General features: G+C 69.6%; 49 protein-coding genes and 1 pseudogene (1 of these 50 running past the window's edge). 4 read left to right on the top strand and 46 right to left on the bottom strand.

The window, feature by feature from the left end; all coding sequences use genetic code 11:
* Window positions 1-681 precede the first annotated feature (681 nt).
* From ACWDSL_RS06845 to ACWDSL_RS06835, 3 genes are all read left to right on the top strand, one after another.
* Entirely contained in the window at window positions 682-1,182 is a 501-nt protein-coding gene (locus tag ACWDSL_RS06845) for a hypothetical protein (RefSeq protein WP_450482448.1), read from the top strand.
* 30 nt (window positions 1,183-1,212) lie between these two features.
* Window positions 1,213-1,755, top strand: coding sequence for a hypothetical protein (locus ACWDSL_RS06840; RefSeq protein ID WP_450482446.1), 543 nt, complete (start codon window positions 1,213-1,215; stop codon window positions 1,753-1,755).
* 120 nt (window positions 1,756-1,875) lie between these two features.
* Window positions 1,876-4,545 carry a Helicase associated domain protein gene (locus ACWDSL_RS06835; protein ID WP_450482445.1) on the top strand — a complete coding sequence of 890 codons (2,670 nt, stop codon included), beginning with the start codon at window positions 1,876-1,878 and terminating at the stop codon, window positions 4,543-4,545.
* 102 nt (window positions 4,546-4,647) lie between these two features.
* On the opposite strand, the gene ACWDSL_RS06830 is transcribed toward ACWDSL_RS06835, so the two are convergent.
* The 9 genes from ACWDSL_RS06830 to ACWDSL_RS06790 form a co-directional block, all read right to left on the bottom strand.
* Complete coding sequence (locus ACWDSL_RS06830) at window positions 4,648-5,328, bottom strand: hypothetical protein (RefSeq protein ID WP_450482443.1); 681 nt, start codon at window positions 5,326-5,328, stop codon at window positions 4,648-4,650.
* Between the two features lie 325 nt (window positions 5,329-5,653).
* The gene (locus tag ACWDSL_RS06825) at window positions 5,654-5,854 is read right to left on the bottom strand and encodes a hypothetical protein (RefSeq protein ID WP_450482441.1); all 201 of its coding nucleotides are present in this window, start codon (window positions 5,852-5,854) and stop codon (window positions 5,654-5,656) included.
* A 65-nt stretch (window positions 5,855-5,919) separates the two neighbouring features.
* Window positions 5,920-6,174 carry a hypothetical protein gene (locus ACWDSL_RS06820; RefSeq protein WP_450482439.1) on the bottom strand — a complete coding sequence of 85 codons (255 nt, stop codon included), beginning with the start codon at window positions 6,172-6,174 and terminating at the stop codon, window positions 5,920-5,922.
* 87 nt (window positions 6,175-6,261) lie between these two features.
* Window positions 6,262-7,116 (bottom strand): methyltransferase, encoded by an 855-nt coding sequence (locus ACWDSL_RS06815; protein WP_450482437.1) that lies wholly within the window; start codon window positions 7,114-7,116, stop codon window positions 6,262-6,264.
* 104 nt (window positions 7,117-7,220) lie between these two features.
* The gene (locus ACWDSL_RS06810) at window positions 7,221-13,862 is read right to left on the bottom strand and encodes a DUF3560 domain-containing protein (RefSeq protein ID WP_450482435.1); all 6,642 of its coding nucleotides are present in this window, start codon (window positions 13,860-13,862) and stop codon (window positions 7,221-7,223) included.
* Window positions 13,863-14,002: 140 nt separating this feature from the next.
* Complete coding sequence (locus tag ACWDSL_RS06805; RefSeq protein ID WP_450482433.1) at window positions 14,003-17,923, bottom strand: hypothetical protein; 3,921 nt, start codon at window positions 17,921-17,923, stop codon at window positions 14,003-14,005.
* Window positions 17,924-17,969: 46 nt separating this feature from the next.
* Window positions 17,970-18,248: a hypothetical protein gene (locus ACWDSL_RS06800; protein ID WP_450482431.1), complete on the bottom strand. Its 279-nt coding sequence runs from the start codon at window positions 18,246-18,248 to the stop codon at window positions 17,970-17,972.
* Between the two features lie 184 nt (window positions 18,249-18,432).
* Entirely contained in the window at window positions 18,433-18,771 is a 339-nt protein-coding gene (locus ACWDSL_RS06795) for a type II toxin-antitoxin system prevent-host-death family antitoxin (protein ID WP_450482430.1), read from the bottom strand.
* A gap of 350 nt (window positions 18,772-19,121) precedes the next feature.
* A complete protein-coding gene (locus ACWDSL_RS06790) occupies window positions 19,122-19,664 on the bottom strand; it encodes a hypothetical protein (RefSeq protein WP_450482428.1) in 543 nt (180 codons plus the stop codon).
* A 428-nt stretch (window positions 19,665-20,092) separates the two neighbouring features.
* Between ACWDSL_RS06790 and ACWDSL_RS06785 the strand changes: the two genes are divergently transcribed.
* Entirely contained in the window at window positions 20,093-20,434 is a 342-nt protein-coding gene (locus tag ACWDSL_RS06785) for a hypothetical protein (protein WP_450482426.1), read from the top strand.
* Window positions 20,435-20,596: 162 nt separating this feature from the next.
* Here the strand turns inward: ACWDSL_RS06785 and ACWDSL_RS06780 are convergent, their stop codons facing one another.
* From ACWDSL_RS06780 to ACWDSL_RS06600, 37 genes and pseudogenes are all read right to left on the bottom strand, one after another.
* Window positions 20,597-21,718, bottom strand: a complete 1,122-nt coding sequence (locus ACWDSL_RS06780; RefSeq protein ID WP_450482424.1) for a hypothetical protein — start codon at window positions 21,716-21,718, stop codon at window positions 20,597-20,599.
* A gap of 70 nt (window positions 21,719-21,788) precedes the next feature.
* Window positions 21,789-22,091 carry a hypothetical protein gene (locus ACWDSL_RS06775; protein ID WP_450482422.1) on the bottom strand — a complete coding sequence of 101 codons (303 nt, stop codon included), beginning with the start codon at window positions 22,089-22,091 and terminating at the stop codon, window positions 21,789-21,791.
* A 120-nt stretch (window positions 22,092-22,211) separates the two neighbouring features.
* The gene (locus ACWDSL_RS06770) at window positions 22,212-24,248 is read right to left on the bottom strand and encodes an ATP-binding protein (protein WP_450482420.1); all 2,037 of its coding nucleotides are present in this window, start codon (window positions 24,246-24,248) and stop codon (window positions 22,212-22,214) included.
* Between the two features lie 62 nt (window positions 24,249-24,310).
* Window positions 24,311-24,814 carry a hypothetical protein gene (locus tag ACWDSL_RS06765; RefSeq protein ID WP_450482418.1) on the bottom strand — a complete coding sequence of 168 codons (504 nt, stop codon included), beginning with the start codon at window positions 24,812-24,814 and terminating at the stop codon, window positions 24,311-24,313.
* A gap of 7 nt (window positions 24,815-24,821) precedes the next feature.
* A complete protein-coding gene (locus tag ACWDSL_RS06760; RefSeq protein WP_450482416.1) occupies window positions 24,822-25,343 on the bottom strand; it encodes a hypothetical protein in 522 nt (173 codons plus the stop codon).
* A gap of 608 nt (window positions 25,344-25,951) precedes the next feature.
* Window positions 25,952-27,967, bottom strand: a complete 2,016-nt coding sequence (locus tag ACWDSL_RS06755) for an ATP-binding protein (protein ID WP_450482414.1) — start codon at window positions 27,965-27,967, stop codon at window positions 25,952-25,954.
* 443 nt (window positions 27,968-28,410) lie between these two features.
* A complete protein-coding gene (locus tag ACWDSL_RS06750; RefSeq protein WP_450482412.1) occupies window positions 28,411-29,403 on the bottom strand; it encodes a hypothetical protein in 993 nt (330 codons plus the stop codon).
* Window positions 29,403-30,359, bottom strand: a complete 957-nt coding sequence (locus ACWDSL_RS06745) for a ParA family protein (RefSeq protein ID WP_450482410.1) — start codon at window positions 30,357-30,359, stop codon at window positions 29,403-29,405. The genes ACWDSL_RS06750 and ACWDSL_RS06745 overlap by 1 nt, the downstream gene beginning before the upstream one ends.
* 275 nt (window positions 30,360-30,634) lie before the next feature.
* Window positions 30,635-31,666 (bottom strand): hypothetical protein, encoded by a 1,032-nt coding sequence (locus tag ACWDSL_RS06740; RefSeq protein WP_450482408.1) that lies wholly within the window; start codon window positions 31,664-31,666, stop codon window positions 30,635-30,637.
* Window positions 31,663-32,466, bottom strand: coding sequence for a RapZ C-terminal domain-containing protein (locus tag ACWDSL_RS06735; RefSeq protein WP_450482406.1), 804 nt, complete (start codon window positions 32,464-32,466; stop codon window positions 31,663-31,665). Before ACWDSL_RS06735 ends, ACWDSL_RS06740 begins: the two co-directional genes overlap by 4 nt.
* A gap of 185 nt (window positions 32,467-32,651) precedes the next feature.
* Entirely contained in the window at window positions 32,652-32,948 is a 297-nt protein-coding gene (locus ACWDSL_RS06730; RefSeq protein WP_450482405.1) for a hypothetical protein, read from the bottom strand.
* Window positions 32,949-33,364: 416 nt separating this feature from the next.
* Window positions 33,365-33,676: a hypothetical protein gene (locus tag ACWDSL_RS06725; protein WP_450482403.1), complete on the bottom strand. Its 312-nt coding sequence runs from the start codon at window positions 33,674-33,676 to the stop codon at window positions 33,365-33,367.
* Window positions 33,677-33,789: 113 nt separating this feature from the next.
* A pseudogene (locus ACWDSL_RS06720) lies at window positions 33,790-33,915 on the bottom strand (hypothetical protein); the annotation flags it as partial.
* A gap of 139 nt (window positions 33,916-34,054) precedes the next feature.
* Entirely contained in the window at window positions 34,055-34,372 is a 318-nt protein-coding gene (locus tag ACWDSL_RS06715) for a hypothetical protein (RefSeq protein WP_450482401.1), read from the bottom strand.
* Window positions 34,373-34,794: 422 nt separating this feature from the next.
* Window positions 34,795-35,271 carry a DUF3307 domain-containing protein gene (locus tag ACWDSL_RS06710; protein WP_450482399.1) on the bottom strand — a complete coding sequence of 159 codons (477 nt, stop codon included), beginning with the start codon at window positions 35,269-35,271 and terminating at the stop codon, window positions 34,795-34,797.
* Window positions 35,268-35,489, bottom strand: coding sequence for a hypothetical protein (locus ACWDSL_RS06705; protein WP_450482397.1), 222 nt, complete (start codon window positions 35,487-35,489; stop codon window positions 35,268-35,270). Before ACWDSL_RS06705 ends, ACWDSL_RS06710 begins: the two co-directional genes overlap by 4 nt.
* A gap of 222 nt (window positions 35,490-35,711) precedes the next feature.
* A complete protein-coding gene (locus ACWDSL_RS06700; RefSeq protein ID WP_450482395.1) occupies window positions 35,712-36,557 on the bottom strand; it encodes an AAA family ATPase in 846 nt (281 codons plus the stop codon).
* Window positions 36,557-37,120: a hypothetical protein gene (locus tag ACWDSL_RS06695; RefSeq protein ID WP_450482393.1), complete on the bottom strand. Its 564-nt coding sequence runs from the start codon at window positions 37,118-37,120 to the stop codon at window positions 36,557-36,559. The genes ACWDSL_RS06700 and ACWDSL_RS06695 overlap by 1 nt, the downstream gene beginning before the upstream one ends.
* Window positions 37,117-37,464, bottom strand: a complete 348-nt coding sequence (locus ACWDSL_RS06690) for a hypothetical protein (RefSeq protein WP_450482391.1) — start codon at window positions 37,462-37,464, stop codon at window positions 37,117-37,119. Before ACWDSL_RS06690 ends, ACWDSL_RS06695 begins: the two co-directional genes overlap by 4 nt.
* A gap of 141 nt (window positions 37,465-37,605) precedes the next feature.
* Window positions 37,606-37,971 carry a hypothetical protein gene (locus ACWDSL_RS06685; protein WP_450482389.1) on the bottom strand — a complete coding sequence of 122 codons (366 nt, stop codon included), beginning with the start codon at window positions 37,969-37,971 and terminating at the stop codon, window positions 37,606-37,608.
* A 169-nt stretch (window positions 37,972-38,140) separates the two neighbouring features.
* On the bottom strand, window positions 38,141-38,428 hold the full coding sequence (locus tag ACWDSL_RS06680; protein WP_450482387.1) for a hypothetical protein: 288 nt from the start codon (window positions 38,426-38,428) through the stop codon (window positions 38,141-38,143).
* 24 nt (window positions 38,429-38,452) lie between these two features.
* Window positions 38,453-38,677 carry a DUF6011 domain-containing protein gene (locus ACWDSL_RS06675; RefSeq protein ID WP_450482385.1) on the bottom strand — a complete coding sequence of 75 codons (225 nt, stop codon included), beginning with the start codon at window positions 38,675-38,677 and terminating at the stop codon, window positions 38,453-38,455.
* A 185-nt stretch (window positions 38,678-38,862) separates the two neighbouring features.
* Window positions 38,863-39,708, bottom strand: a complete 846-nt coding sequence (locus ACWDSL_RS06670; protein ID WP_450482383.1) for a hypothetical protein — start codon at window positions 39,706-39,708, stop codon at window positions 38,863-38,865.
* Window positions 39,709-39,710: 2 nt separating this feature from the next.
* Window positions 39,711-40,322, bottom strand: coding sequence for a hypothetical protein (locus tag ACWDSL_RS06665; RefSeq protein WP_450482381.1), 612 nt, complete (start codon window positions 40,320-40,322; stop codon window positions 39,711-39,713).
* Complete coding sequence (locus ACWDSL_RS06660) at window positions 40,319-40,720, bottom strand: hypothetical protein (RefSeq protein ID WP_450482379.1); 402 nt, start codon at window positions 40,718-40,720, stop codon at window positions 40,319-40,321. The genes ACWDSL_RS06665 and ACWDSL_RS06660 overlap by 4 nt, the downstream gene beginning before the upstream one ends.
* 5 nt (window positions 40,721-40,725) lie before the next feature.
* Window positions 40,726-41,340: a hypothetical protein gene (locus ACWDSL_RS06655; RefSeq protein ID WP_450482377.1), complete on the bottom strand. Its 615-nt coding sequence runs from the start codon at window positions 41,338-41,340 to the stop codon at window positions 40,726-40,728.
* 153 nt (window positions 41,341-41,493) lie between these two features.
* Complete coding sequence (locus ACWDSL_RS06650) at window positions 41,494-42,045, bottom strand: hypothetical protein (RefSeq protein WP_450482375.1); 552 nt, start codon at window positions 42,043-42,045, stop codon at window positions 41,494-41,496.
* Window positions 42,042-42,206: a hypothetical protein gene (locus ACWDSL_RS06645; RefSeq protein WP_450482373.1), complete on the bottom strand. Its 165-nt coding sequence runs from the start codon at window positions 42,204-42,206 to the stop codon at window positions 42,042-42,044. The genes ACWDSL_RS06650 and ACWDSL_RS06645 overlap by 4 nt, the downstream gene beginning before the upstream one ends.
* A complete protein-coding gene (locus ACWDSL_RS06640) occupies window positions 42,203-42,487 on the bottom strand; it encodes a hypothetical protein (RefSeq protein ID WP_450482371.1) in 285 nt (94 codons plus the stop codon). The genes ACWDSL_RS06645 and ACWDSL_RS06640 overlap by 4 nt, the downstream gene beginning before the upstream one ends.
* A 44-nt stretch (window positions 42,488-42,531) precedes the next feature.
* Complete coding sequence (locus ACWDSL_RS06635) at window positions 42,532-42,801, bottom strand: hypothetical protein (protein WP_450482369.1); 270 nt, start codon at window positions 42,799-42,801, stop codon at window positions 42,532-42,534.
* Window positions 42,798-43,553 carry a hypothetical protein gene (locus ACWDSL_RS06630; RefSeq protein WP_450482367.1) on the bottom strand — a complete coding sequence of 252 codons (756 nt, stop codon included), beginning with the start codon at window positions 43,551-43,553 and terminating at the stop codon, window positions 42,798-42,800. Before ACWDSL_RS06630 ends, ACWDSL_RS06635 begins: the two co-directional genes overlap by 4 nt.
* A gap of 247 nt (window positions 43,554-43,800) precedes the next feature.
* On the bottom strand, window positions 43,801-44,316 hold the full coding sequence (locus ACWDSL_RS06625) for a hypothetical protein (protein ID WP_450482365.1): 516 nt from the start codon (window positions 44,314-44,316) through the stop codon (window positions 43,801-43,803).
* Between the two features lie 450 nt (window positions 44,317-44,766).
* Entirely contained in the window at window positions 44,767-47,100 is a 2,334-nt protein-coding gene (locus ACWDSL_RS06620; RefSeq protein WP_450482363.1) for a hypothetical protein, read from the bottom strand.
* Window positions 47,101-47,195: 95 nt separating this feature from the next.
* A complete protein-coding gene (locus tag ACWDSL_RS06615) occupies window positions 47,196-47,576 on the bottom strand; it encodes a hypothetical protein (protein WP_450482361.1) in 381 nt (126 codons plus the stop codon).
* A 19-nt stretch (window positions 47,577-47,595) separates the two neighbouring features.
* Window positions 47,596-49,320, bottom strand: a complete 1,725-nt coding sequence (locus ACWDSL_RS06610) for a hypothetical protein (RefSeq protein WP_450482359.1) — start codon at window positions 49,318-49,320, stop codon at window positions 47,596-47,598.
* Window positions 49,321-49,407: 87 nt separating this feature from the next.
* Window positions 49,408-49,965, bottom strand: a complete 558-nt coding sequence (locus tag ACWDSL_RS06605; RefSeq protein ID WP_450482357.1) for a GIY-YIG nuclease family protein — start codon at window positions 49,963-49,965, stop codon at window positions 49,408-49,410.
* 144 nt (window positions 49,966-50,109) lie between these two features.
* A protein-coding gene (locus ACWDSL_RS06600) for a hypothetical protein (protein ID WP_450482355.1) crosses the window boundary here: on the bottom strand, window positions 50,110-50,360 show its 3' portion. Its footprint extends 379 nt past the window's final position; 251 of the gene's 630 nt are visible here — the last part of the coding sequence; its start codon lies off the right edge, out of view; it ends in the stop codon at window positions 50,110-50,112.

The following is a 50,360-nucleotide window of genomic DNA, read 5'->3' as shown; positions in this document are numbered from 1 at the left end:
TACGCGCGGGTGTCGGGTTTCGTGGCCCGGCAGCTTGCGCGGGGCGTGTCAGAGGGCGCGTCGGTTTCCTTGACGCACAGCATGGCGTGGCTGAGCGCGCGTCCTCCTCCGGAGGAACGACGCACGACCCTACGGGTCGTCAAAATGACAACCCCCTACGGGGGTTAAACCAATTCCTCCGGAATTGGTTTATGAATTCCTCCGGAATTCACGCCAGAAGCGCGAATTGACTTGAGGTCAGTTCGGCGTGGGACTCGCCCCCTTGCTGTACCATCCGCCGGATCCCGCGTCGACCAACAACCAGGCCTACGCGGACTACGGTTGAAGATCGACGGGCCGCGCGGCCCGGAGTGACGGTGCGTCGCACGCTACCCCCGGCCGAAGACCGGGCTGAGCGACTGGACTGTGCGAGTAGCTGACGCGATATCACTCTACCTCCCCACCGGCCTACCTGACAGTGCCGCAGGCAGCCAACCCTACCGCAAGACGCTCTTTCAGGTCTACCCTTGACGAACCTGCTGCATCACTCCGTGATGCCGGGTAGAGTCTGTGAAAACACAGCACCTCCCGTCAGAGTCACTTCGGCCCTTTGTGTTCCCCCGTGAAGCAGTCTGGCGCCGGTGAGTGACCTGTGCCAGCACCCACCACGATCACACTTTCTATTCGAGAGGAACACTTTCAGTGAGTCACACGGACTCGTTCCTGACGCTGTTCAGCAATCTCTTTGGCGAAGGGGGGTATTTAGAGGCGGAGGTGACGCCCGAAGACGAAGTCACGATTCGAAGCGATCGCTGGTCGATTGATCCCCTGGAGCGGGAAAACGGTGCATGGGTCAGCGGGTCGGTCACATTCAAAGGGACCTCCGTAACCCACGTGCGCCTGACCGTGCACCACGCGGATTCTGAGCCGTGGGCATCCCTGGGGGACCTGGCCGGCCACATGGCGGCACGGGACCTCGAGATCTATCTCCCACATGCCCGAGCTCGTGCAGCCAGCCCTCTGCGCGCGCTCGAAGAACCCCTGCGCCGAGCGCGCTTTAACCTCTGGGCCGCCGAACGGGGTGACTCCACTGCAGGTATCAGTGCAGCTCGGAATGCGTTCACTGCAGCGGAAGCCGAACTGCTGGCACATGGCGGCAATCCCGACCTGGTATGGCCCAACAGAACCCGCAATGAAACCTGACACGAGCTCACAAAGCAGAAGGAGCGAGAGGTGATCTGGAGCACGCAGGACCGGGCGCGGGACGCGGTACGGCGGCAGGGCAAAGGGATGTCTGCTGCGCAGGTGGCCGAGGCGGTCGCTGGAGCGGCTGTGCGGGAGCGTGAGGCACGTGAGCAGCTGTGGTCCTTCTCCGGGCAGGGGCCGTATCCGTACGCGCCGGACCCGCAGGAGCTGGCGGAGCTGTGGGAGGCAAAGTACGTCGAGTGGCGGCGTGTTGAGGGCTTGATGGGTTCCTCGGGCTGGGCGACGTACGACCCGGAGCAGGACGCCCAGGGGTCCGCCTGGGCGCAGGAGCGTGCGGAGCGGCGCAGTAAGGCTTTGGAGGCTCATGCTGCCTTCCTGGAGCGGCGGCGGGAGGCGGCGGAGGAGCTGCGCGCCGAGGTGTGGTTGTCCGCTGGGCCGAGTCGGCAGTTGCGGGCGGTCGCCAGTCGGGCGGGTCTTATGCCGGAGCGGGTGCTGGCGTTGTTGGCGGAGCGTGTGATTGTCGGCGAGGACGGCGCGGTGTCTGTTTCGCCTTTCGTGCCGTCGCGCTGAGTTTCCTGTATGGCGTGAACAGGCGCAGCGGTCTGTTCGTGGACGTGTTCCGGATGCGTTCGGTATTTCGCGGGTGGTTCTTCGGGTTTCTGTCAACTGCAGCTTGAGGGGAGTCGGAAATTGAGTGGGATTGAGCTTCGGTCTCATCAGGTAGAGGCTGTGGATGCGATTATTCGGGGGCTTTCGGTCTCTGCGGGCAGGGTTGTGCCTGCCCGAGGTCTGCGGGGGCAGGTCCGGTCGTCCACAGGGTCGGGCAAGACGATCACGGCGGGTGTGGCGGCGTTGCGGATGGTGCCGCGGGGGCTGGTGGGGATCGTGGTGCCGACGCTGGAGTTGCTGACGCAGACCGTGGAGGCGTGGCGGGCGGTGGGGCATTCGGGCCCTGCGGTAGCGGTCTGCGGTCTGGGGGTTGACCCGCTGCTGGAGGCGTTGGACGTGCGGTGCACGACGGATCCGGTGCAGCTTGCGCGGTGGGCGGCCGGTGGGCCGATGGTGGTGTTCGCGACCTATGCCTCGTTGGCCCCGCAGGGGGCGGGAGACGGCCAGGATGACGAGGGCGCGGCGGTGGGGGTGCTGGAGCGGGCCATGCGTGGGTCGTCCGGGGCCCGTATGGGTCCGTTCGACCTCCTGGTGGTCGATGAGGCGCACCGTAGTTCGGGTGATGTCGGGAAGGCGTGGGCGGCGGTTCACGATCAGGGGCGGATTCCGGCGGTGCGGCGGCTGTATATGACGGCCACGCCGCGCCTGTGGGAGGCCGTTCCGGGCGCCGGCGGGTCCACGGGCGGGAAGGGTGTGCAGGGCGGTTCTGAGGAGGGCTTGGAGGGCTTGGGTGGGCGTCTGGTCGCGTCGATGGACGATGTCGAGCTCTACGGGCCGGTGCTGTACGAGCTGGCGTTGATGGAGAGCATCGAGCGGGGCATCCTCGCCTCGTTCGAGATCGACGTGCTGGAGATCCGCGATCCCGAGGCTCCAGGGCCGGACGCATCGCCGGAGGAGGTGCGTGGCCGGCGGTTGGCCGCGTTGCAGGCCGCGCTGCTCAAGCATGCCGATACCACCGGTGTCCGGTCGTTGATGACGTTCCACAGCCGCACCCTGGATGCGCTCGCCTTCGCCCGCGCGCTGCCGGAGACTGCAGCCGAGCTGCACGAGACGGATCCGGTGACCTACCCGAAGCGGGTGGGGGCGGAGTGGCTGTGCGGGGAGCACCCGGCCGGCCACCGGCGGGCGGTGCTGGACCGGTTCGGCGACGGCCTGGACGCCGAGGGGTGGGTGACCGACATGGGGATCCTGGCGTCCTGCCGGGTGCTGGGCGAGGGCGTCGACATCCGCGGCACGCGCGGTGTGGGCGGTGTCGTCTTCGCCGACACTCGCAGTTCTCCGGTGGAGATCGTGCAGATCACCGGCCGGGGCCTTCGCCAGGATCCGGGCGAGGGGAAGGTCGCACGGCTGATCGTGCCCATCTTCCTCCAGCCCGGGGAAGATCCCGAGGACATGATGGCCTCCGCCAGCTACCGCCCTCTTGTCGCTGTGTTGCAAGGGCTCAGGGCACACGACGACCGGATCGTCGAGCGCATGATCCTGCGGACCAGCACCTCCAGCGGGCACGCCACCTCCGTGGTAGCACTTGACCCGCAGCACGAGGACGCCGGCGAAGAGGACGCGGCGGCCGCGAACGGAGCGGACGACAGCGCCAGTGCGGCCGACGACACCGGCGAGGGCCCGGAGGGAAGCGACTCGAGCAGTGGGGCCGACGGCGGCCCACAAGAGCAGGAAGGGAGCGAGGCGGAGGCCGCGGGGGTGCCGTTGCTGCGGTTCTCCCTGCCGCGCAACCCCGACGTCATCGCCGCATTCCTGCGCACGCGCGTGCTGCGGCCCGACTCCGAGGTGTGGCTGTCCGGCCTCAACGCCCTGCGCAAGTGGGTACAGACCTACGGTCATGCGCAGGTGCCGATGGACGCCGTGGTGCCCATCGGTACGACCGAAAGCGATGGGGAAGACGGCGATGGCGGGACGTACGCGCTCGGGGCCTGGGTCAGCGAGCAGCGGCGCGCCTTCCGTCTCGGAACGCTGAAGCCGTGGCGCGCCCAGCTACTGGACGAACTGGGCATGGTCTGGTCAGTCGCCGACGCACGGTTCTGGAAGAACCTGGCCGCGGCCCGGGTCTATCACGCCGTACACGGCACACTCGCCGCGCCCAAAGACGCGTGGGTGGAAGGGGTGGCGGTCGGCCAGTGGCTGGCCAATCTCCGCAAGCCCGGAGGGCTGGGCAAGGACGAAGAGCGGGCGGAGGAACGGCGTCGGGCGCTGGAGGCCATCGACCCCGACTGGAACCCGGCCTGGCCCATCGACTGGCAACGCCGGTACGCGGCGCTGGCCAGCCTGCTCGCGGACAAGGCGACGCTGGCCGAGATCCTGCCCGGCGTCACCTTCGGCGACCAGGACGTCGACGCGTGGCTGAAGACGCAGCGCGAGGGCTGGGAGCAGCTGAGCGACGGGCAGCGCGAGCGCCTGGAACACCTCGGCATCACCCCGCTCCACGCTCCCCAGGAAGCCCCCACAAAGGCCCGCAAGGGCAGCTCTGGGGCCTTCGAGCGGGGCGTGGAGGCCCTGCGACAGTACAAGGCGCGCACGGGCTCTGTGACAGTCCCCAGGGCCCACGTGGAAACACTCCCGGACGGCAGCCAGGTGAAACTGGGGGTGTTTCTGTCGAACACGAAGAGCAGGCGTTCCAAGCTCACCGATGACAAGCGTCGGGTGCTGGTGGATCTCGGGCTCGACTGGGCGGAGTAGCCAGACACGTCGATGGGGGCGGCCCGCCAAGCTCGGCGGGCCGCCCCCATCGCATGGGGTGAGCTCAGGCGTTGAGGCTCGGCCGGGTCGAGAAGCGGGTCGTCATTCGCCGCCGGCGCCGGTATGGGTCGTCAGCCGGGCGAGCGGTGATGGCCGCCCTCGCGGCGTCGAACGGACCGCGTCCCAGTCGATCGCCGGATGGTGGAGGATGACGTCCAGGTCCCCCCGTCGGAACAGCGGCACGGCCGGGGCGTCGCGGCGGCGCTGCCACCCGGAGCGCACCCACTGCGCCGGCTCCAGCCAGCCGGACCGCCGTAGATGCTCCAGGTCGCAGACCCTGGCCGCCAGGTACTCCGCCGCCTGGTCCCGGGTGAAGAGGCGGCCGGCGACCTGCGCCCGTTCCAGCGCGGCCCGGTCGGTGAAGCGCTCCAGGGCGCGGCCGTCGTAGAGCGGGTGGTCTTTGTACCAGCCGGTGCAGGGGATTTGGTCGGTGCGTGCCAGTTCGATGACGGTCTCGGCGTCGACCGGCACGTCGAAGCGTTCGGCGAGGAAGTCGGCGGCGCGGGTGGCGCCCACGTCCGGCATGGTCCCGGCCGCCGTTCGGATCTCTTCGAGCTGTTGCTGTGCCGCGTCGACCGCGGCGGCCGACCAGCGTTTGCCACCTACGTCCGCTGGCGGGATGAGTCCGTCGCGCAGGGCCCGTTCGAACTGCCACAGGGTGAGCCCGAGCCGGTCCGGGAACTGCTGGGGCCCGTAATCCTTCGGGGCTGGCTTCTGTTTCACCACTGCCGCGCTCGGCCGGTCTTGGGGCGCTCCTGGTGCTGTGGTTGGGGGCATTGGTCACTCCTTCGTGATCGGTCTGGGTGAAGTCGGCTCGAACGCCGAAAACATTGCAGAACACATTGAATGATGTCAATACATCCTGAAAATGGGTCAATTACCCGCATGCCCTCTTACTGCGCCCGCGTACGCGAGACGAAATCACCCGTCCGGGCGGCTAGTTGGCGGCAGCCGAGCTCTGGCTGATGTCAGCAGCAAGCCCGCCCGGCACCACTAAGTAGGGGCCTCTCCAATGGTGGAGAGGCCCCTACTTGGCGGTCGTGGTCGATCAGGCGACGGCTCCTCGGTCGGCGTGGTGCTGGGTGCTGTGCTGCCGTGCGGCGGAGTTGATGCCCTGGAATCCGAGCGGGCCGACCAGATCAGTCCAGGGGCAACTGCGGCAGTGAGCTGACCAGCCGCTTCCTTCGGGGTCCTGGGTGAGAGTCACGGTGCCTACGGTCAGGCGGCCGTCGAAGTCGTCCTCGGTCATGCGGCAATCTCCTCGCTCTCGAAATCGAACACACTTTGTCCGGACCCGGGACCGTGGACGTGCCGTCAGGCTTTCCGCGCGGGGGCGTTCCAGCAGTTGCCTTGCCGGGTCCAGGTGCCGACCGTGAGGCCGAACCGGTTGGAGGCGACGGCGGCCGCGGATTCCAGGGGCGGCGTGGTCACCTGGTGGGAGACTTCCAGGCCGTGGCGAATGGGCGGCCAGGGGCTGCCTTTCCGGGTGATGGTGAGCACCCAGAAGAGGACTTCGCGGGTCAGGGTGACGGTGCGCTCGGGGGTGGCAGTCGGCTGACGTGCGGACATGCGTGGGTTTCCTGTCTGTGTGAGGTCTTACAAGTGGGCGAGTGCTGCTGTGGCGCCGGAGCTGAGGAGCTGGGCGCGGGGGGCTCGTCAGGCGATCGCGAGGAGACCGGCGTACCGGTCGACGTCGGCCGGCCGGGAGTCGACGGCAGGGGCCAGGTCGCGCGTCTTCTCGGCCTGCTCGGCCTCTCGCTGCAACCGGTCTTCTTCTACGTTGTGGCAGGCGATTTCCACGGTCGGCGCCACTCCGTGCCACTTGCCGCGCCATGCGGCGGTGTTTACGCCGTAGTTGAACCACATGGTCATGCCGGTCTCTCGCTCGAACCGGGCTACCTCGGGCAGCGTCTCGCGGGAGGACTGCACGCGTCCGCTGTAGCGGAACGGCGTTGACTGCTGTGGGAGGACGTGCGCGCCGGTGGGCGCGAGGTGAGCGGCGATGTCCATCACGTGCAGCTCGAAAAGGGGCCCGCGGTAGCGGGGGGCGTTTCCGCTGCGCTTGATCCTGCCGAAGGGCGGATTGGAGATTGCCGCGTCGAAGGTGCCGATACCCAGGTTCAGCACGTCGATCACGTCGGCCTGAATCCACTGCGCCCCGGGGAGCACCTTCCGCCCGACCCTCACATACTCGGGATTGGCCTCCACACAGGTGAGCTCACGGTCGATCAGGTGCAGCGCGTTGCCCCAGTAGCGGCGGGCGGCGTAGGCGAGGCGGCCGATGCCCGCGCACAGGTCGATCACCCGGTCACCGTGCACGTGGTGCGCTATCTCCGAGGCCAACCCCATGGGGGTGAAGAACGCGCCGTCGAGGACGGATGCGGTATCGGCGGACTCCTGCCAGTGCTCCAGGACGAACAGCCGCTCATCTTCGGTCAGGTCCCGCTCAAGACGGGTGAGCGCGTCGGCCTCGCGGTGTGCCTTCGCCACTTCCTTGGAGAGCTTGCCCATGTTGATCAACTCCTGTTTTTGGCAAGGGGGTGCCGAGGCGGCGACCCCGGTGGGGCTGAACGGGTTGCCGGGCGGGTGACGGCGGCCCGGCACGCCGTGAGGGGTTAGGCCGTCACCGCGTCCCACGCGGCGGACAGGGCGCCGAGCTCCCCGCACATGGCGTCGAAGTCGTCGCCCACCAGGTCCCCGGCGTACACCCCGGGCACCTCCACCAGCTCCGGCGCGACGGCCGGGGCCGGGGTAGGTTCCGGAGCGCGGCGGGGGGCGGGGATGAGCACGGGCCCCAGGTCGGCCGGGTGCACCGCCGTTCGTGGCCGGACCGGCGCGGCCGGGAGTGCGGGCCGTACAGGAGCGGCCTCGATCGCCTCCCGCACCGGTGCTGCCATCAGCGCCAGGTGCTGCGGCGCGGCCTCGACCGCTGCCCGTTGCGGGGCGCCCTCGATGGCCTGCCGGGGCTCGGCCGGAGCCTTGTACGGCGCCGGGGCCTCGAACCAGGCGGCAACAAGCGCCGTCAGCTCCGCGGCCTCAAGCCCGTACGTTTCCCGCACCTTCTCAAAGTGCGCGGTGAACCGCTCCCGGGTCTGCGCCAGCGCAGCCGCGGGCCACGGCCCGGCCTCCATGAACCGCGCGCTCGACTCGTAGTGCTCCCCCAGCGAAGCCAGCACCCCGGCCGGGACCGGCACCGCATCCGCGCCCTTACCGGTGTGCTCCTCGCACGCCGTGCATACCGTGCCGTCGTAGCTGTCGCGGTCGAAGCAGTTCGGGCACGACGCCGGGAACTCCTGCGCCAGCCCCGCCGACCACACACGGGCCGGAGTGATCCCCAGCTCTGCCAGCACCGGAGCAAACCGGCCGTCGTCTTTCGCCCAACGCCAGTCGACACCTTCAGTCCCGGGCCGTTCCGTCCAGTGCAGCCCGAACCGCTTGCCCCGGGTCCGCTCATCAGAGCAGATCGCCATAGCCTCAGCCCGGGTCACCCGCCACAGCGCGCGATTCGCCGACGGGCCGCCGCCCTGCGAGGTGATGAACACCAACGCCGGACCATCCACCCACGCCGCCGCGGGCTCCTCCTTCTGCTGCGTCTGCGGCTCCTCCTCGGCCTGGGCGGGCTCGAAGGCGTCCGCGTCGAGGAACAGCGCCCGCGCGCCTTCCAGCGTGGCGACCTCACGCCACGGCACACCCGGCGCCGACCCGTGCGCCTTGACGAACACCCACCCCGAACCGTCGCGCTCCCATTCCGCGGTGGCCTGCTGACCGTGCCGGTTGGGCTCCGTGCGCAGCGTGCACCGGTCACCTTCGACGGCCAGGGACGCAACCCATCGGGTCGTTTCGGTTGCCGCCAGACACAGCGCCTGCGCATCGGCGGGGGCCTTCGGCATCGTGGCTGGAACCTTCACCGGCTTCGCCTCGGCGTCCTGGCCGTCGTCGTCCTGCTCGGTCTCGGCCGGCCGCGGCTCGGCGGTAGCGACAGCCGCGGCGTCCTGGTCCTCCTCCTGCTCGTACTCGGCGGGAGTCTCCGGCTTGGGCTTGAAGTTCTGCGGCATGGCGTGCCCGCACTCCAGACACCGCCCCCGCGTCCGGCTGTAGACCGGGCGCCCCTTGGTGACGTGCTGCCCGCAGCGCCGGCACGCGGTCCGCTCGGCCTCCGGCTCCGGCTCCGCCGCATCCATGCGCGCGATATCCTCAGCAGACGCCCACCCGCGCACCGTGTCATAGGGGATGGTGTAGCCGTTGCGCGGCTTGTACCCCTCCGGCTTACGGTGCACCGCCTTACCGATCCCGCCGTGAATGTGCGGAACGGTAAGCGTCTTCTTGTTCACCCGGCACACCTCCCGCCAGGTCCCGCCGGTGTTGACGAAATCACCCTTTGCGAAGTCGTCCGGGCCCCAGATCTTGAACCCGCGGCGCTCCGCCTCGGCGATCACCTCACGCTCAAACGCCAGTTTCTCCGCGATCTCCTCCGCCTCGATCTTCAGCTCTTCCGTGTCCGATCGGGTGAACCCGCAAGCGGACTGCCCTGCCTGCCACCGCTCGTTATCGCGCTGCTCCTTCTCGAACTTCTCAATCCGCCGCAGCGTGCGCCGCGGGTCCCGCTTGAATGCCTCGAAGCTCTCCGCCGCCCGCGTCCGCAGCGCCCAGTACGCCGCCTTCTTCTCTTCCGCGATCGACCGGTGCATGTGGTTGTCCATGCGCTCGATGACCCGACGATGACCGCGCTCGGAGTAGTGCCCCACCTTGATCGGCTCGCCGGTCATGTGGTCCGCGATGGCATGCGACGCCTTCCACGCACCCTCAGACCTGGCCGAAGCGTTCCCCGCATACTCCGCGTAGCGCTCCGCCCGCGCCTCCGCCCGCTCGATCTGCTCGGCCTGCGCTTCGGCGTAGCTGCGCCGCTTGGCGTTGTCCTTGACGACGCAGACCTTCAGGCCGAGCTCCGCCCGCAGGTAGCCCGACAACTTACTGATCGTCCAGTCGTCGGCCGCGTGGTCGCGCGAGTGGTACAGCACCCATGCCTCTACCTCACGCGACCAGCGGAAGCCCATACCGCCGCGGCGGCCGTACTCCTTGCGCTTCAGGATGTCCCGAACCGCCTTCGGACGGGTGTCGCCCTCAACGCTGGTGCCGTCCGCGCGGGTGTGCCTGATGACGATGTCGGCCGCGTCCTCGTCATCAACGACAAGAGCCGCCATCTTGGCCAGGTACTCCGCGGGCGTCGTCTCGTCGCCGCCTTCGGCCCCTTCGCCGGCCGCCGCCTTACGGGCCGCCTCCGTGACGTCGTCGCCGTCCCGGTAGCCGGGAAGCGCACCCGTGTTCACCCCGAGATCAGCCGCCACACAGAACGCGCACCGGGGAACGGTGTTCTTCGCCGACCAGCGCCGCACCCCGTACAGGGTGTGAAAGTCCGTCATGCACGTGCCGTAGTCGGCCGCCTTGACCAGGTAACCGCCCACCACTCGCCCGCCGTCGCGCTCTTCGCCCTCATGCGTGCACGCAGGCCGAGAGCCCCCGGCGGGGAACTCGACGGCTGCACCGCACGAGCAGCAGCCGCCCACCATCGCAGGCGCCGCCTCCTCCGGCTGCTCCTCCCGGTCCTCCTCGGCCCGGATCTTCTCGAGCTCGGCGGCGTGACGCCACACCAAGGGGGCCCGCTTGGTGTTCTCGTCCACGTTGACCCAGTCGCCGACGACATCGCACGAGTTGCGTTCGGCGACCGCTTCGGCCTCACGGGTCGACACCCCTCCTATGGTGTCGTGTTCCTTGCGGGGCTTCCGGCCGAACTGGCCGAGCTTGGCACCTTCGCCGCACGCGCATGTAATGAAGCTGGACACCCGCCCTTCCGCGTCCCGGGTGACGTAGGCGAACGCGTACGACTGCGGGCACCCGCACCGGTACCCCGCCGTGTCCGCGTCGCTACCGCTCGCCTCGTCGCCGGCGTCGGTCGCTTCGGCCGCGGGGGCGTCCGGGTCTGCCGTCGCCCGCTGAACCAGCAGCGCGCGGCCCGCTTCGATGGCTTTGGCCAGGTCCAGGCGAAAAACGCCGTACTTGTCATCGAAGTACGAGCACAGCGGACGCCAGGCGCGGGCATTGTCGGCCGTCAGGTTGTGCGCCACGCGCCCAAGAGCGTCGGTCATCTCCTTTGTGGCGAACTTCTCCACCTCATTGCGGTTGTAGGTCCGCGTCACCTTCCGCTCATCCGGGTTCGCGCCCTCATCGATGCGTACCGACGTCGCACCCTTGCGGAACCGCCCGGCCGTGTGGCCGATGATCGCAGCGGAGAGAACGGCGAGGGCTTCAGCAGCGTCTGGCGCGTGCTCGGGCAGCACATCCCCGGCCGTGTCGTAGGTGGCCTGTTCGGCTTTCAGTGCATCCCACAGCGCCAGCTCTTCCGCCCCCGCCTCCTCGATCGTGGCGGCGGCGATGGCCTGGGTCTCCTTGCTCCGGCGGGCCTCGTCCTGCGCGGCCTGCCGCTTCGCGTCGATCTTCGCGGCGGCCTCGGCCTCACCGTCGAACAGGGCTCCGTCCGACAGAAGCCGGTAGGGCTTGCCGTCCTTGGCGTCTGCGTGCTTGGTGTCCCTGGCGGCGTGCTCCACCGCGCGGATACGGCGCGCGTTCGTCCACAGCTCCCACGCCCGCCGCCCTTCGGGGGTGAGCGCGAACGCCCGCAGCCCGGACCCGTTGGTGAACACCTTCACCAGACCGGCGCGCCACAACCCCACCATGCGCGCTTTGGAGATCTTCGCTGAAACGTCGAACTTCGTCGGGCTGACGTCATCGGCGCGGAACCCCTCGGCGGTCTCGACCACCGCCCCGCCGTCAATCCAGGCCATGGCCTGGGCCTGAGCTTCGGAGAACGCCCACGCGGCGGCCTCCTCGATCTCCTCTGGGCTCATCACGTCCGCGTCCGCCTGCGCATGCCGCGTCAGGTGATCGGCCGCCATCAGCTCCGCGTCTGCGCGGGTGTCGTACGCCTGCACCTTGTGTGCGAACTCCGTAGGTTCCCCCCACTTGTCCAGGCCCATCGACTGCGGCCCGTGACGGTCGCACTCAACCCCGAACCGGGTTTCGTTCAGGTCCAGTGCCACGGCCCGGCATGCGGGGGCGGGAGTGTAGGCGGGTACGTCCACCGCGGGCGCGTCGCCCTGCGTGATCCCGGGGTTCACGCGGTCGGAGTCCTCGGCGTTGAGCGCGTCCGTCTCACGCTGCGCCCGCTCCCGGGACGCGTCCCCATCGGGGCGGAACCGCACCGCGAACGTGTTGCAGACGGTGTCCCACACCATGAACCGGCCCGGCCCGCCTTCCGGCCGCACCTCGCACCGGTCCGCGGGGGTCTCGATGCCGTCGCTCACCTCCCCCTCCTGGTCGGCTGCGGGCTGGTCGGCTGTAACGGCAGGCTGGGGGAGGGCTTCCCCGTCGGCGTGAGCGCGGATGATGTCGCGGACGCTATCCGCGTACGGCTGGTCATTGATGACCGACGGGTTCCCGATCCGCTTCCCGTCGGGGGAGACGATCACCCACGGCCAGTCTTGGCCCTTCTCCTCCGCGATCACGTACGTCTGGCCCCGGGTGATGCCGTGCCACAGACCGTCAGTGATCTTCTTGACCGTTACGCGCCGCTTGCCCTTGCCCATCGTGAACGCTCCTCCGTGCTTGTCGCCGTGCACCGTGAGTACGACCCCGTCAAACTGCCTGTCGCATGCCGCCTGCTCCCGCTCCGACCGCTCCCGGTCGCGCTCCGCCTCGGCCGCCGCCTGCTCCGCGCGCTCCCGCTCCTGCGCCGCTTCCCGCCGCGCGTCCAGCTCCGCCCGCTCCCGCTTCTGCCTGGCGTCCTGCGCCTCGGCCCATCGCATGAGCGCATCCAGCCGCCGGCGCTCTTCTGCTCCGCCCGGAAGCGGTTCGAGGGTGTGGGACAGCTCCTTGGCCCGGTCCGAGGAAACTCGCGGCTTCTTCGCCGCCTTCCGCCGTGCTTCCTGCGCGGTCTTGTCGTCCTCGTGCAGCCCTTCCGGGAAGACCTGGCACATGCGCGCGACCTTCGCGCCGTCCTCGGTCGGCATGAGACGGCCGCGCTTTCCCTCGCCCGGCACCTGGATGAACGCGCCCGACACCAGCAGCGCGACCCGCGCGGCGGGAACCCGGCGCCCCTCGCCCTCACGCCTGCGCACGATCCCGGACGTGTCGGCGGCCAGGTCCCCGGCGACCACGGCCGCCATGACTTCAGCCACACCAGCCGACCAGTTCAACCCGGGCAGTTCATGGCGTGCCGTGTACCGATCGTGCTCCCACGCCTGTCGCTCCCTGCGGGTCTGCTCCGGCGCATGCTGGGCGGGATCAGCCGGAACGGTCTCCGCGTACCAGGCCGCCATGTCGTCGCCGTCGTCCGCGTCGCCGCCCTCCTCGCCGGCCGCCGGGTCCTCGGTAGCGACGCCGCCGGCGGCCAGCTCGGCCGCCGCCGCGTCCGCGATGATCCCGGCGCAGCGCGAAAGCTGCTCGCCGATGCCCGCCGTCCCCGCGAAAGGCAGTTCGGGCGCCTCCCACACATGCCGGGCCAGGTCCACATACGCCGCCCCCGCCAGCACCACCGCAGAGCACTTGTCCACGCCCATCGACAGCGCCTGACAAACCAGGGTCTCCGCCGTGACCGTGTCAGGGTCCCCGGCCTTGACGTCGTACGTGTCGATCACCGTGTCCGGCGTGATCAGCCCGTACAGCGCGGACAGGATCAATACCGCGTCCCCCGGCTCGGCCATCGCCTCAGCAGCCGACAGGCACGCCCGGTGATACGTCCCCGTGTAGAGCTCACGCGCCGCCGCACGCTGCACCCCCGGCGCCTTCTTCCCCGAGCACGGCACCACCAGCACCCGCGAACCGGGCAGCACCACCGCGCCCAAGGGCTGCGCGGAAGGCTCGATGACCTCACACCGCACACCGCCCCCGGCCTCCTCCCGCCCGACCACGACACACCGCGCCCCCTGGCGGTCGATTCGCCGCACCCGGAACGCGGGGCCAAGCTCCGGCGCCTTGGCCAGCGCGACGCCGGACGCGGTGCGCTGCATCTTGTACGCCCGCACCACCTGGCCCGGCCGTACCTCGTCCCAACCGGCGACCGTCCAGCCGTCGGCCAGCACGGGGGAGCCCTCACGCTCACGGCGCGAAACCTCCGCGGCGACGGCCTGGACGACCGTCCAGCGGTCGGCGACGTCAGCCAGCGCCGCGGCCTGGTTAGCGTGCGCCCCCTGCCACGTGTCCACGCTCCCGACGGCCAGCCAGGGACGGTTACCCCGCCCGCCCCGCCAGATCTGCCCGGCCCTCTGACCGTCGATGGTGACCGGCCGCCGGCCGTCCGTCCCGAGGGACCCCACCACTGGGCCCCCTGCCGCCTCCTGCGCACTCACGCCCCGGTCACTCCGTCCCAGCGGGCCGAGAGGCCCGCCAGAGCGCCCGTCAGCAAGTCGAAAGGGTCGCCTACCGGCTCACCCCCTCCGATGGACTCCAGCGCGGGCGCGGGCTCCTGCTGTGGGATGGCGGGCGCCGGGAACGCCGCGGCCACCGGCCCCGGCTCGGCCGCACGCGCAGAGTCCGCGCTGATCCCAACCGTCGGTTCCGCCGGCTTGAGGGCGCGGGCCGCCTCGGCCTTGTCAGCGTCCTCCGCCGCACACTCGAACAGGTGGCGCACCTCCGTCGCGGCGCTCTCGGCCTCGCCGGCCGCGCGCTCCATCCGCTCACACTCCGCGATGTAGTCCGCCAGGCGCCCCGCTTCCCGGTACGTCTCGGCCCCTTTGGCGTAGTGCGCCGCTTCGCGGTTGGCGCGGTTCACGTCGTCCATGGCCTCTTCGCAGAACCGGGCAGCGCTCCACACGTCCTCAGCCCGCGGCCCGTCCGCGTCGGTGACGCGCTCCGTGCACTCCTGCGCCCGTTCCACATCAGCCCGCGCTTCGGCCACGGCCATAGCGACACGGGTACGCGCCGCCGTCAGCCGTTCCACAGCCTGCGCCCATGCCTGCGCGTCCTGCCCCGATGCCTCGCGCGCGGTGCGGGCCTCCGCCTGCCCGTTGGTACCCGCGGTGATCGCCTCCGCCCGCGCGCTAGAGCGCTCCTCGGCGTAGCGGGGCTCCCACTTCAGCGACCGCTCCAAGATCTGTACGCCCTCGTAGGTCTCCTTTGCTTCCCGGTACGTCTCCCACTGGGCGGGGGCGTGCTCGGCGTACGCCGCCGGGTTCGAGTAGGCGTCGTGCGGGTACCGCGTCCACTCCGCCAGGTGCTTACGCTCGTTCACCGTGTTGTAGCCCGTGGGGTGGCGCCGCACCGCCTTGACTTCGTTGCGGAACCGCTCGATCACACGGGCCGGGCCGTGCCGGTACACATCCCGCCCGCGCGCCAAGTCCTCATCTGTCACGTGGTCAGCCACGGCCAGCGTGTACGCCAGCGCGGACGCTGCGACACGGTGACTGGCCGCCAACGACGCACACGTGTACCGCGATGGGTACGACGTCCGCCGCTCGTTATCCCCAGACTCCGACCACGCGTCATACTGCGCCACCATCGATGCGTTGATGTCCCCGTGCTCGGCGAACCAGGCAACCCACCCCCGCGTGGAGTCCTCGAACATCTGCCGCACCCTGGCGTAACCGGCCGCCGTCGGCTCGATGCCCTCAGCCGCACACCGCTTGCGCCATGCCGCCTCTTCGGCCTCCAGTTCTGCCTGCCCCGCCTCCACCACGGGCGCGCCGAGTGCTTCCCGCTCGGCCCGCACCACGGCCCCCGTGATGTGCCCCCGCAGTTCCTTGACCTGAGCACCGGCCAGCACCACAGCCCGCCGCCACGGAGCGCACCCCCGAGCGTCCTCCGCGTTCGTCTCCACCATCCACGCGGCGGCAGCGTCCACAGCCTCACGGGCCATGCGCTCTGCGGTCTTGGCTTCCGAGTAGGCCGCCGCCGCGATGTCGACCGCCCGCCGCCCGACGGGGGTGGAGCCGTCCAGTGCGTTGAAAGCGTCGCGGCACTCGGCCAGCGTGCCGGACACCTTCTCGGCGGCGTCCGTCATCTGCCGCACCCACTCCGCGGCATCGCGGCCCCATACGGTCCGGCCGGACTCCTCCCCGGCACGGTCGACCGGCGACGTCTGCGCTGCCTCTTTGATCACCTTGTAGCCATGGCTGGCCACGGATCCGGCATACCCCTTGGAGTCCTCCCACCACGCAGCCCGGTACTCCACCTCTTCGACCCCCGCGCGCACCATGACCAGCCCGGACACATCAACGGCGCGCGTCCACTTCCGGCCCGACCAAATCCGGCACACGGTCACGTCCCAACCGCTGCCCGTGGCCATGTCGTACAGCTTCCGGGCGTTCGCGGGCATCCCGTCCAGCAGGAGCGCCGCCAGGTCCTCCGCCGACTCCTCCTCCGGGGTCTCCTCCTCCGGCTCCTCCGGCATCACGTGCGACGCGTCCACGGGCACGGCCAGCCCGGCCCCGTCCGACTCCTGCCCCATGCGCGCAGCGTCCTGCCTCGACACGACGTCAGCACCACACACACCGACCGCCGCCCGCAGCTCTTCCGCTGCTTCCCGCAGTTCGTCAGCGTCCCGCACGTACCCGAATTCGGCCTTGTCCTCCGCCGCTTCCCACGATCGCGCGGGCTCACCCCAAGACGCACGGTCGGCTCGGCGCTCCAACGCGATAGCGACGCGTTCGGCCTCCTCCTCCTCATGCCGCGCCATGGCGTACGCCGCGGCGGCATGGTTGATCTTCCCGGGCACGGCTGTGAACGCACGGGCGATCACGGCGGCGGGAACGTCCAGCTTCCGCGCCATGCACTCCGCGCAGTCCTGCCACGTGTAGGGCGCCCCCATGCCGTCCGCCAGCATCACGGGCCGGTAGGTCTGGCAACCGGCGCAACCGGCACCCCAGCATTCACGGTCGCAGTGGCCCCAGCACGTTTCCGCGTATCCGGCAAACCAGACCTGAGCGTCGTCCCCCTTGGGGGTGATCACCGGCACAGACACCCCGTCGGCAGCGTCCGTGACGAACTGCGCGGGCACCGTGCCGACCCCGGGAAGGACGACGGTTTCCGGGGCCGCAGGGTCGACCGGCGCGTCTGCCGCCGCGCACTCCGCGGCACCCTCCGCCGCCGCGTGCCCCGCCGGAACCTCGGCCCCTTGAGGGGCGGCAACGTCGTCCCCTTCGCTGATCATGGCGACTGGTGCCACGTCGGCCACGTCAACCGCCGCCGCAAGATCACCGCGCTGAACCTGTACGGCCGTCAGACGGATCACTGTACGACCCAGACCGGTCAGGTCCTCCGCAGCTTCAAACAGGGCATCAGCGGTCACGTCGCACAGGTAATCGTGCGCGTCCTCAGCGTCCGCCCGCTCGTCGTCAGCATCAGAGTCCGCCCACGCAGCCTCACGCGCGCTTGCCTCAGCTTCCTTGACGCACTCCCCGAGTGCCTTGGCGAACTCCACACACTCACGAGCGGCGTACTCGCAATCTTCGGGGAGCGGCAGCAACCCCCAAGCACGCTCGAAAGCTTCGCTGAACGTGTGCATAAGGTCGTCACGCACGCGCCGAGCCTCGACAAGGGTCTCCCGCGCGGATTCCGCCTCAGACTCCGCAACGTCCGCCGCCACCTCCGCAGCGTCCGCTGCCTCTACCTCGGGCGCGTCCTCATGACCGGCCGCAACCCACACACCGAACGCGCGCCGGTACTCCGCCGTGCTCGGGGTGTGCCCCCACATGGTCGCTTCCAGTCGGGACAGTTCCGCAGCGTGCACCGCTTCCGCAGCGTCCGCCACACCGCGCGCCAGCTCCGCCGACTCCCGCGCCGAGCGAGCGCACTCGTCCGCCCGCTTTACCGCATCCTCAACGGCTGTGACCCGCTTGACCGCGCGGTCATGCGCGCGGGTGGCCTTGTCTCGCGCCGCGTACGCCGTACGTCGGTCTTCTTCAGTCAACACCGGCCCGTTGTCGGCCGCTTCTGCTTCAGCGTCCAGACCATCCGCCGCGGGTGCCTCGGGCGCAGCTTCGGGCGCGCGCTCCGGAGTCTCCTCCGCCGGTGCGACAGTGTCACGGTTCGCCCGAACCCAACGGGTGATGGCGCCGGCCGTCTTGTATGCCTTGTCGATGAACCGTCCGTCAACGGTCACGACGTGGAAACGGCGCTTCATGTTGCCGTGGAAGTCGCGCCCGTCCCGGGACGCGCAGAAAGCGAGCACATTGTTCTCGTCCCATACCGGGGTCGCGTCGTAGAGCTTGTGCTCGCGCAGCGTGTCCGACACGGCGCGCTGATGGGCGGGGGCAACACCCTGGAACACGGGGAGATCTCCAATCGAGGAAAGGGCCGGCTGCGTGAGGGGGTGCTTAGGCGTAGGCGGGGGAGTGCGCGCCTCGAAATGGGGCGCGCATGCGTTCCCATGCGGCACGGATGGCCGCTCGTACGGACCGGCGGACAGGGGTAGCCGGGGCGGCGGGAACGGTGGCTCCGGTGAGGGCAGCCACGTACCGGGCCATGTTCCGGTAGCCGGCCGCTTCGTCGGCTCCGTATTCCTCGCGCACGTCGGCCATGACGGAGGCCACTTCAGCGCGCAGTGCGGAAAGGTCCGCCATGACGTCTGCGTAGGTGCGCTCCGTCGTGTCCATCGCTGCTGTCCTCCGTGGTTGGCGTCAGGTGGTACGCCTTGAAGCTAACCCTGAATCGCGTAAGGTACGCGATTCAGGGTGTGATCTTTATCGATCCGTTATCTACGAGGGATGGAGGGGCCCAAACAGCAACGTGCCCCCGGCCGGTGTGGCCGGGGGCACGCGACGACTCAGACGCTGGCTATCAGGTGGCGAATCGCTCCGCGGGAACAACGGCAGCGATCAACGCTCCCCGCTTCGTAAGGAGAGCGGCGCGCTGCTGTTCGCGCACCTCCTGAATGATCTGCCCCATGGTGTGCTTTGCCTTGGTCAAGGTGAGCCGCTGTTCCCCGCCGGAAAGCGCGCCGTTTTCGATCACGCTCTCGGCGTACTGGGTCGCGCTGATGATCACGACGGCCGGCCGGGCGTTGCGGCTGATGTGCTGGGGGCGCCCCTCGCTCGCAGACTTGATCCGCTGAGGGAAGTCGCGGTTGAGGTCAGTGGCGGTGATCCGGTCGCCGGCGGGGAGTGGTGTCGCACTCATACCGCATACGGTACGCGATTGAGCCGGGCAGGCTGTCGCCCGGCTACACGCGCGTAAGTAAGGGCCCGCGCCGCCTGAGACCCCCGAAACCGGGGGGTAAAAAAATGATGCGTCTGATGCGTCGATGCAGGTCGGAAGCGTCCCTGTGATGCTCCGAGGGCCGTCGCATCGACGCATCGCCTGGCTTCCCGCGGCCGCATCCTGCCGCATCAGGGCCAGGTCCTGACGCATCATGACGCGACGTTGGGGCATCGTTGCCGCATCAGCGGTCCCGGTTCTCCGTCCGGCGGGCGGGCTTGTCGACGGGCGGTTCTGCAGGGTGGCGGCCAGCTGGCGAAGCTGAGGAGCGGTCATCGGTTCGCCTCCTCGGCGGCGGCGTTGGCGGCGAGGAATGCGCCGGCCTCGGCGGCGGCCGCCTCGCTGGTCGCGTGCCGGGCGTCGTCAGACTTGGCACTGACGCCGTTGGCGCCCTGGGCGGTCCAGGCCCAGCTCCTGGTTTCCCGGTCGTAGATGACCCGGCCGGTTCCTCCGGCGGTCTCTATGTCGACGGGGGAGACGTCCTTGGAGGCGGCTCCGGGCCAGCGTTTGGTGGCGGCCTGGCGGGAGATCCCGGCGGCGTCGCCGAGCTGGGCGTAGCTCGCGCCGAAGATCCCCGCAGTACGGGCCCAGCGTTCGCCGAGCTGCTGCGCGAGCGGGTCGAGCTCCCGGAGGGCCCGGAGCATGGCCAGCTGCCATTCTGCGGTGCTCATGCATGTTGCCCAGCGGGGGTCCTCCTCGGACAGGCCGCCGTACGGGACGCTGATCTTGTCCGCGAGCGCGGTCACCGCGTCCACCACGGCGTCGTGGAGGTCCTGGAGTTGCTCGGACTTCGGGTCCCGGTACACATCAGCCATACCGCAACCGTAGTTGCGCGCAACCTAGGTTGCCATCTCTTCGCCGGGGTTGGCATATGCCGATTCGCTGCCCTCGGTGAACTGGAGCTGGCTTGGACTGCGTAGCCGCGCGAGAAGCAGTGATGCGCCGATCCTCGATAGCCGCATCTCAGTAAGGACAGTGTGAGCAGTGGATCCAGGAGGGTACGGAGCATCAGTGCAGTCAGTACCTGCAGGGAGGTCTGTTCTCACAGTGCTGACAGTTCAATCAGGAGAGTCCGTGCTTGCAGTGCAGGCAGTGACCACAGGATCATCCGTGCCCGCAGTATGAGCAGTTCTCCCAGGATGGTCCGTGCTCACCGTGTGGGCAGTGGCTGCAGGGAGATACGTGTTCGCAGTGCGGGCAGTGCCTCCAGTAATGTCCTGGTCATGCCTATACAGATCATCCGATGGACGGAGGCCGCTGCATGACCTCAGCAGATCACCAGCAGACGGATGCGGCGGCCACTGAAGCAGCACAGCCGGCCACTCCCAAGCCGATCCGGACCACGCTCGATCTCCCGCCCGACATGAACCGGGCCTTGAGGCAGTGGTGCGGTCTGGCAGCGGCTCAGGCAGATGTTGCCACGGTGCCGATGGTGACGGTGCTGCGGCTCCTGGTCGAGGTGCTTCTGGAGGGTGAGCCGAAGGACGATGTGCTGCGCGATGCCGAATTGCAGCAGCGGTTGCACCGGGCCGTCGTCCGGGGCGTCGTACGGGTGCATGATCCAGAGCGGCACAACGGAGCCTGACCGCGCTTCCCGGACCATGCCGGCTCCAGCCTGACGCGAACGCCGAGGCGTCGGCGGCCGCCGCGGATCGTCTTGAACCGGCCCAACGCAGTGATGGGGCCCGGGGCTGCGGCCCCGGGCCCCATCACTGCGAGGTCCCTGAAGGAGAGTTCGGGCGAGCGGTTACTCGTCTTTCCCGCCGCCGGGCTTCTTCGGCTCCCGCGGCCCGTGGGTGGTGATCCCCTCCGTCATCCGGTTCGGCGGTTTCGATCCGTTGGCGCCCTTCCGGGTGCCGGCGTCCCCTGTGGTGCTGCTGCCGGTCCGGCCGCTGTGGGTGGTGATGCCGCTCTGTACTCCCTGGGCGGTGCTGGCCGTGGCTGGGCGGCCGCCGAGGCCGACGGTCCGTGCACTCTGCCGGGCTACTTTCACCGCGTCGCCCATTCCTGGTGCCCTGGCGATGATGTAGATCGAGGCGCCGAGCGCGATGACGGTGATGCCCAGCCCCAGGACGACGGCGCTGGTGTCCTCTGATTTCTCCAGGGCGGCGGACAGGCCGAGGGTGATGGCGATGGTCGGCTCGATCGCAATCAGGGCGAGCATGAAGCCGGCCCAGCGCCTCACCTTGCCCCACAGGTCTTTGTCGACCAGACCCGCGTACACGACCACGCCCAGGAGCGCTCCGACGTACAGGGCCAGCGCACGGATGACGAGCAGCAGCCACAAGGCGCCACACAGCGCGATGGTGGCGGCCGACACGACCAGGAGCATCAGCGCGCCCCCGCCGACCTTCCCGGCCGCCAGGTCGGCGCCGAGCTTGTCGAATGTTCCTCCCGTGTCGCCGTTGAATGCTTCGACCAGTGCGTCGGTGACTGCGCTGGTGGCGCCGATGACGGTGTACAAGATCAAAGGAGTGAACGCGGAGGCCGCGACTGCGATCCACAGCAGGCTGATGGCCTCTCCGAATGCGGTCGCCAGCGGCACGCCCCTCACGGCGCGCTTGACGACCGCGAGCAGCCACAGGATGAGCGTGAGGATGGTGGAGGCGGCGAACACCAGGGCGTACTGCTTCAGAAAGCCCTCGTTGGTGAAGTCGACCGCTTTGTCGTCCGTGAGGACCTTGCCGAGCTGCTTGGCCGTCCAGTCCGCGGCGCGCGCACATTCCCTGGCCAGGTTCATCAGCGGGTCGATGCTCTCGGGCGGCTGCCCGCCTCCGCCACCGCCTTCGCTGCCCTGCTCGCAGGCCGTCTTGATACCGCCCGCCAGGTCCTTGCAGTCTTCAGGGTCAGGCGGAGCAGCAGGCAGCATCAGACCTCCCCCCAGGGCGTATACAGCTGTGGCGTGCACGTGGGTCCCTCCCCGTCCGAACGGTGTCGCGTCAGTACATAGTCTGGCGGGCGCGCCGCAGGTGGCGCGCCGCGGTAGTAGCAGATTGGCCAGCTTGGTGCAGGGCGCCAATCGCCTGATCAGTACGGGGTTCGCTGCGGCCCAACTCCCCGAGCGCGGCCGCCAGCTGCTGCGTGGCGATGGCCATCGCTTCGGCGATCCGCATGACGTCGTCGGTCGTAGTGGCGATGGTGTGGAGGTGGGTCCACTGGGCGCGGCCAGTTTGTACGTCGTTTGCGAGCCGGGCCAGGGCGTCGGCGGCAACGCGGGCGTGCTGGGCTGGATTCTGAGCCACCACGGGCCGGCTCCTCCGGGTTGCGTCACGTCGGGTCGGGATCGGTTGTGCGGGCGTCGCGCCTTGGTCTGGGTGGAGGCTTTGGTACGCCATGGAACGACGCTGCCATACCAGGGCTGTTCACGACAGAGCGCGCTGGATGTCTGCCAGCCGGTAGATGGCTGGGCGCTTGGGGTCCACCTCGTGATTGAGCCGGGTGGATTGGATGTCCAGTTCGGCTTGGCGCAGGTGGGACTGAATGGTGCGGCCCACCATGAGGAGCCTGTTGGGCCGTCCGTCCCACTTGCCCCAGGTGGCCGGGTCGGCGGCCGTGAAATGGTCGGCGAGCTGCGTGAGCGTCAGATGCTCGGGGTTGCCGTGCGCGGCGAACGCCTTCAGGAGCAGGCGGAGGATCTGAGGGGCATCGGCCGGCAGCGTGGCGATGAGCGCTGGTGTCTCCAGCCGGGGCAGGCCGGCCGCCAGGCGTTCGCGGGCGCGCCGGTCGGCCTCGGCCGGCGGCAGGGGCGAGACGTAGCGGAGCATCGGATGCCGGTGGCGGGGGGTGATGCAGTAGAAGCGGCCGGCGTCGGCGGGGAAGTTCTTTTCTGGGCTGGGTACCAGCAGGTGCGGGAGCCAGCCTTGAGAGATCGCGTCGGCCCGGCCGATCGTGACCGGGACGTCCGCGGCGCGGCAGGGCATCAGGATGCGGACCCCGAACGCGTCGGCGATGGCGTCGCCGAGGACTGCGCTGGTGGCGTCCTGGGTGAGGATGACGAGCGTGACCATGGCCTCGCGCCCGGTCCGCAGGATGTCGATCGCTGCTTCTTTCCCGCCGCTGGTGAGCATCGTGTACTCGTCGATCACCACGATGACCGCCGGGGCGTCGGGCGTGGGCTCCCACATGTCCTGGATAGGGGGCATGGACGCGACGCGCTGTCTCACTCGCTCGAGCAGCGACTTGAGAACAGCTTCCGCCTCTTCGGGGGTGCGTGCGGTCAGGACGGCCATGGGGCCCAGGGCTTTCAGGCCGCGTTTGACCGGGTCGACGTCCACGATGACCGCGTCGCGGCAGGCGGTGACGTACTCGGCGATGGCCTGCACCATCGCGGTTTTACCGCTGCCGGTGTCCCCCACGACGATCACGTGCTGCCCGGCGAGCACCACCGGGGTGGTCTCGCCCTCGATGGACAGGCCGAGGCTGACCGGCTGGGTGATGCTGCACGATGCCGGGGCCCGCTCGGGGTAAGGCAGCGGCGTGGCGAACGGGTCGCTGGTCAGGATCCGCAGGGTGATGTCCGCGCTGTCCTCGGTGTTGGTGAGCTGGGCCAGCAGCCGGTTCGGGCCGACGCGCAGTGTGGTGGCCACCCCGGGCAGGAGCCGGACCAGATCGCCGAGCGTGCCGCCCGACAGCACCAGGCGCACCGACCATCCCCAGTCGGTCTCCGCGGGCACCGTCACCTCGGCGATCTGCGCCCGTTCCTTGCGCAGCGCCAGGCGTATGGCTTCCTGTGTCCGTTTCGGGTCGCGGCCGGCTTCCCGGATGGGGAACGGCTCGGGCTCCGGCTCGGGATCCTGCGTCAGTTCCGTATGGGCGGGGGGTGCGGGTGGTACGAAGAGCAGCTTGGGGACGGGTGGCCGGCGGCGGGTGGGGCGGCGGCCCTGCGTCCACACGAGCACGATGAACGCGGCGGCGGCCAGGGCGGTGACGATGAAGCCGGCGAGCGCCGAGATCCACCACAAGCCGACCCACAGCACTGGGAGCACCACGATCCAGGCCACGGCCGCGAGGTGGCGGCGGGAGCGGACCTGACCGCGTCCGATCTGCAGCATGCTCTCGGTGACTTCGAGGTGGCGGAACTCTTCCTGCCCGATGCGGATCTGCAGTTGGGCCCACTGCATCATCCGGTACGAGATCATCGGGGAGGCACCCATGCTGCCGAAGCCGTACCCGCCGTAGCCGTGGCCGCGGCTGCGTTTTTGCTGCTGGATGCGCTGCATCTGCATGTAGGTCTGCTGCCGCTGCTGCTGCTGCAGCAGGGTGATGTTCTGCTTGACCTCGGCGTTGACCCGCTGCTGTAGCTGCCGCCACAGGCGGTACTGGTCGTTGAGGATCCGGTGCGCGATGTGCGTGTCCGCCAGGTCCTCGGCCCGCCACCAGCGGCCCCACTCGGAACGCATGTGGCGCAGTCCGCCGGCGATCCCTCCCCCGCCCCCGCCCGACATGCCGTTTCTCCCTGTTCTCAGATGCTGGTGGTGAGGATGTCGCCGACTGTGTTGCCGCTGGTCCTGATCAGGCCGAGGGCCATGCCGACGAGGCCAGCCGAGGCGCCGAGGAAAACGCCGACCAGCGCGCCGCGGGCGACGGGTTCTTTGAGGTCGGCGCGGCCCGACTTGATCAGCCCTGCGTAGAGCGCGAGCAGGCACAGTCCGGCGATCGCGCCGCTCACTCCGACCTTTTCACCGCCGGTCAGCGACGGCTTGTGCTCCCCTGTCTTGACGACAGTCCCCGTGGCGCCCTCGAGGGCGTACTGCCCGACGCCGTCACCGAGGGCTGCGGCGGCGCCGCCCATCACGCCCAGGATCCCGCCGCCCAGAAAGAGCAGCGCAGCCAGGGCGACCCCTGCGAAAAAGTGGATCTTTGGGGTGGGGTCACCTCCGCGCCACCGGCCAAGTTGATAAAACAAGATCACAAGGCCGAGGGCGACCGCGCCGATTCCGCCGGCGGCGGCTCCCGTGTCGTTCATGATCAGATCACGCTCCTGTCAGGAAATGGATCACGGCGCGCCCGATCAGGCGCATGAGGGCGATGGCGACGGACCACGCGAACACGGCCACGATCAGACGCAGCAGATAGCCGGTGTACTGGACGCGCCAGAACCGCCCGACGAGCCGGCCGAGGCCCTGCAGCACGGCGCGAAGCACGTCCATCAGCACGCCGCCGAGCGCACCGCCGAGAGGGGTGACCATGACCAGGCCGAGGACCAGGAAAAACATCAACGGCCAGCCCAGCAGAGCGAGCGGCCCGCCCTCGGCCAGGGAACGCGCCATGGCCTCCGCAAGGCTGTCGTCGCCCCACGTCACCAGCGTCGCGAGCAAGAGGCCGGGCACGTTGTATTTCAGGCGCATCCAGCGGATGTCCAGGCCGCGCTTTTGCGCCGCGGCGTGGGCGTTGGGCAGGTGGGCGGCCACAGTCTCGCCGATGGTGACGCCGATCTCCTGCCCGATCTCGTGTGCGGTGTGCAGCGTGGGGTCGGGTATCGCCGGCGTCTCCACCCACTCATTGCGCGCTTCATCCCAGCGCCACTGCGGGTGACTTTTGGCGTGGGCAGGGTCGGCGCCAACACCTCCGCCTGGCGGGGGTGTTGTGGGAGGTGGAGGGGGTGGTGGAGGTCCGGGCGGCTGCGCGGGAAGCTGCCACCACTCCAGTTCTGGCCCTGATGCCGCCCCTGCCTCCGATCCCGGCCCTGCCCCCGGCTCCGGTCCTGGCCCCGGTTCTGGGGTGTCAGGGCCGGGGGCGGGAGGGGCATCACCTCCCGCGAGTGCCGCCTCGGGCGGGGGCGGCTCCATGCGCGGAGCGGGAACTTCTGGCGGCAGCGGCTGACGCACCGAGCCCGCGTCCGGCTCCAGGCCGTCACCTATCTCCCCGTTGGCCATTCCGCCGCGCCTTCCCTCGCGTGGGGGCGCCCGCCGCTTTTGCAGCGTGCGGCGCCCGTTGTGTCGATCACCGGTAGCAATCTAAGCCGCACTCGCCGCAATGAGCACAGCGGCGTACCTGGTAACTCTGCTGTTTCTCCAGCGCATTGGACACTTCGAAGCATCAACCGCCCAGTACCAGGGCGGACGTGAACAATGGGCTGGAAACAGGATGGATGTGGACAGCCCTAGTCGGTGATCTTGGTCAGGATAGGTGGTGTCCGCTCCCCGCTCACTCGCGTCACCGAGATCACAGCGTGCCCCACCGGCAACTCGTTCGCGAGATCGCTCGCAGACCAGCGCTGGCGCTGCTCGCTGCGCACGGTGACGCTCTCGCGCGTCGGGGCCTTGCCGGTCGTCAGGCGCCGCAGACCGTGCACGACGCGGGCCATCGGCTCGTCGGGGCGGATCTCGTGATTGGTCACCGTCCGGGTCTCCACCCATTCCACGCCCCATGCCTCCGCGAAATGGCCACCGTCCCAGGGCGTCACACCAGCGCACACCATGCGGCAACCCACCGCTCCCAGCAGCGCGCCGCGCAGGTGCTCGGGCACGTCACTCAGGGCAGGCAGTGCGAGCATGACTCCAGCATGCGCAGAGCGCAGGCGCTGGAGGCTGCGCAGAGACTGCGGGGTGATCGTCTGCGCGGCATCGTCCAGCACCAGGAGCGCGAACCGGTCCTGGGTCCGGCGGGCAGCGGCGCAGTGGGCGAACTGCGCGAGCACCAGGCGCGCGATGATGTGCGACGCCTCCGCATGGGTGCGCTCCGGCAGATCGATACGGATGCGCAGGGGGTGCTCAAGCGCCTGGAGTGAGAAGGGCCGGTATGCCTCCTCCCCCGGTCCGGGGGTGCCCCCGGGGCGCGCCAGCAGCTCGGGGGTGAAGAACCCGTCGAACGCCGGCCGGTCCAGGAGGGCGACGCGCTCGGCCAGCAGGGCGGTGATGCCTGCGGGCTGCGCGGCCTGACGCATGTACGCGTCCAGGTCCCGCACCTGGGCATCGAACCGATCCTTCAGCAACTGGTCGCGGAGCGCGTCCAGATGCGGGGGCGAGCCGTCCAGCAGGTCTCTCAGGTCCCGGACAGCGGGAAACCCGCCGTACGCTGCGCGGTAGGGGCCGAGCAGCTGCGCGAGCACAGTGGCTGCCCGCCGACTGTCGCCGCCGGGCAGCAAGGTGGCCTCATCACCCACCAGGGCCTCGGCGACCATCCCCGCCGCCTCGTCCGGGTCGACGGCGCCGCCGTAGAGGTCCAGCCCATGCGTCGAGTCCGGACGGCCGGGCCGGATCACCACATCGAAAGCATTGTCCGGGACCAGCCCGGTGCCCGAAGCGGTGACACAGACGACGGCCGCCTGCCCGGTCAGCGCCTGCAGACACAAGGACTCCACCACGGGGCGCACCAGCCGGGCGGAGACGAAGGCGGGAGGGCCGACGGCAAGCACGGACGTGCCCAGCACGCCGGGGTCGACGGCAAGGCCGACGCCCCGGTACTCGTAGGGGTTTCGCTCGCTCGTGGCGGCGATGCCGAGGCGGACCTGGCGCAGTGTGAGGTCATGATGCGCCGTACGGGACTGTAGATCCCGGGCGCCGGAGCCGTGGGGCCAGGCGGCCGCGCCGTGCTCCCGTACGGCCAGCACAAACTCGGCCAGCCCCTCGGGGCGGCCCTGGACCGAGGCCCACACGCGCGTGATCCGCGCGTAGTCGACGTCGTTCATCCGGCCTGCCCGCGCCTCGTCCGCGAGCCGTTCGGCCGCCTCGCCAGCGCCGCCGGCCCGTAGTTGGGGCCATGCGGCGGGGTCCTTGTCGGGCGTGGGAGGCGGCTGGTGACGAGGCCGGGGCGGGGCGCCGGGGGGCTGACCTCGCCGCTGCGCCCATGCGATCACCCGGCGAGCGGCCTCCAGCCACCGGCCCAAGCGCGCGAAAAACAGATAGACCGCGCCCATGACCAGGTACGTATAGACCTTGGCGAAGAAAATCCATACTTCGCTGCCGTACTGGGACCGGGGGACGATCGCGAGGTACGGCCACTGCCAGTACCACCCCAGGTACCCGTTCGACAGCAGGCCCCACGTGATCCACGCGCCAAAGCCCGTCGCCACCACGCCGACAGCGATCTGGCGGGTAGGGACCCGCTCCGGGTCCACCGGTTCACGCGGCACATGACCGCACCGCCAAATGCCCGGCCCGGCGTCGGGTCGGGGCATTCGCAGCCAGCCCACCAGGGGCGCCTCGGGCGCCTGTTCCGGTTGGGGCGGCGTCCCGGCGGCCGCCGGCTGCCCCGCGAGTCGTGGTGGCGGTACCGCGCCTGCACCGTGCTGCCGCGGGTCATCATCTGGCTGTGCCGGTCCCCGGGTCCCCTCCACGCTCCGCTTCTCCCCTAAGCCGATCCACGCCTTCGTCCGAACCGCTAAACCTACCGGTCAGCTACCAGCCAGTTGCAACGATTTCGGATCAGTCGGGGGTATGCGTGCCCGACGGCTGCGTCACCTGGCAGCGCCGGACGGAGGGCCCTGCAAGTGGTGTGACGCCAGGTTGGACCCACGCCATCCCCCGCGGCCTGCGGCAGGGGGCGCCTGGGAACGACGGAGGGCCGGCCCTCGTGGGAACCGGCCCTGGCATCGCGGCCTCCGTGGTGGAGGCCGACCGTTCACTCGGGCTTCGGCAGTTTGATGGCGACGGCCCTGTCGATCTGCTGGAGGGTCGAACCGATCGCCTGGATGAGCGGGACGGCAATGTCGGGCTGCGCTTCGACCGCGCGGCGGGCCGCGGCCTTGTTCACCTTCCTCGCCGCCTCATTGAGGACAGCGAGGGCGTTCTCAAGGCGCTCGATGTCCTTCGTCGCGAGGGGGTCAGCCTTGCTATTACTGGCCTTCTGGCTCAACTCCCCAATTGGGGAGTCCTTGCCGAGCGAACTGATGTCGGGCACGCCGTCGCCCTTGTCGGTGCTATCGCTCTTGTCCGTGCTGTCGCTCTCGTTGGTGTCGTCGTCACGCTGCTCCGGGGCTACCTCCTGCTGCTCCGGGGCGTCGAAGAACCCGCGTACGCGGCGGCCAACTTCAGCGGCATTCGCATCCTTGGGCAGGAAGCCAAGTTTGTTGACCACCGTCTCGACAAGCTCTCCCGTGACACGGGTGACGCACCGGGCGATGGTGTCGTAGACCGTGATCGCTATCTTGTCGCTGGTCTGGCGGCGCAGCTCGGTCAGCTTACGGACCTGCGACTCCAGCGGCTTGTGTCCGAGGTTGGCGAGCGCTTCACCGACCCGCCACTCGTCGATGAGCCGGTACAACTGGGACTCGGAGATCTCCCAGCTGTCCCAGACCCATTCAGCGAAGTTGGGGTTCTCCCCGCGGTGCAGCTTGGCCGTGCTCATGGTCTCGAGTGACTTCCCGGCGACCCAGAAGGCGTTCCGCAGGTTGTCCACGCCGGCCCTGCAGGTTTCGAGGTCCTTCTGCTCCTGCTCGGAGAGCTCGTCTTCACTGTGAGGCTGGTAAGGCGCGGGGATCGAGGCAAGGGTGGTTCCGGGTAGCGGCTGGACGACGACGGTCGCCCCGGTGCCGGCAGTGGGCAAGCCGAGGAGTCCGCCAGCTCCCTGCGGCTGCTGTGCTTGTGCGTCAACGTCGAACAGGCCCCCACTCATCAGGCCACCCTCCTGCAGTGTTCGAAGATCTCTTGGTTCAGTTCCCGCATCTCTTTGGCGAGCGGGATGATCGTGTCGGGGACGACGTCGGCCTCTGTCGCGCGGCCGGCCTTCACGTCGTACGGCGTCGCGGAATTCGGGAGCAGTTCGGCGTACTCGCTGAACAGCAGGCCCTTCTTTCGGGCGTTGCGGGCCGGGACCTCGCGGTAGCCAACGATCGTGTCCAGTATCGGGGTGCCCTCGCCCAGGGTCTGGCGGATCTCGTTGCGGACCGCTGAATGCATGAGGGTGGCGGAGCGGTTCGAGCCGTACAGGAAAGCCCCAGCCATCTGGAGGTAGGGGTTCACCTGCTGCTTAACGACTTTGAAGTTCTTGCTTATGCGCTCCATGCCGTTGATCGAGGACTCATCAGAGCGTGTCGGCACGATCAAGGTCCGCGCGCTGGCGAGCACCAGCTGCTCAAGGGCGTCGTTTTCCGGGGCGCTGTCGAAGATCACCCGGTCGTACAGAGGCGCGATCGGGGCGAGGGACCGGGCGAGGGACAAGACGACGCTGGGGCCTTCCTGCATCATCCGCAGCATCAGAAGGTTCGAGATCTCGGCGACCTTGGTGCCGCCGGGGAGCACGTCGAGGTTGGGGCGGACTTCGCGGATCGGCTGGAGCGGGGTGCGGTCATGGATGGCCCGGTACAGGCCCTCGCCGTCTATGGCGGAGGGTCCCGGCGGGTGGACTCCGTGGCCGTAGCGCTTGATGCCAAGGTCGTCGTCGTCCTGTCCGGTCGCGCAGATGAGGAGGGTGCGGAGTCCGGCCGCCGCGGATTCGCCGGCGAGGTGCGCGGCTACGGTGCTCTTGCCCACACCGCCTTTGCCTGTCCCGACGGCTGTGCTGCCTTCGGGGGGTTCGATCGCCTGCGCTGCGCTCTGGTTCAGCACGGGGTGCCCTTCCTCGTTGCTCATGTCTGGACCGCACCGTGCGCGGCACAGGCATCTTGGCACACCCGGATCCCTTGGCAGGGCTGGCTTGCGGGCATCACTCCCCAATTGGGGAGTCGACGTCTGGCCGCCTGATCCATCAGGCCGTCGGCTGCGAGAGACGCCTTTCCCTGAGGCGGCGGGCGAGGGGTGCCGAACGCGCCCCAGCCATCGCAAGATTGGGGCCGGAAACGCAAAAAGGCCCTGCGCCCGGGATCCGAAGATCCGGGCGCAGGGCCTCGTGGTGATGGGCGGCTCTTCTAGAGCGGTTTTCCGTCAGGTCCGTACAGCTCGCCGTCGGGGCCGCGGCGCGGCTCCATCTGTGCGCGGTCCTCAGCCTCCCGCTCCTGGTCGAGCATCGCCCGGTACTCCTGGCGCACGTAGGCGCGGGCGCCGCCGGCCACGTTCCATGCGGCGGAGTCGGCGCTGGTCGGTCCGGCGACGCCGTCCTGGTGGTGTTCCAGGTCCCACGTCAGGAGGTCGTGTGCGGCGCGTGCGGCCCATGCGCTGCCCTGGTCGACCAAGGCGGCGGGGACGTCGCCGAGGTACCAGTTCACTTCTCGCTCGCGGGCGGCCCGGTCGAGCCAGGCGGCCTTGCGGAGTAGGAGCAGGCGGTGGTCGATGCTCGGTACGGAGAGGCCGGTCCCGGTGAGGGCGGCCATCGCGCGAACGTTGAGGTCGTCGGCGAGAGCGACGAGCTCAGTCTCCTCCTCCATCAAGGGCGGTGCGTCGGCGTATGCGTCTACGTAGTTCGGCGACGTGAAGTTCGGGGTCTCCCACACTTCCCACTCGAAGCGGCACCGATCGCAGGTGAAAGCGGAGACGTCCTTGCTTCCAGCCGGGCCGTGCACGATGGCCGGCGTCAGCTCGGCTCCGTCGCACTGTGGACAGCGCAGCGACGGATCAGTCAACGGCGCTTCCTCGCTCGACGTGCTGTGTCCGGTCAGGTGGGTGATCTCCTTACCTTGGGCGGTGCAGGTCAGCGGTCGATACACCTGATCCCAGGGGCCGAGGATGCGCGCCGGGGGGCATGGTGCAAGCCTGGTGAGCCCGGCCCCGGTGTCGGGGTGGACGAGGAGCAGGCGGACAGTGTCGCCCTCCGGGTCCTGCCAGGGCTGAAGGAGGGCGCGTTCGACGCCGGTGGGCACACGAACGGCAAGGTCGCTGTCCTTGCTCCAGGCCACTGGCCGTTTGCTGGCGGCGAGCATCCGCGTGAACGCGTCGACCACGGCCTGGTCGTGGGGGTGTAGTTCGCCGGGGCCGTGGCCACAGCGGCGGGAGGGTCGCTTCATCGGGTGGGCTCCTGCGCTGGGGTGGGGTGGGTCCAGGGGAGGGTGAGGCCGTCACCGGCGATTCGGGGGACTAGGTGGCCGTGGAGGTGGAACACGGTCTGTGTGGCATCCGGGCCGCAGGAGGTGAGGTAGTTCCACTGGCCGCCCCTCAGCGCAGCGAGTTCGGCGGCCCGCATTTGGACTGTGGCGGAGACGACCGGGTCGACGGTGAAGTCGTTGACGTGGACCTTGGGGATGACTAAGAGGTGGCCCTCGGTGCAGCCGCGTCGGCCGCGGTCGTCCGCACGAGGCAGAAACGCGAGGGCGTCGGCCCACTCGTGGACAATCGTCGCTGGTGCGCCGTCGTGAACGATGGCGCAGAACGGGCAGTCGGCCCGCGGGTACTTACGGGGCACCGGTGGCCGACCGATGTGGCGGTGGGCGACTGCGGTCTGTACGCCGTGGCTGCGCAGGCTGCGGCCGATCTCTTCAGCCAAGGCGGGTGCACGGTGTTTGCCGTACCAGCAGTTCACCAGGACCTGTACGGGCCGGGTGTCGCCGTGGGCGCGGCCAGCGAGCAGGGCGAGCGCCTGGTGGACGGTGTCGTCGACGATCTGGCTGGCGCCAGGGGTAGCCAGGACGTAGTCGCGGACGGCGGGGTCCAGGCCGGTCTGCTGGGCGAGGACGTCCTTCACGTTCGGGTCGTCCGGCGGGTTGAGCAGCGCGTCGGTGACGTTGACGGACAGGACGGCGGCGCGGTGCTGCGCGGGCGGCGGGTCCTGCCAGCGGGCGCCGAAGGAGTCGATGAACGCGTCGGTCACAGGAGCCTCCAGGCTCGTATGGGAGGAGACGTTGGGCGCGGCGCCCGGAAGGACGCCGCGTGGGGGTGGATCAGCGGGCGGGTCGGCCGACGGGCCCAGGCAGCGCGACGCCCCCGTGCGGGTTTCTTCAGCGCGGGGGCGTTTGGTGGGGCGCGCTCCTGACGGTGCAGTCCTCGGAGTAGCGATCAGCTCTCCGGTGAGCGCCGACGGCGGGTGAAAGCCTGTTGAAGGCGGCGCGTCAGACTCTTCCAGCGAGTGGGATGGGCGTGGCGCCAGCCACTGACCTCCAGGTCATACTCGGTCGCGAAGCGCTTGGAGACTCCGCAGGTGCACCGCCATGCGTACGGGAGTGCCTGGCTGTCGTCCTGGGTGGCGGTGACGGTGACGCGCTCGCCGTCGTGGTGGCCGTAGTAGATGGCGATGACGGGTTCGCCGTCGTGGTGGCCGTAGTAGGTGCTGTGCTGGAGCGGGTCACTCATCATGGGTGGTCTCCTGTCCTGCGTGGATGGGCGAGCCTAGGGGCGGGCCGCCCTCCCCGGGTGCAAGGCTGATGCTTCTTCACCGCCCAGTACTCCTGACATTTGGTGTCCTCTCAGTTGGGGCGCTCGGTCCTTCCGGCGCCCGCCGGGTGCGAGAATTCCCTTCAGGCTGTTTTCTGGGAAGCCGGGTTCCAAGGATCTTTGAAACCCGGCGATGCGGGGGTCAGATCGCCGCGATGATGAGCGCCGGGTGCCCCGGGCGTCAGACTGTGAGCGCGGCGAACCCGTCAGCCGTCGAGCTGGATGGTGATGGGACGCCGGGGCCCCGGCGTCCGTGTGGACGGTGCTGCGGTGCGCGGCGAGGCAGGCCACACCGTCCTGGATGGGCAGGCCGCACTCTCCGTCGTCGACGTGCTGGGTCAGTCGCCGACCATGTCGCGGTACTCCTGCGACATGTCCCAGACGAGGGGGCTGAGGAGCTTGTCGGCCTTGCGCAGGAAGACGTTGTGCTCGGTGGCATCGGTCGCCAGGTGAGCCTCGTGGAGGTAGCTCGCGGCGGTCTCCACATCCTCGTGACCGTTGATGCGGGCCATGGAGAAGTTCCGGGCGGCCGTGCCCGCCTGATTGGCGAGGGTGTCGAGGTCGGTGGCCGGGGTCGTCGCTGCGGCGTAGGCGATGTCGTCGGCGTAGCGGCGGATGAGATCTTCGGCGGTGATCGCGGCGGTGGGCATTGTGGTTCTCCTATCGGTGGACCAGGTCGTCGTATTCGACGGCGAAGAGTCGGCGTTGGGGTGTTCTTGCCGGGTACGGGCGGGGGCGGCTCGCCTCCCGTGAGGTGCTGCTGCTGGCTGGCGAGGGCCAGGAGTTCGACGGCGAGGTCCGGCGCGGACAAAATCGTGCGCAGGATCGAGGCGAGGCCGTCGCGATCGGCAGGTGTGCTGTACCGGGTGGAGTGTCCGGGACTGGTCACGGAAGCCGTGGATACGGCTACTGCTGGGCGCCGGCCGCAAGGTGGTGGTGCTCCACCTCGGTCGGGATGCCGCGGCCGGTCAGGACTCGGCGACGGCGTCGCCCACGACCACGGCACGCGCCTGGCCGTGGTCGACGTCCTACAGCGCGAGCGGGAGCCGGGTCGCTGTGCTGTGCGCTTCAGGCTCCGTCTCGTTGTTCGGCTCAGCCTCCGAATCGCGCCGGCGGCGGGTGGCTGGCGGGGCGGCGCTGGGTTCGGGGATCCCCATACGCGAAGCGAGGGCCTGGCGGGCATCCAGGTCGTAGGCAGGATCGTGGACGAAGTCCACGGCCACGCGAAGCTTCCCGCGCAGTTCTTGCAGGTCGTCTTCTGCACTGCGGAGATCCGTGGCCAGGCGTAAGACGTCCGGCTGCCGGATGTGTACCGCAGCTGCCGCTGTGGTGGCGGGTGTGGTCATCCTTGTGGTGCCTCCTTGTTGGGGTGGTGGGGCGTGCCGTGGCTGTCCAGGCGGAAGGCACGCCCCACGCGGGTCCGGGTTGCTCGGTGGCACGGTCGGCCGCCTTGAGCGGCGCCGGGTGTTGGGGCTGGTTCGTCAGGCCGCATCGTGGTCGTGGAGGTCGCGCACGGGGCGCAGCGGGTCGTCACGGAGCCAGCCACCGGGCGCTCTCGGTCAACCCGAAGATGCTGCCCCGGCTGGACGAGCTGGAGGACGACCTGGTCGCCCGACGCGAGCACGCTCTCGCCCAGGGGGCTGGAAGGGCGAGGTCGAAGGCATCGACCTGACCCTGACGTTCCTGCGCTCCAAGCGGTCCCAGGTCCACCGCTCGCAGCAGCTTCCCCCGGTGGACCTGGGTGTTCCTGCTATCCCTCATAGCCGTCTCACACCAGAGTGATCAGCAGCGCGGACACCAGGAGGGCGGTCTGGTGCAGGGCCTGGTCGGTCAGATACATGCCGTTCATCCCGGCCGCCTTCAGCTCCGCGAAGCCCTTGGAGCCGATGTGCTCCAGCAGCCAGCGCACCGGCCAGCGGCGATCGAAGAACGCGTGCGTCACCGCCGAGACGGCGAGTCCGGCCGCCAGGCCGGTCCAGGACATCTGGAGGGGGAGGGCAGCCCAGACCAGTGCCAGCATCACGGCCATGACCAGGTGGTACTGGGCGACGTGTCCAAGGCACGCGCTCCAGCCCCGCCGCGGGCTCGCGCCGTCGGCGACCTCGGCTGCCGACGGCGCCTCCTTGCCCTCGGCCTGGTGGTCGGTCTGCCCGATCACGTGGTCCGCAAGATTGTGGCCGACCGCGAGCACGGCCCACACCGCGCTGAACGTCGCCAGGGTGGCGACCTGATCCAGATTCGTCATTGTTCCCCCTCGTCCTCGGCGCCTTTGTGGATCGCGCGGGCCATTCCCTCGAAGGCATCGAGCGCGCGGGAGTCGAAGCGTCCATGCTGGGCCTGGATGTCCTTGCCGAGCTGGTCGTAAAGGTGGGTGGCGTTGCGGTACCTGCCCTGCTCTTCGGCTTGCGCGGCCTCGGCCATCCGGCGCTCGACTTCTGCTTCTGTGAGGTCCTGGTGGCTCATCGAGCAACCGCCGACTTGGTGCAGAGAAGGTCCAGTTCCATCAGGACAGTGCCCCCAAGGGGGGCGAGCAGGGCCAGGCGATCGGTGACGGTGGGGCGGCTGTGCTTCATCGGGAGTTCTCTCCTGTGGTGAGGCTGAGCCCAGGGCGGGCCTTGGGTGGCCGGCGTGGACTGTCCGGCTCTCCTCACCACCCGTGCGGTGACGGGTGGATCGGGCAGCGCGTCAGGCCGCGTTGTGGTCGGGGAGGTCGCATGCGAGGCACAGCGGGTCGTCGAGGAGCTGGCCCGTCTGGCCGGTGTAGACGTGCAGCAGGTCGCGGGCGTCCGTGACCCTGGCCCATAGGCCGCGGCCGCAGACCGGGCAGGTCTCGCCGTCGAGACGCGCCTGCCAGTGGTGATCGAATGGGTCGCCCTCGTCTGACCAGCGCACGGTGATGGTGCGCTCGGCGACGGTAAAGGTGCCGCGGGAGTCCTCGCTGCCGGTGTCGAAAGCGAAGACGGCAGCAAGGTCCGGGCCGAACGTGGCGCGGACGTCGGCGAGCGGGTCGAGGCCGGTGGCCGCGGAGCGCTCCAGGAGCATCCGCATCAGGTCCAGGCTGTCGGCATCGTGGACCTGGTCGAAGCCCTCATCCAGCAGCTGCTGCGCGCTGGGTACGCCCTGGTGCTGCCACGCGACGGAGTTCGGCGGGACCTGCAGGTGATCAGGCCGCTGTGCTTGCCGGGCCTGGCAGACGGACAGCGAGGTCCGGGCCACGATCGCCACAGCAGGCAAACCATGGCTGTGGGCTCGTGCGATCAGGCCGGCGCGGACGGCCTCCTCGGCGTTGGTCGCGTCGATCACCGTGGGCAGAAGGTGCTCGAGGCGGCCGGCGAGCGCGGCGTTGAAAACGCGGACCGCGGCCGGAGTCGCCGACTGCAGCCCGGCGTTGCCTGCGACTCGCGCGCGGCAGGCGTCCAGCGACAGGCGCCAGCTGCGGGGGAACGCCGCGGCGATGCGGGTCTTTCCGCTGCCAGCAGCACCAATGATCACGTACACGCCGGCTTCGGGGAGCGGCAGGGCGGAATCCATCAGGTGCTCTCCTTGGGAGTGAGGGTGAGCAGCCGGCCGATCCGTACGGCGGTGTGTCCGGCATGGGCGTCGCTTGGCGGCAGGTGGATGGTGCGGTACGGGCCGATCGCCCATGCGGCCGCGGGCAGGTCGACGGCGGCCGGGCGGAGTATCAGCCGGGGCTCCAGGGCGGTGGTGAGCAGGTAGAGGGCGAGGCGGCAGTCGTAGCGGTCTGCGGATTCGTTGCCCTGGGGCGGTGTGGCGGCGGCTGCGTACTCCCACAGGGGCCGGGTCGCGGTGCCGGGCTCGGAGTAGCGGGTGGCCGGCTGGTGCAGGCCCCACTCCGGGTTGAGGTCCGGGTGGTCGGGGGCGGTGGTGGCGATGATCGCCGCGCGGCCGCCGCCCGGCAGGGGCTGGGTGGTGTAGAGCAGGATGTAGGCGCCCCAGCCGAGGGTGGCGCCTCCGCCGGTCCGGGCGAGCGTGACGCGGCCACTACCGGTCAACGGCTCCTGTACGGCGGCCCGTCCGGCGGCGCTCGTGGTGCCCGGCGCGCGTCGGCGGCCGGTCGTGCGTGCGGCGCTCACTGGACCCCGTACCAGTGGGTGAGTTGGTAGGACTCGAGGATGGACAGTCCCAGCGTTTCCTGCTGTCCGTTCTCGTCCTCGGCCAGGAACTCGCCTCCGTCCCGGCGGACTACGTACAGCTGCGCGGGGAACAGGTCGGGGTCGGCGTCCGGCCGCAGGTTCCACTGCTGTCCGCCGGCGGCGAGGGTCCACGGGTCACTGGCGGCCACGGCCTGGGACACCATGCGCTCGGCCGTCTCGTGCGGCAGCAGGTCCTGGGTGATCAGGGCCTCGATGTGTGTGTTGAGGAACTGCACGGCGCAGGCGGGGCCGATGAGGCAGTTGAGGGTGATCGGATCAGGCATGATGGTCTCTCCTTCCCGCCCCAGTGATCGGGGCGGGTATGGGGCCGGGGTGGCCGTGAGTGCAGCCACACGAGGCGGCCACCCCGGGCATGAAGAGGGCCCTGCCGTTCTGGCAGGGCCCGACGTTTTGGGGATCCCCGGTCAGGTCAGGGCGACGGAGAAGTCACGGGTCTGGAAGGCGACCGCACGCATGTCGTAGGACGCGTCCGGGGTGGCGCAGCCGACAACGCCAAGAACCCTGCCGATCCTGAGTTCGTCCCCGCGGCCGTTCGTGACCTCGTCGCTGAAGTGGACGACCGCGGATCCGCTCGCGTCGGCAATCGTCACCTGGCAGTGCCCGGTGTGCCGGGTGTAGTCCATGCCGGTGATCAAGCCCTGCAGGTGCACCAGGGCCCTCTCCGGCACGGCCTGCAGGGCCGCGACGATGTCGGTGGAAGGCGCCGGCGCGGCGGGGAAGCGCTGCGGCAGTAGGGCCTGGTCGGCCTTGACGGCGGCGGGCTGTGTCACGTGGGGCTCCTGTCGAGGTGTGGCCGCCGCGCTCGGGGCGGCCTGTGGGAATGGGCTTTGACGTTCATGGCGCCCGGGAGTGGTCATCGGGTCACCTGGATCTCGTGTGGCGGTACGTCGGCGGCGAGTTGACCGTGAGGCTCGCGGAGCCGGGCCGGGGCGAGGCGGGTCAGACGGGCGGCGACGTTTCTGCTGTGACCACCCGGCGGCGCGGCTGGTGCTGAGCGATGCACTGGCGGCCGGCCTCAGTGATGCGGACCGGAGCGTCGTCGCTCCCGCTGTCGGTCACCAGGCCATTGCCGGTGAGCGGGTAGAACGTGCGCTGGCTGACGATGTAGCTGGTACCGACGAGTCGGTATCGGCCGCGGGGCAGCCATTCGAAGGGCACACCGTCGCCTTGATCGTGCTGCGCAATCGTGCGCAGGAGCTTTTCGGAGGCTGGCTTCAGAGTGGTCATCGGGTCTCCTGGTAGGTGGCGATGTCAGGCAGGGTCGTGATGCGGCGGCCGTCGCGTTGCCAGCGCGGCCAGCGGATGCGGGAGCGCCAGCGGCGGATGGGGCCGGGTCGGGGTCTCGACGTCCAGGGCGAGCTTGCCGCCGCTGGCCGGGTCTGGACGGAGGGCGCGGCGGCGCTTTGGGCCGAGGCCGACGGCGATGCTCTCGGGGTCCTGGAGCGGCCGGCCGCACGAGCGGCGTAGGGCGGTCATCGTCGGCCGACTTCCCAGCAGTCGGGGCAGGGGTCCCGTCCGTCCCGAGTGCGGTGCCGTGGGGGTGGCCCTGTCTGTGCTGGTCGTGGCGGAACACCACTACGCCCCGGCCGAGGAGGGCCGGGGCTGCACGGAGGAACGCCTCGTCCTGCAGGACGGTCAGGACGCGACCGCCTTCAGGACGGTCACGTGGCTCCTTCCAAGCACCAGCAGGTGTCCTGCTCTGTTTGGCGTTGCTGTTCGAAGGCGTGAATCGAGTCGTAGATCTGGCAGTCTGTTGGTGGCCTGTGCCAGATCCTCGCCCGGTGGTCGACCAGGTCGACCATGGCTCCTTTGGCGACGCACTGCGGGTTGTCGCACTCGGCCGTGCCGTCGTGGTGGTAGACGCACGTGCCCGCGCAGAAGAAGAACCGGATGCGGCCCGGTTCGGCTGCCGCCCATTTCCTGTCGTACAAGGTGAGCGATCCGTAGCAGCTTCGTCGGGTGTGGAAGACGGCGCTGTCGTCGCCGAGGTCGGGGCGGATGAGGTTCGGGCCGGGGAATGTGAACGACTTCTGCCGTTTGGTGATCGGTTCGCGGCAGCCGTGGCAGGAGCCGGGCAGGATCGCCATATCCGCGGCCATGCGTTCGGTGGCGCGCTCCATGACTCGCTCGTTGTGAACGTGGCGGCACGGCGGGAGCTCGAAGCACTTGTGGCACACGGCGTAGTGCCCGGGCAGGACGTCCCAGAGGTGGCCAGCTGGGGCCACGGTGCTGTGAAGGCGGTCGCTTGCGTTGGGGCCCTCGAACAGCCCGCTGACCTTGTACGGGCGCGACCACCACTGGTCGGGGTCGGGCATGCCCTGCTCACGCCAGGCAGTGACGAACTTGTCGGGCCACTGGTCGGTGGGCAGGGAGGTGACGCGGTCGATGCGGAACGGCCGCCGGTCGGCGATGACGATGATGCCGGTGGCTAGTTTGGTGGTGCATTGGTGGCTGGTCGGCTGGCCGGAGTACCAGCGGTCCAGGGGAATCACGATGGGCTCGGCCACGGTCACGCCTCCTGAATCTGGGTTCGAGCGTCGTGGTTGGTGTGCTCGAGGTAGGCGGTGTACGCGCGCTCGGCGAACCACCAGCCAGCGGGAGTGTGCCGCTTCGGCCGCCATGGTCGCGGCTCGACCAGCGTCTCGAGGGTGCCGTCGTCATGCTCGAGGAGGAGTCCGATGCCGTAGAAGTCAAAGTCGAACTCCCGCTGCTGATATCGCACAGTCAACCGGCGGATAATGACCTGCCGCGCGCAGAACGGCGTGAACCTCGAGGCGGAGTTCAGCGCCAGTGTCGACGCAGATTTCGCACGGACGGTGGCCATGACGACGCGGCAGGGCCGGATGGCGTGACGGGTCACCTGGCCGTTGTGGATGGTGCAGATCGCAGCCGGGACCCGGCGCACATACGTTCGCTGCTCCTTGGTGAGGCTGGCGAGCGGCACGGGAATGCCCTCCGGGAGGGCCATGAGGTGGCTGAGACCGCCGAAGCCGTACCCGGTGACGGGCCCGATTCCGTCGGCCTGACGCCGCTGGTGCTCCGTGTGGTCGATCTCGAGGTGGATGGTGGCGCCGCCGTAGCCGGAGAAAGACGGCACCTGCACCGCTTTGGGGCCGGTCATGCGGCTACCTCTGCGAGCTGGGCGTGGACGGCGGCGAGGACGTCGTCGGACGGGGTCCACAGGCCCAGTTGCCCGGGAACGTCGAGGATCGGGGGGAGCGGTCGGGCGTTGGCGAGCTGCCAGTGGAAGTAGCCGGTCATGCCCCATGGGGCGCAGCACCCGCTGTCGACGTGGACGCCGACGAGCCGGACGGTGCCGATGATGGCCATGCGGGTGTCGGGCCGTTGCTCCCAGTCCACGTCCTTGCCGAGCGGGTGAAAAGCCTTCCCGGCGTGGATGAGGATCGTCGACCCGACGTGGCCTTTCGGGATGGGCGTCGGCCGGTTCTCGGTGCCCTTGAGGCCGTCACGAGGGTGACCGTGGATGATGGCGTCGGCGAACGGCTGACGTACAGTCAAGGCCCTCACTGGTGGACCTCCAGGGGCGTGGTCAGCTCGGTCCGGGCGCTGGCGTTCCTGACCGTCCAGCCGTTCCGGATCTCGTCAGCGAGTCGGTCGAGGAGTTCCGTCCAAGCAGCGAGCTTCTTCTCGTAGCCCTGCCGGTCGGCGTCCAGCTTTGCGGCGTGCTCGGGTTGCTCGTCTCGCCACCGGTCGATGCCCGTGACAGCGCAGTGGATCAGGTTGTGGAAGGCCCCAACGCGTTCTGCTGCGGTGCCGATCATCAGATGCGGCTGGGCCCATGTGTCGAGGACGAGGGGAGCACCATGCTCGGCGACATCGCGGGCGTGGGAGTCGGGCTGGGAGAAGTGGGCGCCGTCGAGGGTGTCGTAGTAATTGCCGTCGCGGCCCATATGCATGGTCCACCGGATGGTGGCGCGGAGGCGCCCGTGCTGGTCCCGGAGAGCGCCTGGTACGCCGTGGCGAGTGCCCCAGTCGGTACTCCAGCCGTCGGGGAGGGTGACGTGCACGAGTTGCTTGTCGCTGGGGACGCGGGCTCCGATCTTGCCGCCCCATGGGAGGAGATCGTGGGCCTCGGCGTAGGGGAACTTGATCGTCTGTCGAGTCAACGCGGTGGTCATGAGGTGGCTCCCGAGGGGTAGATGGGGGTCTCCCAGAACTGGACCTGGACGTCGGACTGCACACTGTTGGGTGGGGTCCACCCGAGTTGCCCGGTCGCGGGCACGGGCCTGGCCAGGGCGCTGACATTGCGCGGCCCCCAGTGCCGTAGCCGGTCATGCCCCACGGTGCGAAGCCAAGAGCGCTCGGCGGCGGGGGACCGCGCACTGCGGGCAGTCGCACAGGTATCGGCAGGACCGGTCCGCGAGCCACACCGCGACGTACAGCGGCCCGGTGCGCTGGGGGCTGTGGGGGGCCGGGAGGCGCAGGTGCGTCTCCGGCCGGGGAGCGAACGGGCCGTGCTGGCCTGCCCATGGCGTCTGCCGCAGTTCGCGGCACTGGCTGTGGCGGCCCGCCCGGCAGAGCGTGCACGTCATCTGGCAGGCGCAGCGCGGTTCCCAGTTCTGGTCCGGGTCGCACCAAGCAGTCTCGTTGGCCAGGTGGTAGTCGGCGATGACGTGCTGAGCGATCCAGGCCACCGCGGCCTTGCTCATCGGCTCCATTGGCTGGCGGCCTTTGATGTGCGCCACGGTCGTCGGGCCGACTGCGGCCGGGGTGGTGTGCTTCTCCTTGACGGTGGCGGGCTGCTCCTGGTGCTCCTCCTCGGAGAACTCGAAGCCGAGCTGCAGCCCGCCGTTCATCTGGAAATCGACCGGCTTGCGGGTCATGCAAGGACCTCCTGCAGCTTGGCGGCCCGGTCGATGGTCTTCGCACTGTGGAACAACACGGGGCCGCGGTACGCCGTCGGCCACACCCTCTTCTCCACGCGCTTGTCGGCGTGCGCGATGGCCGCCGCCCAGGGCTGGCGGATGGTCAGGGCCCGGATCACCGGTCACCGCTCCTGTCGAGGTCGGCGGATTCCAGCTCGGAGATGCGCGCGTGGGCCTGCGCGAGTTGCTCGATCAGCCACTGCATATCGGTGGGCGCGTTGGCAAAGAACTCGCCGGCGAGCAGCTTGATGGCGCCGCTGGTGCCCAGGACGACGATCGGCTGGCCGTCGGCGTCTTCGATGAGGCCGGCGTCCCCGTCCCGCTGTCGTAGACCGTGGTGCGGCAGGGCCTGGACGCGGGCCTTGATTGCGGCCAGACGAGCGGTAGCGGTGTCGTTCACAGTGCTCTCCGTCAGTACTCGAGGCGGATGGTCGTTGCCGGGCGTCAGCACGCGCCTTCGGCCACGGCTGCGTGGGGCTCGTGGTCGACCGCGGTCTCGCGGGTGGTGTCGGGTGTGGAAACCACGCGCAGATGCCGGTCGTGCTCGCCGAACTCCCAGCCGCCCAAAGCGGCCAGGAGGACCCGGCAGTGTTCTTCGGCGACCGGTGCGGGGGTGGGTGTCCAGGTCGGGGGGCGGTGCTCCGGCCGGGGCCTCGCGCCGCCGAAGGTCCCGGTGGGTAGCTCCTCTGCTAGCAGCCGCTCCAGCGGGGTCACGGCCCGGCCTCCGGCGTCTTGGCCGCCCGATGGGCGGCAAGGGCGCGGCGGCGGACCAGGGTACGGCGGTCGGTCCATGCGGCCGCGGCGGCGGCCGGCGGGGTGCCGCGCAGAGCCTCGCCGTAGAGCCATAAGTCGTGCTGGGTGTCGGAGGCCGGGGTGGCGTATCCGGCGGCGGTGAGCGCCTGCCAGGTCTCGGGCGTGTGCTGGCAGGCGCAGGTCTGGCACAGCGGCTGGGCGATGGGCTGCTCCGTGGCCGTGGTGCATTCGCTACTGCAGGGCAGCGCGGGGGTGCAGCCGCACGCGAAGCAGCCCACCGGGCCGACGCCGCGGCGCAGGTGCCGCTCTTTGTAGAGGCTGACGCGGTAGACGTCAGCGCTCGGCCAGCGGGTGGCGCAGTAGCGGCAGCGGTGGACCCGTGTGGGCTCGGGCCGGCCGGAGAGGTGAGCGATGTCGCTGGTGCGGCTGGCCCGTCCGCAGGCGGAGCACTCCTCCTGGACGGCGATGTCTTCCGCCGTCAGCGATTCGACGTCGACGAGGATGACGGGCTGGGAGTGCTGCGCGTCGAGGGCGGTCTCCTCGATGCGCCAGGGGTAGTCGCCGCCGTCGGGGACAGCACGCGCCCAGGTGCGTCGGACCCCGCGGAGCAGGTCTTGGGGCCCGGAGCCGGGGAGGATGTGCTGGCCGTAGATGACCCGGTAGTAGGCGGAAGTGACAGCCAGAATCGTCCGCTGATCCGGGCTCCCGAGCATGAGCAGCGCGTCGTCCTGCTGGCCGATCGCGAGGACGGGCGTGCCGTGGAGGAGGTCGAAGTCCCCGGATCAATACAGCGGGAACGGCTGTTGATCATGATCGAGGGTGCTGGTCATGGAGTCTCCGTTCGAGCTCGGTCGAGAGGTGCGTCCGTCGTCGCGCCTGCTCGCGGGCATGCCAAGGCCGCGGAGCGGCATGGGCGGGTAAGTGCATCCAGGCCCGCCTGATCGGCGGGCGAGGCGGCGGTCAGGCGGCGCGGAAGTAGCGGGCAGCGACGTCCATGAATTCGTCGTGCGCCACCATCGCGGCATGGCGAGCTGCGGTCAGCCTGTCCTTCGCGGCCTCACGGGTCCCGGCTTCGGCCAGGTCGCCAGTGTTGGGGAACACGTCACGCATGGCGTAGGTCAGCGTGATCATGTGTGTGGCGGCGTCGCGTACTTCCTGGTCCTCGATGAGGACGCGGAGCATGGTCAGTGGTGCGTCGATGGCGGAGCGGGTGGTGTGGCTTGTGTCCCGCAGGGCCTCGATTCGCTCAGCCGGGCGGCCCTTGACCAGCGCATCGCCGCGCTTCCACATCGCGGTGCGGTGTTTGCTGACGGCGGCGGCCAGGTCCGTGAAGGCTCTCAGGCGGTCACGGCGTACCGCCTCGCGGTGGCTGGCTTCCATGGCCCGCTCGGCGGCCCGTTCTTGGGCGCGTCCGCTGACGATGGCGCCGAGTAGCGTGCCGAGCACGGCGATGGCACCCGCCAGCACCGTCTCCATGGGGGTTTCTCCTGTCGTCGAAGTGTCCCCGGGATGTCCTGCGCAGTGCCCGAGCCGGGGAGGGCCGGGACCCTGCGGGCAACCCGTCAAACTGCAGCGTTTCTCCGGGGCGGCCGGGCCTGGGATGCCGGCGGCCGCCCCGGGCGCTTCAGCGGCCGTCGGCCGTGCGGGCGGTGGTGCGGGCACGTGCGACCTCCTCCAGTCGTCGGTGGACAGCGCCGCGCCCCGCCGACACCAAGGGGGTGTCGGCGGGGCGCGGTGTGGCTCGGTCGCAGCGAGCGGTCCGGCTGGTTGGGGTGGGCTCCGGCGCTGTGCGTGCCGCGCCCGCGCCATGTGGGGCACAACGCCCTGCCGGACACTGGTTGGCTACTTCGCCCGTGTAGCGAGGGCAGCTGATACCGGCTACGGCGCGCCACCCGTATGGGAAGCGCGCCGTTATGTGACAGCGTGTTACGCGGCCTGCTCGTCACTGACGGCCGGCGCCGGCCCCAGGGCCACCTTCGAGGACTTCCCCTCCGTGATCCGGTGGATCTTCCCTGCGGCCTCCAGGGACTTCAGGTTGTTGGCGAAGGTCGACTCCTTCAGGCCGGTGGCCGCCAGGAGCTGGCCGCGGTCCACGTAGTCGATGTCCTCCGGGTCGACCTCGTCTCCCTCGTCCAAGGCGTCGACGTACAGGGGGTCGGACTCGTCGCGGAGCGCGTGCAGGATCTTCTCCGCGGCGGTACGCTCCTTCGCCTTCGGGAGGTCGACGCCGGCGAAGCTGGTCCCCGCCTCCCCCGTCTCCGCGCCGTCCTCGTCGCCTTCGCCCTTCTCCTCGAAGCCGGGGATGGGGGTCATGGCGCGCTCCTCCATTTCGGCCTCGTCGCCCCACCACGGGACGTCAAGGGGCACCGCAATCTCGTCGGGCCGGATGTACGGGGTGGCGTCCTCCAGGGTGTCGAAGCGCATCATGCCGGCACGCCCGCCCGGGGCCGCGACGTAGCCCAGGCCGAAGGTACGGCGGGGGTCGCCCTCCTCCACGCTCGGGTCGTAGATCAGCGAATCGTCCTCGTCGACCCACACCGCGGGGATCAGGGAGGGGTCCAGGCCCTCGAAGCCTTCGGGGAGGTCGCCCAAGTTCACCTGGTCACTGTCGGTGCGAAGGATGATCCAAGTCCCGCCGGCCAGGAGGTTGGCGCGGATCGCTTGCTCCCCGCCGATCTGGTCCAGGTTCACGGTCTGATTCGCCAGGACCCAGGGGAGGCCCAGGGAGCGGCCCAGGCTGGCGCCGTCCTTGACGATCTTCACGGCCTCCTTGCGGTTGACGACCCCGGGGCCCAGCTTCTGGGCGGCCTCGTCCAGGATCGTGGCGCAGTACGGCCGCAACTTCGAGGGCTGGAAGTTCTTCAGCTCCAGGCGCGCGGCCTCCTCGATCCGGTGCTGAAGGACCCACCAGGACAGGCGCATGGCGCCCAGCGCGTCGTAGTTGCCCAGGCCGGAGTACGCGGCCATGCGCGGAATCGCGGGGTTGGACGCTCCCTTGGGGTCCGCGTAAATCTGCGCCATGCCGTTGGCGTGGTAGGCCAGCGAAATGATCTGGAGGCCGCCGCCCTTGCCGGAGCCGGTGGTCCCCGCCACGACGACGTGGAGGGCGCCCAGCTTCGGGTCGAACAGCTGGAGGCGCGCGGGGTAGCCGGAGACGATCTTCCCGACGTTGGCCCAGCCACCTGGGGTCGCTTTCAGTGATTCCAGGCCCTCGAAGAGGTGGCCGGCCTCCAGGGGGTTGGAGTCCATCACGCGGACGATCGCCTGGCGGGGGTTGCGCTTCGGCTCGTAGGAGACGAGGTCGATCGACCGGCGGAGCGCGCCGGCCAGCGCGCCCAGGTCCACGGTGCGCGGGAGCGCGTCCAGGTCGTCGTCGGCCTCCACGAGGGCGGACTGGCCCTTCGTGTTGGGGTCCTGCTCCACCTTGACCAGGTGGGTCTTCGGCAGGACGCGCTTTTGGACGCGCTTCCAGGCCCCTTCGAGGGTGTTCGGGTCCAGTTCCGTGGGCTGGACGTAGGAAACGGTGATCAGCGCTTCACCGGCGTGGTCGCCGTGCTGGATCTTGATCCAGGCGGGATTCACGCGGTACACGCTGGAGACGGCCTCCTTCGTGACGTTCACGGACGCGCCGGCAGGCGCGATGATCCGCCCGGTCCAGTACGTCATGTACACCGTGACGTCGGTCAAGACCTGGTGGCGGTGCTGGCCCTTGTCGGGGTCGGAGATCGTCCGCTCCCAGGCGGCCATGATCTTCTCCGCCGGTGTGAGCGGGGGCGGCGCCCCGGTGTTCGCCTCCGCGGTCGGCGCCTGCTGCTGGACGGCCACCTGGTGCTTGCCGAAGACGCGGCGGAGCCGGTACCCGATCAGGCCGACCGCGGCCCACCAGCCCAGCGACAGGATCCCGGGTACGGAGACGGGATCGAGGACGCCGGCCATCAGCATGTCGACGCCCTCCCCGCCTTCGGCCAGGCCCAGCGCCAGGGACATTCCCGTGGTGATCGTGGAGATCCCCATGGTGTCGCGGTGCGCTCGGGCAATGTCGATTCCGGGGAGCGCGTTCGCCCAGCGGCCCAGGCGGTTCATGTAGTTGGCGCCAGCGAAGGTCGCGCCGGCCAGGAAGCTGGCGCCGGCCGCCGCCGCCGCGTTCGGGTCCAGCGCAGGGGCCAGGAGGCCGGCCCCGATGGGGAGGACTACCTGGGCGATGGCCGCGGCGCGCTCCGCCGGCTGGGCGTTCGGCACGGTCTGAAGGGTCGTAGACATCGGGGACACTCCTCCTGGATCCGGGTGATCCACGCAAAGGCGCCCGTACCGGGGGTCGGTCCCGGTACGGGCGCGTGGGGTGGTGTGGTGTTCGGTTACTCCTGCTCGAACCAGTCGCGGCTGACCTTCTCCAGGTCGGTCACGTTCGAGCGGTCGAAGGCTTCCTGGAAACCGGCGTGGGTGGTGCGGGCCTGGTCGCCGACCGCGGCGGCGGCCTTCGACGTGTCCTGGGCCTTCGCCGCGTACTGGATCGCGCCCCCCGACACGCCCCGGATGACCTTCGCCAGCTCCTGGCATTCGGAACGGGAGTCGGGGTCGACCGACTTCCCGGCCAGGGCCTCCGCGTCGGTCACGGTGTCGTCTGCCAGTTCCTTGATGTTGTCCGCGGCCTTCTTCACGGACTCCGCGTTTCGGGCCAGCGCCTTCTCCTTGGCCCCGACCTTCGCCACGAGCGCCTTGTACGTCAATTCCGCCATGATCAGCTCCTCCCGGTCGTCACGCGGCGGTCGCGTACGAACCCTTGTCGTTGTAGAACTTCAGCTCCGCCGGCTTCGTCTCGCCGGAGTCCACGACGGCCTTGTACAGCGGGGCGTACCGGGTGTCGATGTTGGTCCGCACGACCTTGCACATTTCCGCGGCGCGCTTCGCCTGTTTGTGGAGTTCGGCGGCCTCTGTCGCCTGGTTCTTCGCGGCCTCCACCAGCTTGGACAGCTTCTCCGCGACCTTCTCCCCGCCCTTGACGTTCTTGGCCTGCTCCATCAGCTTCTGGCAGTCTTCGGCTTCCTTCTCCGCGGCCTTCTCCAGGTGCTTGCACGCCTCCGCGATTTTGATCAGGTGGGTCTCCTTGGCCTCCAGCTTCCGCTCGTACTGCTTGAAGTTGCGGAGTTCCTTCCGGCTGATCGACCCGCGGGCGCCGTCGGTGCCCAGGGTCAAGGTGTTGGCGTCGATCGCCTTCACCATCAGCGGCTTTACGTCGGTGCTCACTCCGTCGTCTCCCTCGTCGGTCGTGATGACGACGGTCCGGCCGTCGCCCGTGGTCGCGGTGATCGGGGCCGGCTTCGTCTTGCCCTCCGGCTTGTCGCCGGCCAGCTTCTGCTGGCCGTCCTTGCCGACCTGCTGCTTGCGGTGATCGTCGCGAGCCTTGTCCAGGCGCACGTGTTCCTTCGCGTTCTCCGCCTTCTTGTCGTCCCATCCGTCTTTGGCGCCTTTCGCGTACGCCTTGACGTGGTCGACTCCGTTCCGGATCGCGCTCCCATTGCCGTGGCCGATGTCCCGGGACTTCTCCAGCGGGGTGCGGCGGTCGACTCCGTCCTGGCAGTGGCCGGCCCTCGCGCCCTTCTCGCCTGCACCCGACCCGGAGCCGGATCCGCCGCCGGAGCCGGACGAGCCAACTCCGCCGGCCTTTCCGTCCTTTCCGGCCGCGCCCTGCTTCCCGGACCCGCCGCCGCTGGCGCCGGCGCGGCTGTCCTTCGAGCCCTTCCCAGACCCTTCGCCGGAGTCGGAGGAGCCGGTGTTCTTTCCGGACCCTCCGGACGCGCCGCCCGATCCGCTCGAGCCGGACGCGCCCCTACCGCCACTGTTGTTCTTGTGGTCCTTACCGCCGCCGACCTGCTGCTTTCCGCCGCCCGATCCGCCGGATCCGGAACTCCCGGAGCCACCGGATGAGCCGGACGAGCCGTGGCCGCCGCCGGATCCTCCGCCCGATCCACGCCCGCCGGCGCCGCTCGAGCCATTCCCAGCCGAATTCCGCTGGGTCTTTCCGCCGGAATTCCCGCCGGAATTCCCGCCGGTACTTCCGCTGGAATTCCGTCCCCCTCCTCCAGCCCCTCCGGAGCCGTTCCGAGAAGGGAGTCCGCCCGACTTCATGACCGTGGTGGTCCGGGCCTCCTTGACCTGGTGCGCCTGGGCCCTGGCCTTCTCCAGGTCCAGGCGTTTGTTCGTAGTCCCGCCGCCCTTCGCCCAGCGCTGAGCCATGGCCAGACCGAACTCCTTGATCACGCTCCGCTTGTGCTTCACGCCAGCCGCGTCGGACCCCTTGCCGACGACGTCGTCGGCGGCGCGGTACGTGGCGCTGGAGGCCCCGGGCGCGGACCGGTCCAGGGCACCGTCCGCCTTAGCGGTGGGATCGTCACCGGCCGGCCGCGCGGCGGAGGGGTCGGCGGTGGGTCGGGCCGGCTCGATCGCGGCCAGCCAGCCGGGGGTGGATCCGGTCCCGGTCACCGGCGCCGGCCCGCCGCTGGCGGCCGGTGTCGCAGGCGGATCCGGTGGTCCGGGGACCGCGGGGGGCGCCGTATCGGTCGACATATCTCATTCCCCTTTCTCGTGTACCACCAGCGACCACTGGCGCTTCGAATTGCTGACGAGACCGGCGCTCTTGAGCTGGGAGAGCTTCACGGCCAGATGGGGCGCGGAAATGCCGGTCGCCGTGGCTACCTCATTCACCGTCATCGGGGCGCTGCTGGCCTCCAGAGCGGCCAGGATCTTCTCCTTTACCGTGGGTGTTGATGGGGATCGCTTCTGACTTTCCCGGAGTTCTTCCAGTCCTTCCGCGGATGGGAATAGCCCTTCGTCCCGGAGGGCCTGAACCGCGTCGGTGACCATATGGATGGGGTTCGCCTCTCCGAAGTCGAACCACTCTCCGATCCCACGGAACCGCTTCAGGTGATCGTGGATCAGCCCCTCCAGGAGGCGCCCGCCCTCGATGGTCGTCAGGATCCGGAGGGGGTTCGGGTTGCCCGATTGCAGTTCCGCCAGGCGGTTGCGCGCGTTGCGCGCCGAGCCGATCTTTACTCGTCGGTCGGCCGCGGATCCGATCACGTAGACCACGCCGTGCGCGTTGCTCCGGCCGGTCCTGTCGTGCCGCATGTGCTCCCTCGATCGTTACTTAGGGTGGTTACTCCTTACCTGCTTCCCGGGCCGAGAGAGCGCACAGGACGCCCTCAGGGGGCGCCTCTTCGCTGTTCAGGCGATCGGGAGTAGGTAAGGAGTAACCACCTCAACTACGGTGTGTTACGAGCTGGCGGCCTTCTTGCCCTTGTTCGCGGCCACCGCGATGACCAGGGCGCCGCCGGCGACGAGGCCCAGCAGGGTGGCGGAGTTGATCCCCCCGCCATCGCTCCCGTTGGCGTCCTTCGAGGAGCCGGCCGCGGCCATGTCGGAGCCGTCCATGTCCGCGTCGTACTGCTGCTTGCAATCCGCGATCACGTCGGACTTCGAGGGCGATCCGTACCCCTTGCCGACGAGGTCGGAGGAGTCCTTCA

The organism is Streptomyces sp. NPDC000941, from assembly GCF_053599555.1.
Note: the sequence above shows the minus strand (reverse complement) of the source record. Positions and strands in the feature narration are given on the sequence as shown.

Excerpts from the sequence above, each read along its gene's own strand:
- ACWDSL_RS06825 (WP_450482441.1), bottom strand. The coding sequence starts at position 5,854 with ATGACCGAGGACGACTTCGACGGCCGCCTGACCGTAGGCACCGTGACT.
- ACWDSL_RS06820 (WP_450482439.1), bottom strand. The coding sequence starts at position 6,174 with ATGTCCGCACGTCAGCCGACTGCCACCCCCGAGCGCACCGTCACCCTG.
- ACWDSL_RS06815 (WP_450482437.1), bottom strand. The coding sequence starts at position 7,116 with ATGGGCAAGCTCTCCAAGGAAGTGGCGAAGGCACACCGCGAGGCCGAC.
- ACWDSL_RS06800 (WP_450482431.1), bottom strand. The coding sequence starts at position 18,248 with ATGGACACGACGGAGCGCACCTACGCAGACGTCATGGCGGACCTTTCC.
- ACWDSL_RS06795 (WP_450482430.1), bottom strand. The coding sequence starts at position 18,771 with ATGAGTGCGACACCACTCCCCGCCGGCGACCGGATCACCGCCACTGAC.
- ACWDSL_RS06790 (WP_450482428.1), bottom strand. The coding sequence starts at position 19,664 with ATGGCTGATGTGTACCGGGACCCGAAGTCCGAGCAACTCCAGGACCTC.
- ACWDSL_RS06785 (WP_450482426.1), top strand. The coding sequence starts at position 20,093 with ATGGACGGAGGCCGCTGCATGACCTCAGCAGATCACCAGCAGACGGAT.
- ACWDSL_RS06780 (WP_450482424.1), bottom strand. The coding sequence starts at position 21,718 with ATGCTGCCTGCTGCTCCGCCTGACCCTGAAGACTGCAAGGACCTGGCG.
- ACWDSL_RS06770 (WP_450482420.1), bottom strand. The coding sequence starts at position 24,248 with ATGCGTTCCGAGTGGGGCCGCTGGTGGCGGGCCGAGGACCTGGCGGAC.
- ACWDSL_RS06765 (WP_450482418.1), bottom strand. The coding sequence starts at position 24,814 with ATGAACGACACGGGAGCCGCCGCCGGCGGAATCGGCGCGGTCGCCCTC.
- ACWDSL_RS06755 (WP_450482414.1), bottom strand. The coding sequence starts at position 27,967 with ATGCCCCGACCCGACGCCGGGCCGGGCATTTGGCGGTGCGGTCATGTG.
- ACWDSL_RS06750 (WP_450482412.1), bottom strand. The coding sequence starts at position 29,403 with ATGAGTGGGGGCCTGTTCGACGTTGACGCACAAGCACAGCAGCCGCAG.
- ACWDSL_RS06745 (WP_450482410.1), bottom strand. The coding sequence starts at position 30,359 with ATGAGCAACGAGGAAGGGCACCCCGTGCTGAACCAGAGCGCAGCGCAG.
- ACWDSL_RS06740 (WP_450482408.1), bottom strand. The coding sequence starts at position 31,666 with ATGAAGCGACCCTCCCGCCGCTGTGGCCACGGCCCCGGCGAACTACAC.
- ACWDSL_RS06730 (WP_450482405.1), bottom strand. The coding sequence starts at position 32,948 with ATGATGAGTGACCCGCTCCAGCACAGCACCTACTACGGCCACCACGAC.
- ACWDSL_RS06725 (WP_450482403.1), bottom strand. The coding sequence starts at position 33,676 with ATGCCCACCGCCGCGATCACCGCCGAAGATCTCATCCGCCGCTACGCC.
- ACWDSL_RS06715 (WP_450482401.1), bottom strand. The coding sequence starts at position 34,372 with ATGACCACACCCGCCACCACAGCGGCAGCTGCGGTACACATCCGGCAG.
- ACWDSL_RS06710 (WP_450482399.1), bottom strand. The coding sequence starts at position 35,271 with ATGACGAATCTGGATCAGGTCGCCACCCTGGCGACGTTCAGCGCGGTG.
- ACWDSL_RS06705 (WP_450482397.1), bottom strand. The coding sequence starts at position 35,489 with ATGAGCCACCAGGACCTCACAGAAGCAGAAGTCGAGCGCCGGATGGCC.
- ACWDSL_RS06700 (WP_450482395.1), bottom strand. The coding sequence starts at position 36,557 with ATGGATTCCGCCCTGCCGCTCCCCGAAGCCGGCGTGTACGTGATCATT.
- ACWDSL_RS06690 (WP_450482391.1), bottom strand. The coding sequence starts at position 37,464 with ATGCCTGATCCGATCACCCTCAACTGCCTCATCGGCCCCGCCTGCGCC.
- ACWDSL_RS06680 (WP_450482387.1), bottom strand. The coding sequence starts at position 38,428 with ATGACCACTCTGAAGCCAGCCTCCGAAAAGCTCCTGCGCACGATTGCG.
- ACWDSL_RS06675 (WP_450482385.1), bottom strand. The coding sequence starts at position 38,677 with ATGACCGCCCTACGCCGCTCGTGCGGCCGGCCGCTCCAGGACCCCGAG.
- ACWDSL_RS06665 (WP_450482381.1), bottom strand. The coding sequence starts at position 40,322 with ATGACCGGCCCCAAAGCGGTGCAGGTGCCGTCTTTCTCCGGCTACGGC.
- ACWDSL_RS06655 (WP_450482377.1), bottom strand. The coding sequence starts at position 41,340 with ATGACCACCGCGTTGACTCGACAGACGATCAAGTTCCCCTACGCCGAG.
- ACWDSL_RS06650 (WP_450482375.1), bottom strand. The coding sequence starts at position 42,045 with ATGACCCGCAAGCCGGTCGATTTCCAGATGAACGGCGGGCTGCAGCTC.
- ACWDSL_RS06630 (WP_450482367.1), bottom strand. The coding sequence starts at position 43,553 with ATGCTCGGGAGCCCGGATCAGCGGACGATTCTGGCTGTCACTTCCGCC.
- ACWDSL_RS06625 (WP_450482365.1), bottom strand. The coding sequence starts at position 44,316 with ATGGAGACGGTGCTGGCGGGTGCCATCGCCGTGCTCGGCACGCTACTC.
- ACWDSL_RS06620 (WP_450482363.1), bottom strand. The coding sequence starts at position 47,100 with ATGTCTACGACCCTTCAGACCGTGCCGAACGCCCAGCCGGCGGAGCGC.
- ACWDSL_RS06615 (WP_450482361.1), bottom strand. The coding sequence starts at position 47,576 with ATGGCGGAATTGACGTACAAGGCGCTCGTGGCGAAGGTCGGGGCCAAG.
- ACWDSL_RS06605 (WP_450482357.1), bottom strand. The coding sequence starts at position 49,965 with ATGCGGCACGACAGGACCGGCCGGAGCAACGCGCACGGCGTGGTCTAC.